The sequence below is a fragment of the Streptomyces aurantiacus genome (genome assembly GCF_001418335.1).
Lineage (GTDB): Bacteria > Actinomycetota > Actinomycetes > Streptomycetales > Streptomycetaceae > Streptomyces > Streptomyces aurantiacus.
Genome location: NZ_LIPP01000053.1, coordinates 1 through 45179, shown reverse-complemented (window position 1 = coordinate 45179; position 45179 = coordinate 1). Strand labels below are relative to the sequence as shown.

At 70.5% G+C, this 45179-nt stretch carries 33 protein-coding genes and 1 tRNA gene; 12 read left to right on the top strand and 22 right to left on the bottom strand.

All coding sequences use genetic code 11. The features are described 5' to 3' along the window. Positions 1-34 precede the first annotated feature (34 nt). Positions 35-1090, bottom strand: coding sequence for an LLM class F420-dependent oxidoreductase (locus AOK01_RS08405; protein WP_055510062.1), 1056 nt, complete (start codon positions 1088-1090; stop codon positions 35-37). A 209-nt stretch (positions 1091-1299) separates the two neighbouring features. Between AOK01_RS08405 and AOK01_RS08400 the strand changes: the two genes are divergently transcribed. Both AOK01_RS08400 and AOK01_RS08395 read left to right on the top strand, forming a co-directional pair. Continuing rightward, entirely contained in the window at positions 1300-2283 is a 984-nt protein-coding gene (locus tag AOK01_RS08400) for an aldo/keto reductase (protein WP_055510059.1), read from the top strand. Continuing rightward, complete coding sequence (locus AOK01_RS08395) at positions 2280-4559, top strand: helix-hairpin-helix domain-containing protein (RefSeq protein WP_055510057.1); 2280 nt, start codon at positions 2280-2282, stop codon at positions 4557-4559. Before AOK01_RS08400 ends, AOK01_RS08395 begins: the two co-directional genes overlap by 4 nt. A 176-nt stretch (positions 4560-4735) precedes the next feature. On the opposite strand, the gene AOK01_RS08390 is transcribed toward AOK01_RS08395, so the two are convergent. Then, positions 4736-5485 (bottom strand): hypothetical protein, encoded by a 750-nt coding sequence (locus tag AOK01_RS08390; protein ID WP_055510055.1) that lies wholly within the window; start codon positions 5483-5485, stop codon positions 4736-4738. A gap of 47 nt (positions 5486-5532) precedes the next feature. Between AOK01_RS08390 and AOK01_RS08385 the strand changes: the two genes are divergently transcribed. After that, complete coding sequence (locus AOK01_RS08385; RefSeq protein WP_055510053.1) at positions 5533-5721, top strand: DUF5703 family protein; 189 nt, start codon at positions 5533-5535, stop codon at positions 5719-5721. 143 nt (positions 5722-5864) lie between these two features. Here AOK01_RS08385 and AOK01_RS08380 read toward each other — a convergent pair whose 3' ends face one another. From AOK01_RS08380 to AOK01_RS08370, 3 genes are all read right to left on the bottom strand, one after another. Beyond that, on the bottom strand, positions 5865-6719 hold the full coding sequence (locus AOK01_RS08380; RefSeq protein WP_055510051.1) for a chaplin: 855 nt from the start codon (positions 6717-6719) through the stop codon (positions 5865-5867). Between the two features lie 136 nt (positions 6720-6855). After that, positions 6856-7089 carry a chaplin gene (locus AOK01_RS08375; RefSeq protein ID WP_055510049.1) on the bottom strand — a complete coding sequence of 78 codons (234 nt, stop codon included), beginning with the start codon at positions 7087-7089 and terminating at the stop codon, positions 6856-6858. Between the two features lie 144 nt (positions 7090-7233). Then, a complete protein-coding gene (locus AOK01_RS08370) occupies positions 7234-8559 on the bottom strand; it encodes a M20/M25/M40 family metallo-hydrolase (RefSeq protein ID WP_055510047.1) in 1326 nt (441 codons plus the stop codon). 186 nt (positions 8560-8745) lie between these two features. On the opposite strand from AOK01_RS08370, the gene AOK01_RS08365 reads away from it, so the two are divergent. Next, positions 8746-8833 (top strand) — tRNA-Leu (locus tag AOK01_RS08365). Between the two features lie 17 nt (positions 8834-8850). Here AOK01_RS08365 and AOK01_RS08360 read toward each other — a convergent pair. Both AOK01_RS08360 and AOK01_RS08355 read right to left on the bottom strand, forming a co-directional pair. Beyond that, positions 8851-9387, bottom strand: coding sequence for a DUF1203 domain-containing protein (locus AOK01_RS08360; RefSeq protein WP_055510045.1), 537 nt, complete (start codon positions 9385-9387; stop codon positions 8851-8853). A 145-nt stretch (positions 9388-9532) separates the two neighbouring features. Then, positions 9533-9862 carry a hypothetical protein gene (locus AOK01_RS08355; protein WP_055510044.1) on the bottom strand — a complete coding sequence of 110 codons (330 nt, stop codon included), beginning with the start codon at positions 9860-9862 and terminating at the stop codon, positions 9533-9535. Between the two features lie 470 nt (positions 9863-10332). Between AOK01_RS08355 and AOK01_RS08350 the strand changes: the two genes are divergently transcribed. After that, a complete protein-coding gene (locus tag AOK01_RS08350; RefSeq protein WP_055510042.1) occupies positions 10333-13872 on the top strand; it encodes a WD40 repeat domain-containing protein in 3540 nt (1179 codons plus the stop codon). A 16-nt stretch (positions 13873-13888) separates the two neighbouring features. Here the strand turns inward: AOK01_RS08350 and AOK01_RS08345 are convergent, their stop codons facing one another. Both AOK01_RS08345 and AOK01_RS08340 read right to left on the bottom strand, forming a co-directional pair. Further along, positions 13889-14188 carry an NIPSNAP family protein gene (locus AOK01_RS08345; RefSeq protein WP_055510040.1) on the bottom strand — a complete coding sequence of 100 codons (300 nt, stop codon included), beginning with the start codon at positions 14186-14188 and terminating at the stop codon, positions 13889-13891. Between the two features lie 257 nt (positions 14189-14445). Next, on the bottom strand, positions 14446-14991 hold the full coding sequence (locus tag AOK01_RS08340) for an ATP-binding protein (protein WP_063792749.1): 546 nt from the start codon (positions 14989-14991) through the stop codon (positions 14446-14448). Positions 14992-15200: 209 nt separating this feature from the next. On the opposite strand from AOK01_RS08340, the gene AOK01_RS08335 reads away from it, so the two are divergent. The 6 genes from AOK01_RS08335 to AOK01_RS08310 all read left to right on the top strand — a co-directional run bounded on the left by AOK01_RS08335 (position 15201) and on the right by AOK01_RS08310 (position 23842). Beyond that, complete coding sequence (locus AOK01_RS08335; RefSeq protein WP_079103258.1) at positions 15201-16085, top strand: helix-turn-helix domain-containing protein; 885 nt, start codon at positions 15201-15203, stop codon at positions 16083-16085. Continuing rightward, complete coding sequence (locus AOK01_RS08330) at positions 16082-16273, top strand: DUF397 domain-containing protein (protein ID WP_055510038.1); 192 nt, start codon at positions 16082-16084, stop codon at positions 16271-16273. Before AOK01_RS08335 ends, AOK01_RS08330 begins: the two co-directional genes overlap by 4 nt. A 114-nt stretch (positions 16274-16387) precedes the next feature. Further along, positions 16388-16810 (top strand): MarR family winged helix-turn-helix transcriptional regulator, encoded by a 423-nt coding sequence (locus tag AOK01_RS08325; RefSeq protein WP_245702164.1) that lies wholly within the window; start codon positions 16388-16390, stop codon positions 16808-16810. A 58-nt stretch (positions 16811-16868) separates the two neighbouring features. Further along, complete coding sequence (locus AOK01_RS08320; protein WP_055510034.1) at positions 16869-18107, top strand: oxidoreductase; 1239 nt, start codon at positions 16869-16871, stop codon at positions 18105-18107. 314 nt (positions 18108-18421) lie between these two features. Next, positions 18422-22339 carry a Pls/PosA family non-ribosomal peptide synthetase gene (locus tag AOK01_RS08315; RefSeq protein WP_055510032.1) on the top strand — a complete coding sequence of 1306 codons (3918 nt, stop codon included), beginning with the start codon at positions 18422-18424 and terminating at the stop codon, positions 22337-22339. Positions 22340-22444: 105 nt separating this feature from the next. Next, entirely contained in the window at positions 22445-23842 is a 1398-nt protein-coding gene (locus AOK01_RS08310) for a M1 family metallopeptidase (protein ID WP_079103257.1), read from the top strand. A 172-nt stretch (positions 23843-24014) separates the two neighbouring features. Here the strand turns inward: AOK01_RS08310 and AOK01_RS08305 are convergent, their stop codons facing one another. The 13 genes from AOK01_RS08305 to AOK01_RS08245 form a co-directional block, all read right to left on the bottom strand. Beyond that, entirely contained in the window at positions 24015-24908 is an 894-nt protein-coding gene (locus AOK01_RS08305) for a peptidoglycan-binding protein (protein WP_055510030.1), read from the bottom strand. Continuing rightward, positions 24908-26509, bottom strand: a complete 1602-nt coding sequence (locus AOK01_RS08300) for a DUF6519 domain-containing protein (protein ID WP_055510028.1) — start codon at positions 26507-26509, stop codon at positions 24908-24910. The genes AOK01_RS08305 and AOK01_RS08300 overlap by 1 nt, the downstream gene beginning before the upstream one ends. 88 nt (positions 26510-26597) lie before the next feature. Then, positions 26598-28748, bottom strand: coding sequence for a hypothetical protein (locus AOK01_RS08295; RefSeq protein ID WP_055510025.1), 2151 nt, complete (start codon positions 28746-28748; stop codon positions 26598-26600). Continuing rightward, positions 28748-32590, bottom strand: coding sequence for a putative baseplate assembly protein (locus AOK01_RS08290; protein ID WP_055510024.1), 3843 nt, complete (start codon positions 32588-32590; stop codon positions 28748-28750). The genes AOK01_RS08295 and AOK01_RS08290 overlap by 1 nt, the downstream gene beginning before the upstream one ends. Continuing rightward, on the bottom strand, positions 32587-35820 hold the full coding sequence (locus AOK01_RS08285; protein WP_055510023.1) for a putative baseplate assembly protein: 3234 nt from the start codon (positions 35818-35820) through the stop codon (positions 32587-32589). The genes AOK01_RS08290 and AOK01_RS08285 overlap by 4 nt, the downstream gene beginning before the upstream one ends. Beyond that, entirely contained in the window at positions 35817-36215 is a 399-nt protein-coding gene (locus AOK01_RS08280; RefSeq protein WP_055510021.1) for a GPW/gp25 family protein, read from the bottom strand. The genes AOK01_RS08285 and AOK01_RS08280 overlap by 4 nt, the downstream gene beginning before the upstream one ends. Continuing rightward, positions 36212-36595, bottom strand: coding sequence for a hypothetical protein (locus AOK01_RS08275; RefSeq protein ID WP_055510019.1), 384 nt, complete (start codon positions 36593-36595; stop codon positions 36212-36214). Before AOK01_RS08275 ends, AOK01_RS08280 begins: the two co-directional genes overlap by 4 nt. A gap of 20 nt (positions 36596-36615) precedes the next feature. Next, positions 36616-37152, bottom strand: coding sequence for a phage baseplate assembly protein V (locus tag AOK01_RS08270; protein ID WP_055510017.1), 537 nt, complete (start codon positions 37150-37152; stop codon positions 36616-36618). Between the two features lie 69 nt (positions 37153-37221). Next, the gene (locus AOK01_RS08265; RefSeq protein WP_055510015.1) at positions 37222-38361 is read right to left on the bottom strand and encodes a hypothetical protein; all 1140 of its coding nucleotides are present in this window, start codon (positions 38359-38361) and stop codon (positions 37222-37224) included. Further along, positions 38354-38752 carry a LysM peptidoglycan-binding domain-containing protein gene (locus tag AOK01_RS08260; RefSeq protein ID WP_055510013.1) on the bottom strand — a complete coding sequence of 133 codons (399 nt, stop codon included), beginning with the start codon at positions 38750-38752 and terminating at the stop codon, positions 38354-38356. Before AOK01_RS08260 ends, AOK01_RS08265 begins: the two co-directional genes overlap by 8 nt. A gap of 10 nt (positions 38753-38762) precedes the next feature. After that, positions 38763-39464, bottom strand: a complete 702-nt coding sequence (locus tag AOK01_RS08255; protein ID WP_055510011.1) for a hypothetical protein — start codon at positions 39462-39464, stop codon at positions 38763-38765. Further along, on the bottom strand, positions 39461-40165 hold the full coding sequence (locus AOK01_RS43435; RefSeq protein ID WP_157871219.1) for a hypothetical protein: 705 nt from the start codon (positions 40163-40165) through the stop codon (positions 39461-39463). Before AOK01_RS43435 ends, AOK01_RS08255 begins: the two co-directional genes overlap by 4 nt. 34 nt (positions 40166-40199) lie before the next feature. Further along, positions 40200-44177, bottom strand: a complete 3978-nt coding sequence (locus AOK01_RS08245) for a hypothetical protein (RefSeq protein WP_213862070.1) — start codon at positions 44175-44177, stop codon at positions 40200-40202. Here AOK01_RS08245 and AOK01_RS44345 point away from each other — a divergent pair. After that, positions 44158-45126: a hypothetical protein gene (locus AOK01_RS44345; RefSeq protein ID WP_213862069.1), complete on the top strand. Its 969-nt coding sequence runs from the start codon at positions 44158-44160 to the stop codon at positions 45124-45126. The two genes, AOK01_RS08245 and AOK01_RS44345, sit on opposite strands and share 20 nt — an antisense overlap. Positions 45127-45179 lie beyond the last annotated feature (53 nt).

Sequence of the window (45179 nt, the reverse complement as noted above, 5' to 3'; positions counted from 1 at the left end):
GAACTCTCCCGCCCGTCCCGCCCCGCCCGCGCGGTTACGCCAGTCGGGCCCGCTCCAGGGCTTCGGACCCGGCCCGCAGCGAGGCGATCCGGTCGTCCAGGGTGAAGCCGGCGGGGGCCAGCGTGAGCGTGGTGACGCCGGCGGCCGCGTAGGCCTGCATCCGGTCGGCGATGCGGTCCACGGAGCCGAGCAGCGTGGTCTGGTCGATGAGCTGGTGCGGGACGGCGGCAGCCGCGTCCTCCTTGTCGCCTGCCAGGTACTTGTCCTGGATCTCGGCGGCCTCCTTCTCGTACCCCATGCGCTGGGCGAGCTGGTTGTAGAAGTTCTGCTTGCGGCTGCCCATGCCGCCCACGTAGAGAGCGGTGTACGGGCGGAACATGTCGGCCAGCGCCGGTACGTCCTTGTCCTCGCCGAGTGCCAGCGGCAGCGTCGGGCAGACGTCGAAGCCGTCCATGGTCAGCCCGGCCTTCTCGCGGCCCGCGCGCAGATGCCTGAGCGCGGTGTCCTCCAGGTGGTCCGCGGACGGGAAGATCAGCAGGGCGCCGTCGGCGATCTCGCCGGTCTGCTCCAGGTTCTTCGGGCCGATCGCGGCGATGTAGAGCGGGATGTGCTCGCGCTCCGGGTGCACGGTCAGCTTGAGCGGCTTGCCCGGGCCGCCCGGCAGCGGCAGGGTCCAGTGCGTGCCCTCGTACGACAGGCGCTCGCGGGTCATGGCCTTGCGCACGATCTCGACGTACTCGCGGGTGCGGGCCAGCGGCTTGTCGAACTTGACGCCGTACCAGCCCTCGGAGACCTGCGGTCCCGAGACACCGAGGCCGAGCCGGAAACGGCCGCCGGAGAGCGAGTCCAGGGTGGCGGCGGTCATCGCGGTCATCGCGGGCTGGCGGGCCGGGATCTGGAAGATGGCCGAGCCGACGTCGATGCGCTCGGTCTGGGCGGCGACCCAGGTCAGCACGGTGGCCGCGTCCGATCCGTACGCCTCGGCGGCCCAGCAGACCGCGTACCCGAGGCGGTCGGCCTCCTTGGCCACGGCGAGGTTGTCCGCGTCCATTCCGGCACCCCAGTAGCCGAGGTTGATCCCGAGCTGCATGGCCGATCCCCTTACTGATCAGTAACGTCCCTTGCCCGGCACCCTAGCGCGCCGCCGCGCCGAGCGGCAGGGACCCGGGTGCGGGCTCGGGTGAGACCGGACACGGGGTCAGGTGAACCCGGGTACGGGGTCAGGTGATCCAGGTTGTCAACAGGACCGTTGTCCACAGGACCCCACGCGCCGACTTCCGGCCAGTAATCTCAGCCCTCATGGAGCAGAGGCATCTCGGCCGTACCGGCCTGCGCGTGTCCCGCATCGGGCTCGGCACCCTCACCTGGGGCAGAGACACCGACGAACACGACGCCGCGGACCTGTTGAAGACGTTCTGGGAGGCGGGCGGCAGCCTCGTCGACACGGCCGACGTGTACGGGGACGGGGAGGCCGAGTATCTGCTCGGACAGCTCATGGAGGGGCTGGTCCCGCGCCGGGACCTCGTCATCTCCACCAAGGCGGGCAGCGTGCCCGACCCGGACCGGCGTTTCGACGGCTCGCGGGGGCACCTGCTGTCCGCCCTCGACGCCTCGCTGGCCCGGCTCGGCACGGACTACGTGGACCTGTGGCAGATCCACGCCTTCGACGCGGACGCACCGCTGGAGGAGACCCTCCAGGCCCTGGACATCGCTGTCAGCAGCGGCCGGGCACGGTATGCCGGGGTGTCGAACTTCTGCGGCTGGCAGCTCGCGAAGGCGGCGACCTGGCAGCTCGCGGCCCCCGGGATACGTACGCGGCTGGCCAGCACGCAGATGGAGTACTCACTGCTGCAGCGCGGCGTCGAGCGCGAGGTGCTGCCCGCGGCGCTGGACCTGGGCATCGGTCTGCTGCCGTCCTCCCCGCTGGGCCGGGGCGTCCTGACGGGCAAGTACCGGCACGCGACACCCGCGGACTCGCGGGGTGCCTCGGAGCAGCTGGCGGCGTTCGTCGCGCCGTATCTGGACGACGCGGCGAGCCGCGTCGTGGAAGCGGTGGCGACGGCCGCGGACGGCCTCGCGGTGACCCCGCTCCAGGTGGCGCTCGCCTGGGTCCGCGACCGGCCCGGGGTGGCCGCCCCCATCATCGGCGCGCGCAACGCGCTCCAGCTCACGGCCGCGTTGTCAGTGGAGACCCTTAGTCTTCCTGACGAGATCTGCCGAGCGCTCGACGACGTGTCCGCGCCCGTGCACCACTATCCCGATCACGACTGGAGCACGCTGTGACCACGGAGCCGTCTGCCGCCGCGGAGGAAGCCGAGCCGGGGACGCCGGACGCCGGTCCCGAATCCGAGTCCGATTCCGGGTCCGATTCCGGGACTGAACCCGAATCGGGGTCCGCGCCCGGTTCCGAATCGGGGTCCGAGGCCGGGTCCGAGGCCGGCTCCGAGGCCGGGGGTGCGGTCCAGTTGTCCGAGGCCCAAGCCGAGTTGGCCGCGCAGCGGGAGCTGCGGGAGCGGATCGAGCGGCGGAAGGCGGAGAAGGACGGACCGGTCGTCGCCGGGACAGGGCTGAGCGGGAAGGCGGCCGATCTGCTCGCGGCCGTCCGGGCGGTGGAGAGCGGGGAGAAACCCCCGGCGAGCGTCTTCAGCGACCCGGAGCCCGCGCCGCGCAGGGCCGCGCCGGAGCCGGTGCGGCGCCCGCAGCCCGTTCCTTCCGGAGCCCCCGCGTCGATGGCCGCCGAGTCCGTCGACGCGGTGCGCGCCGTGCTCGTCAGGGGTGGCGCCCCCGAGGCGTTGGCACCGCAGGCCGCCGCCACCCTCGGCGAGGGAGCGGACGGTCAACTGCGCGACGACCCCTGGCAGTTGCTTCAGGTGGCAGGGGTGCGGCCCGAGCAGGCCGACGGGTTCGCGCGGGCCCTCCTCGGCGCGGAGTGCGGGCCGGACGACGAGCGGCGGGGCCGCGCGGTCACGGTGTGGCTCCTCGAACAGGCGGCGCTGGCGGGACACACCGCCCTGGAGGCCCCGGCACTCCACGCCGCTCTCACGCAGCGCTCGGTGCCCGACCCCGACGCCGCCGTGCAGAGCGCTCTGGCGGAGGGTGACGCCCTGGTCTTCCAGGACGCGCTGGACGAGCCCGGTACGCCGTCGGCTCCACGACGGTCCGAGGGGGCGGCCGGCGAAGCCGGGGAGGGCGGCGAGGATGCCGAGAGCGCCGAGGGCGAGGAACCTCGTCCGGTGCGCGTCCTCATCGGTCTGGAGCGGTACGCGCTCGCCGAGGAGAGCCTCGCCGACGGGCTCGCCCGCGTGGTCAACGCCCTGTCCAAGGCGGAGGCGGACGGTTCGGCGACGGCCTGGGAGCCGGTCGCGACGGGCTCGGCCACCGAGCTGATCCGGGCGGTCGCGGGCCACGGCCTCGTCCTGCACACCGGCGGCGAGGCGTCCCGCGCGGAGCCCGCGTCGCTGGTGGCGGCGGCCCGTTCGCTGGGTCTGCGGGTATGCGTCGCCGCCCACCATCCGGACGGCCGCCGCCGCTTCACCGATCTGCTCGCGACAGCGCGGAAGTCCCAGGAACTGAAGGACTCGCAGGAGCCTCAGGACGCGGCGGCGGTCGTGGCCACCGTCGCCGGTCTGCTCTCCGGTGAGGAGGGCCCGGGGCGGGACCGGGACGGCATGCTCCTGACCGATCTCCTGATCGTGCTCGACGCGCCGCAGCTCGACATCGAGAGCGCGGCGATGCTCGCGGAGTCGCTGCCCGACGGTGCCCGGCTGGTGCTGAGCGGAGACCCCGGTGTGCTGTGGTCGGCGGGCCCCGGGCGGGTCTTCGCGGATCTGCTCGCCGCGCGGGTGTGCCCACAGGTCGCCTCACGGACCCCGGACCCGGGCCCCGTCGGCGAACTGGTCTCGGGCATCGGCATCGGCGAGCTGAACCAGGTGGAGGCCCCCGGCAAGGAAGTGGTGATCATCCCGGTGCGCGACGCCGGGGAGGCGGTCCACCGCACCGTGCAGCTGGTCGCCGACTCTGTGCCGCGCGCGATCGGCATCCCGGCCGAGCAGACCCAGGTGATCACTACGGGCCACGGCGGCGCCGCGGGCACCCGTGTGCTCAACGCGGCGCTGAAGGAGCGGCTCAACCCGGGCCCCGGCCGCTTCGGCGGCTTCGACCCGGGCGACCGGATCGCGTACTCCGCCACGCCGGGCCGTTCGGTCCCGGGCCACGTCGTGAAGGCCGACGCGGCCGGGCTGCACCTGGACTGCGCGGGCACGCCCGTCGTCGTGCCGAAGGAACGGGTGGAGCAGACGGTGCGGCACGGCTGGGCGCTCACCGCTCACCAGGCCGTCGGGGTCCGCTGGCCCGCCGCGGTCGTGGTGCTGCCCGGCGATGCCGCGCAGGCGCTGTCCAGGCCCTGGGTCTACACCGCCTTCGGCCGCGCCGACCGGCATCTCTCCGTGGTCCACGGCGTGGAGCAGGCGCTGCCGCGTGCGGTGGCGGAGGTCGCCGCGAAGCCCCGTACGACCAGGCTGCCGGCCCTGCTCACGGCCCAGGTACCGGCGTCGGGCTGAGCCCCGTACCGGAGCGGCCGTACCGCGGCGGCCGTACCGGCGGAGTTCCGCCGCCGCGAACGCGCCGGTGGCGGGCACCGGGCTCATCGGCCCGACGCCCGCCACCGTAGGTCTCAGCGGACCACAGGCCCCAGCGGCCCGCAGGTGACCTGCGGGCCATAGGTACCGGTGATCCGTCAGCGATCCGCGTCCTGCGCCGCCCGGTCCGCGTCCTCGCCGCGCCGGCCTCCGCGTTCCGGCCCGACGGCGTCCTCCACCCCGATCTCTGCCAGGGTCCCAGCCTCGATGTCGTCATCGATGTCGTCATCGGCATCGTCGTCGAAGACCGCGCTGACGTCGAAGCGGCACACCACCTGGTGAGTGTCGGCCTGGTCGAACGGGGCCTCCAGCCACTCCCCCGGCTCTGCCGGTTCGTCCGATGCGGTCACCCACAGCGTCGAGTCGCCCTCCTCCAGGCCGAACTCCTTGTGCCGGGAGGCGATCTCGTCGGCCTCGAACTCGCCGAAGAGGACACCGAGCGCACCGTGCACGGTCCCGGACGCGGCGTCGAAGCCCGCCGTCACGGCCCCGGACTCCTCCACGGCCTCGACCCGCTGGGCCTGTGCCAGCAGCCGCTGCGGCTCCACCACCACGTAGTCCCGGCGGATCAGCACGCTCAGCGCGTTGGGCTCCTCCGGCCCGGTGTACGGCGGCAGGGAGTCGTCCGAGCCGGGGATCTCGAAGGGGGTGACCTCGTCGTAGCGGTCGTAGAGGAGCTCGTCGTACTCCTCGGCGGCCGCCGCCAACTCGTTGAACGCCTCGTAGACGGCCGGGTCGTCCTCACCCGACCTGCGCTCGACCGCCGCCAGGTGGCGGTCGAGCGCGGTCTTGACCGCCTCGGCGGCGGCTCGTACCTCGGCAGCGGTGGGCTGCGCAGCATCAGACATAGTGCAGACGCTATCCGTACAGGGCCTCCGCACGCACAATAGATGCGATGCCGGAATACGAATTTGTCAACGTGTATGTGCCGCGCGGGGTCTCCCGCAAGGAAGCAACGCGCCTGCTGACGGACCATGCGGAGTACGGACACTGGGAGTTGGACCGCCTCAGCCTGCACACCGACGGCAGCCGCAGGGTGCGGTTGCGCCGACGGATCATCCGCCAGGTGCGGGCCACCTGGTGACGCGGGACGGCTGAAACGGGGTGGGCTCCGCGTGTGCGGGCCCGCTCCGTTCGACCTGTCGACCTGCCGCGAGGGCGAAGCTCTTCACTCCATGGTTATTTGTCACACCATCGCCCGATTTGGGTAGTTATGGCGTCGCCGACTCACGCTGTGGCACGCGCCTTGCGGTAGAGCACGGCGCCCGCCAGAAGCGAGCCCGCACCCACCGGCAGCGCGAGGCCGAGCGGCAGGCCGCTGCCGGTCCGTGCGAGATACGCGAAGCCGTCGGACTGGCCGACGGCCTGGGTTCCCGCGTCGTTCGCGTGCGAGCCACCCGCGTTTCCGCTCCCGGTACTCCCACCGGGCCGACCCTGTTCGCCCGGCTGACCCGGCTGACCCGGCTGACCTGGCTGACCTGGCTGACCTGGCAGATTTGGCTGGCCCGGCTGATTTGGCCGGCCCGGCTGATTTGGCCGGCCCGGCTGATTTGGCCGGCCCGGCCGGCCGGGTTCTCCCGGCCCGCCCGGAGGGTTCGGCTCCTCGCCGCCGCCGGGGGGTGTCGCCCCATGCCCGCCGCCGGCGTTCCCGCAGGCGTTGCCCGTGGCCGCGTTGCCGACACCGCCGACGGAGATGCTGTTGCCACAGACGTTGACCGGCACGTCCACCGGGATCTGCACATGGTTGCCGGAGGCCACGCCGGACGAGTCGTCGGTGTGCCCGCCGGCCCGCGATCCCCCGCCCGATCCGTGGCGGCCGGAGCCGCCCCCCTTGCCGGCGCCTTTGTTGGCACACTCGTTGCCGACCGCCGGGTTGAGCAGCCCGATCACGTTGACGGTGTTGCCGCAGACGTTGACCGGCACGTTGACCGGCGCCTCCACCGAGTTCCCGGAGAGTACGCCCGGGGAGCCCGAGGTGGTGCCGTGCGCCCCCGAGTCGGCGTGCGCGTAACCGCCGGTGGCCGCGAGGACACCGGTCGCGGCCGCCACTGTCATCAGGCCTTTGCGGGTGACCTGTCGCATAGCTTTTCCCTGCCTCGTAAGCCGTACGGAATGTCGGCGGCCCCGGAGCGCATGGCGCGCGCTCCGGGGCCGCGGACTCAGAACCTCATGGGGGCAGGCCCTCCTTGGGGCAGGCCCTCATGAGATGAGCACAACGTCAGGCGTTGACGCAGGTGTTGCCGAAGGCGGGGTTCAGCACACCGATCACAGAGATCGTGTTGCCACAGGCGTTCACCGGCACGTGGATGGGCGCCTGGACGACGTTGCCCGAGAGCACGCCGGGAGAGTGCAGGGCAGCACCCTGAGCACCGGCATCGGCAGCCGCAACACCCGCGCCGGCGAGAACGAGGCCACCCGTGGCAGCCACAGCGGCGACGATCTTCTTGATCATTATTCCTCCTGGTTGGTAAATGTGATCCCAGCCGCGGATCACATCATCAGTAACGAGGAGGGAGTAATAGGGCTACGAGCTTATGAGCGCATTCACTCTTCTCAGTCGACTCCGTACGCGCTGGCGATTACGGGAGGGCCGGCTTCATGAGGCCTCGATGAAGCGGTCGAGCACGCGCACGCCGAATTGCAGGGCGTCGACGGGCACCCGCTCGTCGACGCCGTGGAACATCCCGGCGAAGTCCAGCTCCGGCGGCAGCTTCAGCGGGGCGAAGCCGAAGCAGCGGATGCCGAGGTCGTCGAAGGACTTGGCGTCGGTGCCGGCGGAGAGCATGTAGGGGACGGCTCGGGCGATCGGGTCCTCGGCCGAGAGCGCGATCTGCATGGCGTCCACGAGGGCACCGTCGAAGGTGGTCTCCAGGGCCTTGTCCGCGTGCACGTCCTCGCGCCGCACCTGCGGGCCGAGGATCCGGTCCAGGTCGGCGAGGAACTCCTCCTCGTAGCCCGGCAGGTAGCGGCCGTCGACGTGCGCGGTGGCCTGGCCGGGGATCACGTTCACCTTGTAGCCGGCGCCGAGCTGGGTCGGGTTGGCGGTGTTCTGCAGTGAGGCGCCGATGAGCTTGGCGATACCGCCGAGCTTGGCCAGCGTCGCGTCCATGTTCTCCGGGTCCAGCTCGGTGCCGAGGGCGTCGCCGAGCTCGTCCAGGAAGTGCCGCAGCGTCTTCGTCACGCGTACGGGGAACTTGTGCCGGCCGAGCCGCCCGACCGCCTCGGACAGCTCGGTGATCGCGTTGTCCCGGTGGATCATCGAACCGTGCCCGGCGGTGCCGTCCACGGTCAGCTTCATCCAGTGCATGCCCTTCTGGGCGGTCTCCACCAGATACAGCCGCAGTTTCTCGTTGACCGTGAAGGAGAACCCGCCGACCTCGCCGATCGCCTCCGTCACCCCTTCGAAGAGGTCGGGGCGCTTGTCGACGAGGTACTTGGCGCCGAACGTGCCGCCTGCCTCCTCGTCGGCCAGGAAAGCCAGCACGAGGTCCCGGGGAGGTTTGCGACCGCTGCGCACCCGGTCGCGTACGACCGCGAGGGTCATCGCGTCCATGTCCTTCATGTCGACCGCGCCACGGCCCCACACACACCCGTCGGCGATCTCGCCGGAGAACGGGTGGTGCGTCCAGTCCTGGGCGTTCGCCGGTACGACGTCGGTGTGGCCGTGGATGAGCAGTCCGGGCCGCGAGCGGTCCTCGCCCTCGATCCTGACCACCGTCGAGGCGCGGCCCTGGTGCGACTCGAAGATCTCCGGTTCGAGACCCACCTCGGCGAGCTTCTCCGCGACGTACTCGGCGGCCTTGCGCTCACCGGGGCCCGAGTGGTCGCCGTAGTTGCTCGTATCGATCCGGATCAGCTCGCGGCAGAGGTCGACGACCTCGTCCTCACCCTTGATGCTCCTGGTCGTGTCCTGCTCGCTCACGCTGCTTCCTCCCACTGTCACTGCTGGTGGTCCCTCTCATCCTCCCTCTACGGTCCTCCCCGCCCAAGGCCGGACCACGCCCGTCACACGCCGTTCACGCCCCGCCGGCCGGTGATCGGGGGCTCTCGAAAGCCTGGTAATGTTTCCTTCGTCGCCGCGAGGGGAACCCCGCGCGACAGGCACCTGGTCCGGGTGGCGGAATGGCAGACGCGCTAGCTTGAGGTGCTAGTGCCCTTTATCGGGCGTGGGGGTTCAAGTCCCCCCTCGGACACCAACTGAGACCCCTGTTGATCAGGGGTTTCTTGCTTTTCCGGGGCCGTGGCGTGGCCCACCACGCACCTCGAAGTGGAAGCATCCGTATTCCACTGCCCTGACGTGTACGAGCACCACGTCCGGATCGTTGAACGCATCGTCGAAGGCCGCATCGAAGCCGGCCGTGGCGTCGGCCGGAATCGCCAGAAGACGGCCGCCCACGATATGGCCCCGGGCGTCATAGCGGCGCACGGTACGCAGGGCTCCCGGCCGAGCGAAGGGGTAGTTCTCACCGGGGGTGAACCCGCCGCAGTCGTCGGCATGGATGAAGACGGGGCCCTGTTCGTCGTACGCGCCCGGATCTGCGCCCCTCGCGGCGGCCCAGCGGCGCAACGGGGCGTACGAAGCAAGGGCGATCCGTTCGCCGAGCGTAATGGGGCGCAGACAGCAGCGCAGCGGAGAGCCCACGTCGTCGCCGGTCGCGATGTACGGGGCGCAGGGACGGCCCGCGTCGTCGAGAACCCGCAGTTCCTTCAGGACGGCCGCGTCAACGGGGAGCACGGTGTATCTGGTCATGGGCCCATGCTGAATCGACGCACGGGCGGTTGCCGGCAGGAAACGGACGTCACGTTGGTGCGCGCCCACGCGGACGACCGGCGGGAAAGGTGACACCCGCTGAACGCAGGCCGCCTACGATCGCCGACCCCTCGGGATTGATCATCTAGAGGATGACGCCGAGGGTGATGAGGGCGAGCGTGGGCAGAGTGGTGGCCGCGACGCTCAGCAGCCAGTAGGTCCCCGGCGCCAGGAGCGTGCGGCGTCGGAGCGGCAGGTTGGCCAGCCACCACATGAGGAAGAACAGTGTGAGCACCGGCCCGCCGAGCAGCAGCCAGGGCAGGACACCGTCATTCTCCGTGGGATTCCTGCCGGCGAGGCCGAGTCCGGCCAGGGGCCAGTTCGCAGCGAAGTAGTACACCAGCCAGATCGGCACGATGCCCGGGATCCCGAGCACCACGTTGACCGCGAAGAGCACAGGCCAGCTCCTGCCCATGTGTCCAGCCTCGTTTCTTGCCGACCGTCACGAGGAGCGCGACAAGCAGTTGTAGTTTTCCAGGGCGAAATTCGAGCCGATCAGTTCACGGCCGTGATGACCAGCGTCGTCGCCGGTGCCTTGGACCGGCAGGCAAACGTTGAGTGTCGAACAGGTCCGCGGCAAGCCCGGGTTGGGGCCGGCCAGTTGGTGGGCGTCGTAGATGGTCGGTTAGGTGGACAAGTGGATGTCGTAAGTCTCGTCCTCGTTTACGACACGCGGTGTGCAAGACGGGGCCGAAGCACCGGAGCAACTCCTGGAATCACGGTATTCGGTTGGGTGGTTGCAAACGCTGAGGTCCATGGCTTGTTCTGTCACATGCTGTTGAGATCCACTTCGCCACGGTCGATGATGTTTTGCGGCGGCTTTGAGGAGAGTGTGGTGCTGCGGGGAAACGGCGACGCATCGGTGACTGCTTCGTGAGGCATCGTATGCAGCTTGCGCTGCAGATCATGCTGGTGCTTGTCGCGAGCCTGCTCGGCATCGCCACCAACTACGCCACCGGTACGGACGACGCGCCCTGGCTGTTACAGGCGATTCAGCAGGCGTCCGTACCGGCCATCGGTCTGCTGATCGTCGCCATGGTGGTCGGGCAGGTGGTCGTGTATCGGCTGGAGAATCCGGCACCGCCGCCGGTGGAATGGGCGCGTGATCGGGTGCCCTACCCGGGCCTTGACGCCTTCGTGGAGGACGAGGCGGCGGTCTTCTTCGGTCGGGAGGCTCAGGCAGCCGAGTTGACGCGCAGGCTGCACACCTCGTCGCAGCGGCCCGCCGACCGATTCCTGGTCCTCGTCGGAGCGTCCGGCAGTGGCAAATCCTCGTTGGTCAGAGCAGGTGTGATGCCACGGCTTCGGGGTCGGCGCTGGACGGTCCTGCCTGCCTTCTCCCCCGGGCCCAACCCTCTCGGCGCCCTGGCTTCTGCCATCGTGGCTGCGGGTGGAGGGCAGGAACCGGTGAGCGCTGTCCTGCGGCGTCTGCGCCAGGGATCGGGCGCCCTCGGTTCGGAGTTGTCGCGGTTGCGCGACGGCCGGTTCCGTCGGACGTTGCTCGTGATCGACCAGTTCGAGGAAGTGGTCACTCTCGCCGGTGAACGTGAGCGGGCCCAGTTCCTCGAAGCGCTCCGTTCCTGCGTGGAGCAGGATTCCGCCATCCACGTACTGGCCACGCTCCGCGTCGACTTCCTGGGCCGACTGCTCGGCACCGGGCACGCCGAGGTCTTCCAGCACCCCATCGCCATCGGAACGTTGAGCAGAGGTCAGTTGGCTCAGGTGGTGGAGCGTCCCGGAGCGCTGGTGGATCTCTCGTTCGCTCCTGGCGTGGTCGACACGATTGTGGACGAAACGGGTACCGATGATGCCCTGCCGCTCCTCGCCTACCTTCTGCAAGAGCTCTACTTCGCCTCCGGGCCGGGGCAGACGGTCACCGATGACATGTACCGCCGCCTCGGCGGTGTGGCAGGTGCCCTGTCGCGGCAGGCGGACCACACCGTCGCGGATCTCGGCCCGCGGGACGGAATCGACGTCGTACTCCGGGTGTTGCTCAGATTCGTCACGGTCCAAGGGCAGGAAGTGGCCCGTCGACGCGTGCCGTTGTCCGAGCTCGACGACCGGGAACGTCATATCGTGGATGCCTTCGTGGACGCGCGGTTGCTGCGGTCCGGCGCCGGCGGCGGCGCACCGTCCGACCAGGAGCCCTATGCCGAGGTGACGCACGAGGCGCTGTTCCGCCGGTGGGCTCCGCTGAGGCAAGAGGTCGAAGCACGTGTCGAGCGGCTGCGCGAACGCGCCGAGCTGGAGCGGTGGGCCGAAGACTGGGAGCACTCAGGACGCAGCGACGACTACCTCCTGACCGGGGAACGGCTGTCGCTGGCACAGGGCTGGCTGGCAGCCCTGGAGGAGGCAGGGCAGACCTCCGCACCGGCGCGAGCGCTCGTCCATTCTTCCCAGCGACGTGATCAGGCCTTCCTTCGCCGGGTCTCCGACAGCATCGGTCGGCACGTGCTCGTCAGCGCGGAGACCCAGCCGGAGCGAGCCATCCTCCTGTCGCTGACCGCACTCGGTGAGTGCACTCCGACGCCGTCGGCCCGCCGGGGCCTGATGACTGCGCTGGCGTCCAGCCATCTTCGTATCCGGCTCGACGGGCATACGGACACTGTCCGTCACATCGCATGGTCCCCCGACGGTCACTTGCTGGCCACGGCGTCGCGGGACGGCACCGCCCGGGTCTTCGACGCCGGCTCCGGCCAACCCCTGTTCGTTCTTCCCTCCGACGGTGCGATGGTGGAGTCGGTTGCCTGGTCACCCGACTCCTCCCACCTCGCGACTGCGGGCCGCGACAGTGTGGTCCGGATCTGGAACGCCGCCTCCGGCGAGCCTGTCCGGCTGCTGACCGGGCCGGTGGAGCCCGGCAGACAGGTGGCGTGGTCTCCCGACGGGAGACACATCGCTGCCACCTGGAAGGACTGTGTCGTACGCGTCTGGGAAGCCGCAACAGCCACCCTCGTACACGAACTGCGCGGGCATCGCGACGACATCTGGGGCGTGGCCTGGTCCCCGGACGGCACCCGGCTCGCCTCCGCCTCTCATGACCAGACGGCGATCGTGTGGAACCTGGAAACAGGTACGGCCGCAACGACCCTGACCGGCCACTCGGACTTCGTCGAGGGCATCGCATGGTCTCCCGACGGATGCTCCATCGCCACGGGATCGGGCGACCACACCGCCCGCATCTGGGACGCGCAGAGCGGTGAGCTGCGGCTCCTGCTGCGCGGACACACCGACTACGTGTGGAATCTTGCCTGGTCCCCGGACGGGCGGATGCTGGCCTCCGCCTCGTCCGACCAGACCGTACGCGTCGTCAGCACCGAGGACGCGAAGGTCCTGGCCGTACTGCGTGGCCACACCGACACCGTGTGGGGAGTGGCCTGGTCGCCCACCGGCGCTCGACTCGCCACAAGTTCGACCGACGGCACTGGAATCGTGTGGGACCTCCGGCCACGAGGAGCCGAGCAGGTACTCACACACGGACACACCGGGCCCGTGAACCAGGCAGCATGGTCCGCCGACGAAGCCCGCCTCGCCACCGCCTCCGACGACGGCACGGTGCGCTTGTGGGACACGGCCACCGGGGCTCCCACGGGGCGCGCGGCGCAGCTCGGCGACCGGGTGTGGAGCGTCGCCTGGTCGCCACGGACCGACCGGCTCGCTCTCAGCACCAATGACGGCATCTTCCGTGTGATGGACGAATCGGGCAGTGTCCAGTTCGAGCACCGGGGCGAGGTGGTCGAGGCCTGTGCCTGGTCCCCGGACGGCAACCGCATCGCTACCGGCGGGCACGACGGCACTGTTCGCATCCGTTCGACACAGGCAGGTACCGAACTCCAGACTCTCACCGGGCATCAGGACTGGGTCGGCCGTATCGCGTGGTCGCCCAGCGGCCGAATGCTGGCCAGTTCCTCCGACGATCGCACCTGTCGGCTGTGGGACGTCAGCGAGAGCCGTCAGCTCACCGTCCTGCGCGGCCACGACAACTACGTGGATGATGTCGCCTGGGCGCCGGACGAGCGCCGGGTCGCGACGGCCTCCGGTGACTGGACCGCCGCGGTGTGGGACGTGGCCACAGGACGCCGGATCGACATCCTCAGAGGCCATGAGGGACGGGTCCGCGCCGTCGCCTGGTCCCCCGACGGCGGGCTCATCGCCACCGGCTCCGACGACCGCACCGTACGGGTGTGGTCCTCCGTCACCTTCGAGGAGATCGCGATCGTCGGCGTCCACCAGGACAAAGTGACGTCGGTCGCCTGGTCGCGGGACAGCACGAGGCTGCTCACGGCTTCCTTCGACGGAACAGCCCGTGTGTGGTCCGCCGATCCCGACTTCGGCCGCCTCGAAGCAGACGCCCGGGGGCGGGTTTTCCGGACGCTCAGCGAGGAAGAGCGGCGTGAGCACCTGCTGCCGCTCACCCCCTCGTAGTCCGTACCGCACACGGTCAGTACCGCTCCTCCACCGTGCGGTCGTCGGTGTGCAACAGGTAGTCGTCAGGGGCAAGGTTCATGGCCTTGCGCGCCGGTGACGCCCAGTACATCGCGTTGCGCTCGGCGAACGTCTCGGGACCGTCGTAGGAGATCAGCCAGAGGAACTGGTTTCGCTCGCGGTCGACCCACGCCCCGCCGATGGTGAACCCCAACTCCAGTCGCAGCGGCACGATTTCCTCGCGCCACCGCTCCACCCACTCGTCGAGCAGGCCGTCACGGACGGTGTAGGTGCGCAGTTGGGTGGTTCTGGGCATGCGGAAGTCCTCCCAGGGCAAGGCTCGACGTGAGTCCTCAGGCTATGGCGTAACGGCTTCCTGGGTGATCGCTGCGGTCGCAACCGGACGATTTCCGCAAGCCTGCGCATGCTCGAACCCCGCTTCGCGAAGGTCTCCGTGGGCATTCGGATCGCGGCGGCCCGCCTCGGACAAGCGTGGCCGACATGCGCCGCTCAGTAGCTGACGCTACAGCCTCTGTGCGGCGGTACGCGCCTGTCTGAGACGTGCGCCTGAACTCACCCCACGCTCGCGGTTGACTCCGTGGAGGTGGACGCGAACCCTTCGTTCGAGTCGTCCAGGGATCCAATCGGGGTGGTGCGTACGGCGCACTCGGCCCACACCGTCTTGCCGGGGCCCACGCGGTCGCGGACGCCCCAGCGGGTGGCGAGCGCGTCGACGAGGAGCAGGCCTCGGCCTTGGTCCTCGTCCGGGGCGGGCTTCCTGCGCGCCGGCAGGGCGGGGTGCGTGTCGGTCACCTCGATGCGGATGAGAGCCGGCGCGTGGCCGTGGTCGGCGTCGCGTCCGTCGTCCCGCTCATCGTCGTAGGCGAGGAACAGGGCGAAGTCCCGTCCCGGGACGCGGCCGTGGAGGGCGCTGTTCGCCGTCAGTTCGGCGACGACGAGGAGCACCGTGTCGTGGGCTTCGGTGCCGTGGGGGTGGCCCCACTCGGTGAGCTGGTGCGCCGTGAGCAACCGGGCGAGGCGAGCGCCGCGCCTGGTCGCGGAGAAGCGCTGCGCGAAGGTGCGGGCCGGCGTGGGGGGCTGGGTGTGAGGGGCTTGCATGGAGGTCAGCCTGCGGGGAGCCGACGCCTCGTCGGCAGGTCCGGCACTGATACAGATCACGCTGTACGAGTTCACGCTCTGGACTGGGACGGTCGCTGTACGTAAGCATCGGTCAGGTCGGCCGTGGCGCAGCGCGGACGGCACACCGTACGGCACCAGTTGGGCCACCACACAGGTGCGGCCCGACGGCACAAGGAAAGGCGGCTGCGATGGCGACGGCGGACAAGGGCGGCGGGATCGGCGGAGCCGATGGGGGTACCGCCGGGCAGGGCGGGGGCTGTGAACCGGAGTTGTCCGACAGCCTCAAGACCTTCGGCGCGGTACTCAAGGTGCTGCGGGAGGAAGCCCGCCTGACGCAGGAGCAGTTGGCGCCGCTGGTGGGCTACTCGCCCGCGTACGTCGCCAAGATCGAGCAGGGGAAGCGGTTCCCTCCCCGGGGGTTGCTGGACCGGTCGGAGGGGGCGCTGGGAGCGGTCGCGTCGCGGGTGTTGGCCGCGGCGGCGCGTAGCCTGACCCGGAAGGTGGGGCTGGCGTCGTGGTTCCGCCACTGGGCGATGGTGGAGGAGGAGGCCATCTCGCTGTACGCGTATGAGTGCCGGGTCATTCCGGGCTTGCTCCAACCTGAGCCGTACATCCGAGCCCTCTTTGAGCGCCATCTGCCTCCGCTCACTGATGAGCAGTCCGAACGGCAGGTGGCAGCGCGACTGGCCAGGCAACAACTCCTCGGTGAGCGCCCGAACACAACGTTCAGCTTCGTCATCGAGCAGGCGGTTCTGGAGCGTCGGATGGGCGGCAGAGCAGTGACGAAGGTGCTCGTGGAACACCTCCTTGAAGTCGGCCGCTACCGTAACGTGGAGCTCCAGGTCATGCCGTTGCTTCAGGAAGAACACGCCGGCTTCGAGGGCGATATGTACCTTGCCGAGACAGCCGATCACCGATGGATCGGTTACACCGAGGGGCACGGTAGTAGCCTTCTGATCAGCGACCCAAAAGCCGCAAGTCAGATGCTCCAGCGCTATGGCAAGATGCGCTCGCAGGCCTTGAGCCATCAGGCCACGGCAAGCTTGCTGGAACAGATGCGAGGAGCCCTATGAGCACCAGTGAAACGACCTGGTTGAAGAGCAGCTACAGCGGCGGCGGCGGCGACAACTGCATCGAGATCACCCACCGCCCCGGCGTCGTTCTCGTCCGGGACTCGAAGGACATCCAGAAGCAGGCGCTTGCCGTCTCACGCGACGCCTGGTCGGCGTTCACAGGACTGGCCGCCGACTCCCGCGTATGACCCCGGTGAGTGCGCCGGGTGGCCGACCCATGAGCGGGAAGAGAGCGGACCGGCCACCCCGGGGCCGCCTTCGGCCTTGCCGCGCGGCACACGGCCCTGGCGAGAATGAGTGACGTGGACGATCTGCTGAGCGTGGTGCGTGCGGTGCATGAAATCTCGATGGTCACCAACACGCGGCTGGAGCCCGTGCTGGGGCGGCTTCAGCTCACGTATCAGACGGCGCAGGCGCTGTGGGCCATCGACCCGGACCGGCCCGCGCCGCCGATGCGGGTGATGGCGCGGCGCCTGCACTGCAACGCGTCCAATCTGACGTTCATCGCCAAGCAGTTGGAGGGCCGCGGGTACGTGGTGCGGCGCCGCGATCCGCAGGACGGCCGGTCGAGCGTTCTTGAGCTGACGGCGGAAGGGGCGCGGGTGCGCAGGACGGTGATCGAGGAGGCGCTCGCGCTGAGCCCCTTCGCGGCGCTCTCGCCGCCGGAGCTGGCCGTTCTGGCGGGCGCGCTGACTCGGGCGGCGGAGATCGCGGAGATTCCGTGACGTAGTTCAAGACTTGAAGTACTCTTCGAGTACTTCAAGGCTTGAAGGAGTTGTCGTCATGGTGTCGGTCGCCAGTCCACTGACCTTGCGCAGTGGGATCACGTTGCGGAACCGTATTGTCAAAGCCGCCATGGAGGAGCAGCTCGCGGCCGGCGGGCAGCAGCCCGATGAGCGTATCGAGCGGCTGTATCGCCGCTGGGGCGCCGGTGGGGCCGGTCTGGTGATCACGGGGCACGTCATGGTCGACCGGCGGGCTCTCGCGCAACCCGGCGACGTCGTGCTGGACGGGACGAGCGACCTCGTACCGTTCCGGCGGTGGGCGTCGGCGTCGGGTACCACCCCGGTGTGGATGCAGATCAACCATCCGGGACGTGTGGTCCTGCGTGACACCGGTGTACTCGCCCTGGCGCCGTCCGCGACGCGGGTGGACCTCGGCGCGCTCTCGTCGCTGTACCCCACCCCGAAGCCGATGACCGTCGCGGACATCGACGAGGTGATCGGGCAGTTCGCCACGACGGCGGTCCTCGCGCAGGATGCCGGATTCGGCGGAGTCGAGATCCACGCGGCCCACGGCTATCTCCTCTCGCAGTTCCTGTCGCCGCTGGTGAATCGTCGGGACGACGAGTGGGGCGGCTCGCTGCGGAACAGGGCGCGGCTGCTCCTGCGGATCGTCGACGCCGTCCACGCGCGCGTGCGCCCCGGGTTCGGCATCGCGGTCAAACTGAACTCGGCCGACTTCCAGCGCGGCGGATTCGACATCGACGACGCCGGGCGCGTCATCGAGTGGCTCGGGGACCGGGTCGACTTCGTCGAGTTGTCCGGCGGCAGCGTCGAGTCGCTGGCGACGTCGGGGCACACCGCCGACGACCGCACCCTGGAGCGCGAGGCGTACTTCCTCGACCTCGCCGGCCGCCTGGTCGGTCGGGCGGCGGTACCGCTCATGCTGACCGGCGGCATCCGCCGCGGCGCGATCGCCGAACGTGTCCTCGACCGCGGGTTCGCCCTGGCCGGTGTGGCGACCGCCCTCGCTCAGGACCCCGAACTCCCGCGGCGCTGGCTCGCCGGTGACGACGCGGAGGTCGCGCCGCCGCGGTCCGTGGTCCGCGCGAAGCTCGTGCGCGCGGCAGCCGTCCAGGCCGCCGTCACCGGACGTCTGCATGCCATCGGATGCGGCAAGGACAGTCCCACCCGGCCGCCGATACTCGCACTCGTCATCGACCGGCGCCGGCGTTCCCGCCAACTGGCCCGCTACCGCCGGGACAACGCCACCGACGCCGGTACGCGCGTGGATGTGTGACGTCCGCCCGGCCTCCTCCCGATCCTCCGCCTGCCCCTCTGTCTGACCGTGCCGCTGTACGGGTTCGGCTCTCGCGCCGCTGTTTCCGGCATGTGTGGGGCATATCTCGTCAGGGTGACATACCTCCACGTCACAGCGTCGCCGATCATGTATTCGCGGGCTCCCGAGGGCCGTTCGCAGCGTTGCGGCGCAGGTCCGCGGCCTGTGGCGTACTAAAATTCCTCGCTTGTTCGGAGTCGCGCGGAATATCCCCAGGCATACCTGCGGGCCCGTCGGCTTCCCCGGTCCTTCCGGGTACGACATGTGAGGACCTGATGGCAGCCCTCCAGCAAGGCCCCGCGCTCGCGTTGTCCGACGACCTGTCCGACGACGCAGTACGGGCGGAGTTCGGTGACCGGGCCCGGTTCTCCGCGGCCTCCGCGCCCTCTCCGCGCACCCTCGTCGACATTCTTGACGCCTCCGTGCGGGCGTATCCCGACGAGCCCGCGCTCGACGACGGCCGGCGCTGCCTCAGCTATCGCGCGCTGGCCGTCGAGGTCGAGGCCCTGCGGCGGCGGCTGAGCGATGCGGGGGTGGGTCTCGGGGACCGGGTGGGAGTGCGGGTTCCCTCCGGGACCAACGAGTTGTACGTTGCCGTGCTTGGCGTACTCGCCGCCGGTGCCGCCTACGTGCCGGTGGACGCCGAGGACCCGGACGAGCGGGCCGAGTTGGTCTTCGGGGAGGCCGGCGTGCGGGCCGTCGTCGGGGACGGGCTTGAGCTGACTGTTCACGGGCGGAGCGAAGTGCCCGCCTCGCGGCCCGGGGTCGGGCACGACGCGTGGGTCATCTTCACCTCCGGTTCGACCGGCAGGCCCAAGGGTGTCGCCGTCAGTCACCGCAGCGCCGCCGCCTTCGTGGACGCGGAGGCCGCGCTGTTCCTCACCGAGGACCCCATCGGGCCCGGTGACCGTGTCATGGCCGGTCTGTCCGTGGCCTTCGACGCGTCCTGCGAGGAGATGTGGCTGGCCTGGCGGTACGGGGCCTGCCTGGTGCCCGTGCCGCGCTCCCAGGTGCGCGGCGGGGCCGACCTGGGGCCCTGGCTGGTCGAGCAGGAGATCAGCGTCGTCTCCACCGTTCCTACGCTGGCCGCCCTGTGGGAGCCGGAGGCGCTCAACGAGGTACGGCTGCTGATCTTCGGCGGCGAGGCCTGCCCGCCCGAGCTGGTACAGCGCCTGGTCACCGAGGGGCGCGAGGTGTGGAACACCTACGGGCCCACCGAGGCGACCGTCGTGGCGTGCGCCTCGTTGCTGACCGGCGACGAGCCGATCAGGATCGGGCTGCCGCTCGACGGCTGGGAGCTGGCCGTCGTCGACGAGGCCGGCGAGCCCGTGCCGATGGGCGGCAGCGGGCAGCTCGTCATCGGCGGGGTCGGGCTCGCCCGCTACCTCGACGCGGAGAAGGACGCCGAGAAGTACGCCCCGCTGGAGTCGCTCGGCTGGGAGCGCGCCTATCGCAGCGGTGACCTGGTCACGGCGGAGCCGGAAGGGCTGATCTTCCTCGGGCGGGCCGACGAGCAGATCAAGCTCGGCGGACGCCGGATCGAGCTGGGCGAGGTGGACGCCGCACTCCAGGCACTGCCCGGGGTGGCGGGCGCCGCAGCCGCCGTACGTACCGCCCGCGGCGGGAACCAGCTCCTCGTCGGCTATGTCGTCCTCCAGGAAGACCTCAAGGACGGCACAGACGGAGGGGGCGGCTGGGATCATGCTGCCGCCGTCGAGAAGCTACGGGCCGAACTGCCCGCCGCCCTCGTCCCGTTGCTCGCTCCCGTGTCCGAGCTGCCTACCCGTACCTCCGGCAAGGTCGACCGCGACGCGCTGCCCTGGCCGCTGGCCGAGTTGGAGAGTGCCGGGCCCACCGAGCAGTTGTACGGGACCGAGGCCTGGCTCGCCGAGCAGTGGAGCGAGGTGCTCGGCATCCCGGTGGGTTCCGCCCGGGACGACTTCTTCGCCATCGGCGGTGGCAGTCTCGCCGCCGCCCAGCTCACCACGCGGCTGCGTACCCGTTATCCGAGTGCCGCCGTGCTCGACATCTATCAGCAGCCGGTTCTGCGGAAGCTCGCCCGGCATCTGGAGAAGTCCGCGCAGGGCGACGGTGCCGAGCGCGTGATCGTCCCTGTTCCGCCGCGCGCCAAGGTGGTTCAGCTGCTCGTGCTCGTACCGCTGTTCACGCTGCTCGGGCTGCGCTGGACCGTGGCGCTGGCCGCGCTCGGCAACGCGCTCCACTGGTTCGGCGCGTATCCGTGGGCGCCGACCGCCTCCTGGTGGCTGGTCGGTCCACTGGCCGTCCTGCTGTTCAGTCCGCCCGGGCGGCTCGCGATCGGCGCCGGCGGTGCGCGGCTGCTCCTGCGCAACGTACGGGCCGGACGGTATCCGCGCGGCGGCAGCGTGCACCTGCGGCTGTGGACCGCCGAGCGGCTCGCCGAGTTCAGCGGCGCGACCTCGCTGACCGGGTCCTGGCTGGAACGGTACGCGCGTGCGCTGGGCGCCAAGGTCGGGCCCGATGTCGATCTGCACTCGCTGCCGCCCGTGACCGGCATGCTCAAGCTCGGCCGCGGCGCCGCCGTGGAGTCCGAGGTGGACCTGTCGGGGCACTGGCTGGACGGCGACCGCCTGGAGATCGGCCCGGTCAAGGTCGGCGCGCACGCCGTGGTCGGCACCCGGAGCATGCTCTTCCCCGGCGCTCGCGTCGCCAAGCGGGCCGAGGTGGCCCCCGGTTCGGCCGTCGTCGGGCATGTCCCGACCGGTCAACGGTGGGCCGGCGCACCCGCGGTCAAACTCGGCAAGGCCAAGCGGGACTGGCCCAAGGAGCGCCCGCGCAAAGGCACGTACTGGCGGGTGATGTACGGGGCGGCCGGGTTCGCGCTGACGCTGCTGCCGCTGGTCGCGGGGCTCGCCGCGCTGCTCGTGGTGAGCGTCTTCGTCGGGCCGGACGCCGGGCTCGGTGACGCGCTGCGGGGTGCCGCCGTGGCGCTGGTGCCGGCGACCCTCGCCTTCGGGCTCGCGTACGCGCTGCTCCTGCTGGTCGCCGTACGGCTGCTCAGCCTCGGCCTGCGGCCCGGTACGCATCCGACACACAGCAGGATCGGCTGGCAGGCCTGGACCGTCACACAGCTCATGGACCGGTCCCGCGAGACGCTGTTCCCGCTGTACGCCGGGCTGGTCACGCCGGTGTGGCTGCGGCTGCTCGGGATGCGGATCGGGCGGGGCGCCGAGGTCTCGACCGTGCTCGCGCTGCCGAGCCTGACGACGGTCGGCGAGGGCGCGTTCCTGGCCGACGACACGCTGACCGCGCCGTACGTGCTCGGCGGCGGCTGGATGCGGATCGGCCGGGCCGAGATCGGCCGCCGGGCCTTCCTCGGGAACTCCGGGATGACCGCGCCGGGCCGTTCGGTGCCGGACGGCGGTCTGGTCGGGGTGCTGTCCGCGACGCCGAAGAAGGCCAAGAAGGGCAGCTCCTACCTGGGGCTGCCGCCGGTCAAGCTGCCACGGTCGGCCCAGGGCGGCGACCAGAGCCTCACGTACGACCCGCCCGTGCGGCTGCTGTGGGCGCGCGGGCTCGTCGAGCTGTGCCGGATCGTGCCCGTGTTCTGCTCGGCGGCACTCGCCGTGCTGACGGTGGCGGCGCTGAGTGCGCTGGGGGTGTGGGCCTGGGCGCTCGCCGGAGTGGTGCTGCTCGGTGCCGGGGCTGCCGCGGGGCTGGTGTCCGTGGTCGCGAAGTGGCTGCTCGTGGGGCGTCACCGGGCCGGTGAGCACCCGCTGTGGAGCGGTTTCGTGTGGCGCAACGAGCTGGCCGACACCTTCGTCGAGGTGGTCGCCGTGCCGTGGCTGGCCGGGTCCGTGCCGGGCACCCCGGTGATGAACCTGTGGCTGCGGGGCCTTGGCGCCCGGATCGGCAAGGGCGTGTGGGTGGAGAGTTACTGGCTGCCCGAGACGGATCTGGTGACGCTCGGGGACGCCGCGACGGTGAACCGTGGCTGTGTGCTGCAGACCCACCTCTTCCACGACCGGATCTTGCGGACGGATACTGTGGTCCTCCGTGAGGGCGCCACCCTGGGCCCGGGCGGAATCGTTCTGCCCGGCAGCACCGTCGGGGCGCGCAGCACACTGGGACCCGCGTCCCTCGTCATGGCGGCGGAATCCGTTCCCGACGACACCCGCTGGCTGGGCAACCCGATCGAGGCGTGGCGGTCCTAGGTACGGCCCGTACGGCGCCGGGGCCGGGGCCCTGGGAGGGATACCTGCCACCGGGCGGTACCACCGGCATGTCGTACGAGCACAGCGCAGGGAGCGGACACTTCAGTGGTTCGGCAGCAGCAGGCAGCGGGAGCGGACCTGGATCCGTACTTTCCGGCGAACGGCGACCCCCGTTACCGGGTCCACCGGTACGAACTCGCCCTCGACTACCGGCCGGGCCCCAACCGGCTCTCCGGCACCGCACGCCTCAACGCCATCGCGGGCCGGTCGCCGCTCGCCGAGTTCCAGCTGAACCTCGCCGACTTCCGCGTCGGGCGGCTGCGGGTCGACGGGCGGACGCCGCACTACACGCACCGGGGCGGCAGGCTGCGCATCCGCCCGGCGAAGCCGGTCCGGGCCGGGGCCGCGTTCACCGTGGAGGTCCACTGGTCGGGCAACCCCAAGCCGGTACGCAGCCCATGGGGCGGGCTCGGCTGGGAGGAACTGGAGGACGGGGCGCTGGTGGCGAGCCAGCCGGTGGGCGCGCCGTCCTGGTACCCGTGCAACGACCGGCCCGCCGACAAGGCCTCGTACCAGATCGCCGTCACCACGCCGTCGGCGTACTCGGTGGTGGCGGGCGGGCGGCTGCTGACGCGTACGCCGAAGGCGTCCACGACGACCTGGGTGTACGAGCAGTCGGCGCCGACGTCCAGTTATCTGGTCGGCCTTTCCATCGGCAAGTACCAGACCGTGCTGCTCGGCGACCCGGGGCTCGGCGGTGTGCCGCAGACGGGGCACGTTCCGGTGCGGCTGCTGACGGAGTTCTCGCGGGACTTCGCGCGGCAGCCCGCGATGATGGCGCTGTTCGAGGAGCTGTTCGGCCCGTATCCGTTCGGCGAGTACGCGGTGGTCGTCACCGAGGAGGAGCTCGACGTGCCGGTGGAGGCGCAGGGGCTCTCGCTGTTCGGCGCGAACCATGTGGACGGGGCGCGGGGTTCCGAGCGGCTGGTGGCGCACGAGTTGGCGCACCAGTGGTTCGGGAACAGTGTGAGCATCGCCGACTGGCGGCACATCTGGCTGAACGAGGGGTTCGCGAAGTACGCGGAGTGGTTGTGGTCGGAGCGGTCCGGTGGGCGCCCGGCCCAGGTGCTCGCGGGGCTTGCCCACCGGGGGCTGGCCGGGCAGCCGCAGGATCTGCGGTTGTCCGACCCGGGGCGGAAGCTGATGTTCGACGACCGGCTCTATCAACGGGGCGGGCTGGTGTTGCATGCGGTGCGGTGTGCGTTGGGGGACGAGGCGTTCTTTCGGATGCTGCGGGGGTGGGCTGCTGTGCATCGGGGTGGGGTGGTGACGACCGCGGCGTTTGTCGCGCATGTGGCTCGGTATGCGGCGGAGCCGGTGGATGAGTTGTTTGCTTCTTGGGTGCATGAAACTGCGTTGCCACCATTGCCGGTGGCGGTGGCTTTGCCGTTGCCCTCGGCGGGGGGTGTGATTCCGGCTCGGCCGCCGTATCCGCCCACGTGAGCGGTTCGCTGGGGGTGGGGGGATGCGGTGTGTTGTTGCGGGTGCGGGTGCGGGTGCGGGTGCGTTGTGGCTGGTCGCGCAGTTCCCCGCGCCCCTAAAAGATTGCGCAGTTCCCCGCGCCCCTAAAAACCAAAGACCGCGCCGTTCCCCGCCCCCCTCAAAAACGGTGTCCCTAGTTGGTCTTTGGGATCTTTAGGGTGTCCCAGCTTTTTTTGCCTGGGATTCCGTCTGCGTCTTTGCCCTTGTAGCCGAGTTTTTGTTGCCAGGCCGCGTAGGACTTGCGGTCGGCCTCTGTCCAGTTGGGGCCGGGGCCGCTCTCGTAGCGGCCGCAGCCCTCGGCCACCAGGCGGCGGCCCATCGCCGTGATCGCGGCGGACTTCTGGCCGATGTGGAAGAAGCCGCTGCCCGGGAACGGCTCGTACGACGGCTTGGGGGCGGGCTTCGGGTCGGGGGCCGGTTTGTCGGCGTCGACCTTGCCTTTCAGGCGGTCGCGGATGCGGCTTCGCATGCTGTCCATCGTGAAGCCTCGCGGGTCGACCTTGCCCGGCTGCCACTCCTTGTGGCCGATGACGGAGCGTTCCGTCCAGCCGTGGGCGCGGCAGATCGCGGCCGAGACCTTCTCGATGGCCTCCTTCTGCACCTCGGGCCACGGGTCCTTGCCGTTGCCGAGGTTGATGCACTCGAAGCCGTAGAAGTGGCGGTTGCCGTCGGTGTCCGCCTCGTTGTCGGGCGGGAGTTTCGTCTCGTTGACCACCGCGCGCAGCACGTCGCCGTCGCCGAGCCCCGCGTGGTTGGCGCGGCCGTTGCCGACCAGGTGGACATGGCCCTTCTTGTCGATGACGCCGTGGCACAGGGGGCCGGGAAGCGCCGAGTAGCCGTCGTAGCAGATGTCGACGGAGGCGCTGGTGCCGGACGTGACGGTGTGGTGGATCATCACGCCGTTCATGGGACCCCAGGCGCCCTTGGAGTTGCGGTTGTGGGTGCGCCAGTTGCGGACCTCGTGGACCGTCAGGCCCTCCGCACGCAGGATCTCCACCAGTTTCGATGCGGTCAGGGGCTTCGCCATCAGTTGTCTCCTTCCTGGGCGTCCACGGCTGCCTCCGCCTCCGCGGTGGTCTGTGACCTGCCCCCGGAGGGGTCGCCCTCCGCCTCCTGTTCCTCCTGGCGGGCCCGGGCCTCCGCCGCGAGCGTCGCCTCGTCCGCCGCCGGGATGTCGACGGCCAGCGGTGCGAAGGCGAGCCGCAGGTCCACGGCGCCGGACTCGCCCTTGACCAGGGCGAGCGGCGCGAAGTGGCGGGCTATGCCGGCCGGGGAACGGAGCAGTGGCCTGCGGGCCCGGTCCGTGGGCCATTCGACGCCGCCCGTCGCCGTGCGCGCGGGTACCGTCCAGTGGTCGCCTGTGCGGTAGGCGCCGCCCTTGGCGAAGTAGACCTCGATGCCGTCCTCCAGGGGGAGCCACTCCCCCTCCGTGACCGGGACCGCCCCGCCCCGCAGGGTCGTCGTACGGCCCTTGTGCCGGGGGCCCTCGTGGTGGTCCCATCGGCGCAGGAACGGGTTGAGGTGCGGCAGCCGTCCGACGCCCGGCTCCGGCTCGGCGGACAGGCGTACTCGGCGGCCGGGCAGGTCCAGTTCCTCCACCCTCAGCAGGGGCAGCGGTTCGAGGCGGGAGGCGTACGCCGTGTCCGTGAACTCCACGCGGTCGCCCACGTCCAGGTCCAGCTTGTCGTCATGGCCCAGCGACGCCAACTGGACCCACGTACCGTCGAGTTCGTCGACCGGGAAGACCACGGAGCCGTTCTCGCGGGACCACTTGAACGTGGCGTCCTTCGCCGCGCCGCCCTCGTGGACCTCGACGCGGTACAGCTGGTTCTCCGGGCCGCGGTAACGGGCGTCGGGCTTGACCAGGCACGGGTCCTCGTCGGCGTGCCCGGGGCGCTCGGCGCGGGCGGCGAGGCGGGCCGAGGAGACGGCCTGCTTCCCGGCCCAGCGGGTGAAGGCCTCGCGGACCGTGTCCTTGGACGGCTCGGCTTCTTCGACCTCCAGGTCGGCGAGCGCCAGCGGCAGGACCTGCCAGACGACCTTGGCGCGGGCGGAGGTGTCCGGCATCGCCGCGCCGAGGGCGACCTCGCGCAGCGCCGGGTCCTCGGCCGCGGTGACGACGCGTTCCCACACGTGGAGGTAGGCGACGAACGGTGCCTGGGCGGGCGAGGGCAGCCGGTCGCCGGGCTTCTCCGGGTCCCGGAAGCCGTCCGGCTGGTCCCAGTAGGTCCAGTGCGCGGTCGCCTGACCCGCCGCCTGACCCGCCGCCTGCGCGCCGTCGTCCTTCTCGTCGCCCTTGTCGTTCTCGTCGGCCTCGGCCGGGACGGGAACCCCTGCGGCCGGGCGGTCCGCGTCGCACAGGATGCCGTCGACGTAGTACCGGCCGCCGTGGATGTGGAGGGTGTCGATGTCGTGCCGGCCGCCCACGTACTCGACGCGGAAGCCGGCCGCGTCACGCGGTCCGCCGTGCGGTCCGATCAGGTCCGCGGTGAGGGCGCGGGCCTGATGGAGCTGGATCGCGGTCTGTTCGTTGGCGTCCGCGTCGAGCTGGACGCGGCCCTGCTGGACCACGACCGCGGAGTAGTGCCGCTCCGGGCGGAAGGTGGAGCGGGAGAGGTCTGCGTGCATGAAGGGTGTCCCCCTGGTCGGAAGTGCGGGTTCACGAAGTCGTGGGATGGGTGGGGCCGGGCGGCCACGGCCGGGTCTTCAGCGGGGTCTACGTCACGAAGAAGATCCCCGCGTCCGTGCCCGCCGGCGTGTACTCCGCGAGCCGCGCCCGCAGGTTGTCCTCGCGCTGGGGCCGGTACAGGTCGTGGAAGGCGCCCAGTTCGGCGCCGTCCTCCGCGCCGCGCCGGATCTCCTCGGGGCTGCCGTCGGCCCACAGCCCGTACCAGGGCGTCCCGTAGCGCCGGGACGTGAACCGCGGCTGTACGCGGGACGCCCGGCCGGGGCCCGCCAGGTCCGGCTGGCAGCGGTACCTGCGGGGCGTACGCGATCCGGTGGGGACGTACGAGAAGCGCAGGCAGCCGATGCCGCGGCGGGCCACGTGGAGGCGTCCGGTGAAGACGGAGTTCTCGGCGATGCGGACCGCGTGCGTGTGGATCTCGCCGATCACGGTGGTGCGGTGCAGGTGCAGGACGGCGTGGGCGTGCCGGCAGTCGGGGGCGGAGAGCGCCTCGCGGTCGTCGGCGGTGGCGTCCAGGACGCTGTCGCGCAGGTGGATGTCGAGGGGCTCCTCGGAGACCTCGTCGCCGATGACCTCGATGGTGCCGAGGATGCTGTGCTCGATCTGGAGGCACGCGGTGGTGCGCTCCAGGACGATGCTCGGCTCGTCCGGCGAGTGGGGGTCGCACTCGGGCTCCAGGGACCAGCCGGGCACGAGCGTGCAGTGGCGTACGACGACGGCGCCCATCGGGCCGGTGACGTTGATGCCGCGGCCGGTGACGAGCAGCCCGTCGAGCACGATCCGTGGCCGCTCCCCCGGGGCGCAGTCGTCCGACAGGGCGCGGATGTTGAGTGCGTCGGGACGGTTGCTGTACCAGTCGAGCAGCCGGATGACGGGGCGGGTGCCGTCGGCGGCGCGCAGTTCGAGGCGGTCGCCCGGGTCGAGGTCGAAGTCCAGCTGTTCCTGGTAGGCGCCGCTGTGGGTGATCTCGATGATGCCCTCGGGGCCGCAGCGGCCCGCCCGGCGGTCGTGCTGCCAGGCCCGGTAGGCGTCCATGATCTGCCGGTGGCTCTCGCCGGGGCCGACCCGGAACACGGTGGCGTCGGGGCGCGGCTCGCGGTCGCGTACGTACTCGCCGCCGCCCAGGTCGGCGCCGGACGCGTAGTGGTAGTCGACCCAGACGCCCTTGCGGGGCGCGGTCCGTGCGCCGAAGGCGATCCGGCCGAGCTCCGGGTCGACCGCGACCTGGCCGCGCTTGGGCCGGTAGCGCCAGTCCGACAGGTCGGCGACCACGATGTCGGAGGGCGGCACGGGCCCGTCCTCGCCGTCGCGCCGGATGACGAAGCTCTTGCCGGGGCCGTAGTGGTCGGCGAGGCGGTCGTGGAGCCGGCGGCGGCGGATGAGGTCCGGCACGTTGTCGAAGGCGGCGATGTGGGTGGGTGAGGGCTCGGGGACCGGCCTGGTGACCAGTGGGGTGTCGTTGCCGAGGATGGAGAAGGTGTAGAGGTTGCGGGCCCGGTCGACGCAGTAGGCGGGCGACGACGTCAGCGAGTACGCCTTCAGCCGCCATACGAAGAGTCCTACGCCGGCCGGGGTCCAACCACCCTGCCGGTGGCGGGAGTCGGCTCTGCGGACGTCCACCGAGCGGGCCACCTCGCCGAACGGGCCGCCCGCCAGGTCGAGCGCGGCGCCGTCCCTCATGTCGGCGAGCCGCCCGCGGATGCCGCGGCCGTGCGGGGCTCCCCCGGTACCGCCGTAGAGCTTCACCGGCTGCTGGTGGGCGACGTGGCGGGAGAGTTCGACGGCGCGGGCCGGCCAGTCGGCCACGTCGTCGGAGAGTTCTTCGAGGAGATGGAGGGTGCCCTTGCGGCGGCGGTTGGCGACCGTGGCGGCGACGTCCGCGCGTGGTGCGACGGCTTCCGTGAGCGCGGCCGGACTCCCGCCGCGCAGCCCGGTGGTGAGCACCCTCTCGTAGCCGGGCAGCGTGCGGTAGCCGACGAGGTCGCCGAGGTACGGCAGCACCCAGGGCGCCGCCGTCTCGACGAACAGGTCCTCGTAGCCCTGCTCGACCCCGTCCCGTACGAGGTCGAGCTGCTCCGCCATGACCGCGAGCAGGGCGCGCAGGGGTTCGCCCTCCTGGGCGTCCCGCAGCCGGTGCCACTGGGGAAGCAGCTCGGCGAGTCCGTCCGGTTCCCTGGACATCACTTGACCTCCGTCAGAATCAGGGTGTCCGCGGCCTTCGGCGACAGCAGCGCGAGCTGGGCCGGGCGGATGCCGCGGAAGACGTACACCGAACGGCCCTTCGCCAGGCGGCGGGTGTCGGCGATGTCGGGGTTGAGGCGCAGGAGTTCGGCGAGCGGGACGCCGTACCGGGCGCAGATCTCCGACAGCGTCTCGCCGTCCTTCGCGCGGACGGTGTGGGTCTTCTCGTCGTACGTCGCCGCACGCGCCGGGACCGATGCCCTCGGCAGGCCGGGGTTCGCGAGGAGCCGCGTGAGCTCCTCGGCGGTCGTGGAGGCGGGCACGCCGGTGAACACGTCGACGTCCACGTAGTCGACACCGGGCACCTGGTGGGCCGTGGCCAGGATGTCGGAGAGCCGGGCGGGCTGCCCCAACTCCCTTCCCTCGAAACCGAGTCGACGTAGCAGGGCCTGGCGCAGCCGGGGTTCGACGATCTCCCAGGTGTGGTCGGGCGCCACCTTCACCTTCGCGGACACGAGGAGCGCGACGAGTTCACGGGCGTCCACGCGGACCGGGAGGTTCGGGTCGCCGTACTCGGTGAGCGCGCCGCGCAGGGCGTCCAGCAGCGGCGAGTCGCCGCCGTCGCCCGCGAGGGGCACGTCGTCCGTGCCGGCGACCGTGACGTGCAGCACCCGCCGCCGGCCGTCGAAGAGTTCGCGTGCGGCGGCCCGTCCGATGCCGGCCCGGGAGCGGGCGAAATCCTCGTAGTCGCTCTCCGACACCAGCCGGTCGAGGGCCGAGACGGCGAGTGGGATGGTGCGCCGGGTCAGGGCGGGTCCGTCCGCGTCGGCACCGCCGGTGGCCGGGCGCGGGTTGGTGACCGCGGAGACGCCCAGGGGCCTGGTGAGGGCCTGGGTGACGCGTCCTGCGGCGACATTGGCGGCCCTGCCGGTGCCGAAGCGGTAGCGGGCGCGGATGTTCTCGTGGCCGCTGGGCAGGCGGGCGCCGTGGACGCCGTCTCCGAAGGTCACGGTGGTGCGGCCGTCGGCGGCGGTGCCGGTGATGTAGACGCGGTCGCGCGGGCCGCGCCCCGCGAGGCTGTCGACCTCGTGCCAGAGCACGCCGTCGGCCCTGACCTCCAGGACGGGGGCGGCGCCGAGGGGGTTGTCGTCGGCGAGCCAGGTGAGGGGCGCCTGCCAGAGCGCGAACGTCTGGTTCACGCGGTCCGAGTCGCCGCCGCCGATCGCCTCGTCGCGGGTCTCGCCGTGTGTCGCCTCGACGACGTTGCCGAGGACGCGCACGCTCGCGCGGCGGTAGCGGTGGGCGAGGTCCGCGGTGAGCGTCAGCTCGGTGTGGACGTGGTCGCCCGGGAGCCGGGGGTCGATCGCGGGCTCGGCGGTGGCGACGGTGACGACCTCCGTGGCCCGTACGGCGGCCGTGCCGGGCAGGTCGCCGCGCTCCCCCTCGACGATCAGTGTGCGGCCGGGCCGCAACCCGTCGTACAGCTCGGCGAGTTCGATCTCGTTGCCGTGCACGTCCTCGCCGAGCGGTTCGTCGGCGGGGCGCAGCGGCTGGCCCGCCGCGTGGACGGTGGTGTCGCGGATGTGCGAGAGCAGGACGTCGAACTCGTCGAGCCACGGGTCGGCCAGGACGAGTTCGGTGCCCCGGCCTGTGATGCCGTAGTTGGTGTACGCGGCCGTCCGCGCCGCCACGACCTTCGTGGTGACGTACGCGAGGCGCGCGTCGCCCGGGATGCCTCCCTCGGCTCCCTCGGCTCCCTCGGCTCCCTTGGTGGGGCGCTGGATCGCCACCCAGCTGCCGACCGTGATGCCGTCGCGCACCGAGTCCAGCTGGAGGACGCGGCGGTTCGCGGGCGCCGGCTTGGAGGCGATGACCACTTCCACGTTCGGGGCGGCGCTGCCCACGGTGTACGTGAGGCTGACCTCGTACTCGCCGTGCGTGAACCGCTCGGGGACGCCCGGTCGCAGGGTGACCTGTTCGGAGGTGCCGTTGTCCACGCCCACCTGGACCAGGCCGTCCTCGTCGGGGCGGGACACGGTGAGCGTCCGCTCGGGCAGGCCGGAACGGAGCACCGCGGTGACGCCCGGCGGCCGGTCCGCGGGGGTGGACAGGTCCACCTCGCCGGTGCCCAGGCGGAAGGTGACCGGTGTCGTGGCCGGGAGGTTCTCGGCGCGCTGGTCGGAGCTGCTGCCCTCGACGTACTGGAACTCCGCCCGTACCGGGGTCCTGCCCGCCGTGTCGAACACGACGCGCATGCTGACGAGGACGGCGCCGGTGAGCGGCCAGTCCGCGGTGCGGATGACCCGGCCCCGGTCGTCCTGGACGGGCTTGAGCGGGGCCATCGCGCCGAAGGGTGCGGCGGTCACGCGCAGGGCGAGGAGCTCGCGCAGGAGCTGCGGGGTGCCGGGCGCGGCGGCCGTGCGCCAGGCCGGGTAGAGGCCGGTCAGACCGGGGTCGAGGACCGAGAGCAGCCGGGCCGTGTCCGCGCCCGGGCGCCGGGGCCCGGCCCCGGTGGAGGGTGCGGGTGCCCGGCCGCGGGCGCGGAGAGCGGGCAGGACGGTGCCGAGGGCGTCCAGGGCGGCGGCGCGACGGCCGGTTGCCGAGGCCGAGGCCGGTTCCTGAATCTGGGCCGCCGCCATTGCCGTGGCGGGGGCCTGGTCTCCTGCTGCCGTCCGGTCCCGGCCCGCTGCTGCCGTCGGGTCCTGGTCGTCCGGTGGAGGCACCGGCTGCGAGGGGGCCAACTCCAGTGCGCGCTCGGCGAGTTCGGCCAGTACGGCCTCCAGCTGTTCGAACCAGGCCGCCACGTCGTCGTACGGTGTCGCGAGGACCTGGGCCTCGCCGAGGCGGGCGACGGGCTCGGCGAGCCGGGCCGCGAGGCTCTCCGGCGTGCCGATCGCGTCCAGGTCGGCGCGCAGTGGGGCGAGGACCTGGTCGTCGAAGTCCTCGATCAGGCGGCTGACGGGGCGCGGGTTGGGCACCTCCGGGGTGGGCGGTTCCTCGCCGGGCTCGCCGGGGGCCGCGGGCTCGGCGGTCCAGCGGCGTACCTCATCGACGAGTTCCCTGAAGGTGGGCGGGGCCGACCGGGGCAGACCGATCGCGGTGATCTCGTCGTCCCGGTCGATGCGGACGCTCGCCACGGGCAGCAGCAGCCGCTGCGCGCCTGCCTGTTCACCGAAGACGAACAGCAACGGGTCGCCGACCGCGAGGGAGTTGGCGGTGCCTTCGACGAAGAGCTCGGACCGGCGTTCCAGGTCCTGCGGGGTGACGAGGGAGGGGCGGCGGCGCCGGACCTTCAGCTCGTTCCAGTCCCAGCGGGCCGTCAGGTCGCGGCTCGTCTCGAAGGTCTGCGACTCCTCGTCGGCGGACGCGGGCACGCTGTGGCTGCGCGCGCCCCGCGGGATCACCACGGGCAGGGTCTCGGCGCGCGGATCGCGTTCGAGGCTGTACGCCAGATGGGTGGCGGCGGCGACGCCCGGACGCGGCCGGTGACCGACCAGCCGGCCGAGCAGCGCCAGCGAGCGGTACTCGTCGGCCGTACGCAGATAGGCCTCGTCGGCGATCCGCTCGGAGTGGAAGGTGAGCAGGTCGCCGAGGACGGCGGTGGCGTCGAGCAGGCCGATCGCCGGGTCGTCCGGGGTGCGGACGGTCAGGCCTCCGAGCGCCGGGTACGCGGGTGAGGCGAGCCGGTCGCGCAGGGCGGCCAGGAAGGAGCCGTACTCGCCCACGCGGTAGTCGAGGGCGGTGCGGCCGGGAGGGTTGTGGAGCGGGGCGGGGGCGAGGCGCTCGTCATGACCGCCGCACGCGCCGCCGCAGGTGCAGTCGTTGCGGTCGTCGTCGCTCATCGGGCGCCTCCGAGGGATATCGCCAACCGGCCGTTCTCCGGTCGGTCGGGGTCGTTGTCGCAGGTGGCGACCTCCAGCGGGCCGAGCCGCAGCACGCCGTCCTCCCTCTCTCCGCGGTCCTCGTGGAACAGCCTTCGCAGGCGGGTGACGTGGACGCTCTCGACGCCCGGCACGGCCGCCGCGACGGCGACCAGGCGGCTGATCCTGACCGGTTCGCCGAAGGTGAGCGCGTCCGGGTGGAAGAAGCCGAGCCGCCCGCCGGGCAGGCGGCCCCGGCCGAGTACGCGGTACAGCTCGGCCAGGATCTGCCCGTGCTGGTGGCCGGGCCTGGCGCAGACCCGCAGCGCGATGTCGAGCGGCACCTGGCGGGCCGCGCCGACCACGAGGTCGTGGCCGATGCGCCGGTACGCCTCCAGGGCCTGGGTGACCTCGGCGAGCAGCGCCGCCGAGGGTGCCCCGTCGCCGTACGCGTCCACGGCGACGTGGGCTTCCCGGCCGCTGCCGGTCCAGCGGATCGTGGCGGCGGCCCGCTGGACGCCGGGCAGGACGGAGGCGAGGGCCGCGTAGTCGTCCGCGGTGACGGCGCGCAGGCGGGTGCGGCGCAGGTCGAGTGGGGCCAACTGGCGTACCTGCTCGACCGGTTCGGGCTCCGTGCCGCCCACGGCGGGCAGCGGGTTGCGCACACCGGCCACCGGCGGTTCCTCGTGGTCGTGGTCGTGATTGCCGTTGCCGTTGCCGTCGTCGCAGACGACCAGGTGGTTGATGGCTTCCGCGCCCACGTTGCCCGCGATGCCGCCGCCCAGCCGGTAGCGGAGTTCGAGCCGCGTGCCGGGGGCAGGCCGGGCGGCGTGGCGGCCGTCGCCGAAGCGCAGGGCGAGGCGTCCGTCGTCCTCCAGTTCGCCGACGAAGTGCCGGTCACGGGCGGTGCTGTCGAGCAGATCGCGGCGCGGCTCCCAGGTCAGGTCGCCGTCGTGGAGCCGGACAGCGGGGAGTGCCTGGCGCGGGTCGTGACGCAGCGCCGCCGTGGCGGGGCCGCGCAGGACCTGCTCGTCCGGGTGCAGCCCGTCCGCGTACGCGGGGCCCCAACTGTGTGCGATCTCCCAGGCGATGTGCCCGTCGAGGACCGTACCCGCGCGGGCCCGCGCCGCGAGCACCTCGACGCGCCGGAGCTTCGCGTCGAGCAACCGGTCGCTGCGGAAGAGGAGTTCACGTAGGGCGCGTACCGGGTGGCGGCGCAGTTCGAGTCGCTCCAGGACCTTCAGGCCGTAGAGCACGGTGAGTTCGGCGATCTCCCCTTCGCCGAGCCCGTCGCGGTCGCGGGCGCTGCGCCACAGTTCGGTGAGGCGCTGCTCGACCCGGCCCGGGACGGCGGCGAGCCGCTCGGCCTGGCCGGTGGCGACGGCCCTGGGGTCGGGGAAGGGCACGGCCTGGGTGACGGGCGAGCGGCCGAGGAGCGGCCGGAAACGGGGTGCGATGCCCGGGTACACGGACTGGGCGAGCAGGGTGCGCAGGGCCGCGGCCTGGGCGTACGCGGTGCCGGGCACGACCCGTCCCGCCTCCCCCGTACCGCCGCGTCCGTGCCGCCGGCCGGTGAGTTCCAGGCCGAGACCGGCACGTACGGTCGCGGCCTCGCCCACGACGTCGAACAGCTCGCGGACGTCGTCGGGGGTGAGCGGGTCGCCGCACTCCGCCTTGTCCGTCAGGGAGTTGATGAGGCGGGCGGGTGCGTTGCCCTCGTCGCGGTCGGCGCAGCCGAACGCCGGGGCGGCGCAGGAGCCGACGACGGCGGGGGCGGGCGGCACGGTCACCGTCTCCGGGAGGCCGTCGCCGCACCAGTTCAGTGAGCGGCCGTGGTCGACGAGGACGACGTTGCCCCGGGCGATCGTCACGTCCTCCACCGCCTCGCAGTCGCGTCCGCCGCGCGTGGCGAGGCACAGCGGGAAGCGCAGCGCGTCCTCGGCGGCCCAGGTGACCTCCAGGACCGGCTGGTCCTCGATCCGGTCGACGGCAGGGGTGACCGAGGTCAGCCGTACGGCCTGCCGGTGGGTGGGATCGGCGTCGCCGGGAGTGCCGGTGCGCGGCCCCTTCACCTCCTCCAGGACGATCAGGTCGCCGGGCCGCAGCCCGAGTCGGCGTTCCTCGCAGGTCTCCGGGTCGCGCCACTCGTCGCGCAGGGTCGCGGCGGTCGCGCCCTTGGGCAGGGAGCGCACCTCGCTGCCCCAGCTCCACAGCCGGATCGCGTTGTGGGCGGCCCGCAGCTCCAGCGGGTCGGCGGACGCGACCGGTTCGAAGACTTCGACGGAGCCGCGCTCGTCGAGTTCGGCGAGGTCCCCGTCGTCGATGACCGTGCCGGGTTCCGGCCTGTCGTGCGGGTCGAGGGCACGTACGTCGACGGAGGCGAAGCGGTACGTGCCCGGGAGCAGGGTGTGTTCGCCGGCGGTCTCCACCGTGACGTAGGCGCGGGCGTTGCAGCCGTCGTGCATCGCGTAGTCGATGAGGCGGACGTGCCGGCGGACCGAGACGCGGCGGCGCGCGGTGTCGAGGTACGCCTCGGTGGCGACGGCGTCCTGCTGGTAGCTGATCTGGTCGCCGGTGTGGGCGAGCATCTCGACGAGCGTCATGCCCAGGTCGGCGGGGTTGCGCTCGATCCAGTCGGGGGTGGTGAGTGCGAGCCGGTCGAGGAGCAGTTTGCGGATGGTGTCGTAGTCACGGGCGGTGTAGTCGACGACGGGTGCCGCGGGGAAGTCCCGTTCCCTCTCGGGTCCGTCCGCGCAGTCGAAGGGCGTCGGACAGTCCGGCCGGAAGGAGAAGGAGGCCCGGTGGTAGCGCTGGTCGAACCCTCGGAAGGGTTCGGTCCCCGGGCGCCCGTACGGGTCGGTCTCCACCAGGGAGAGGCAGTAGCGGGAGGTGTCGCCCGCCCGGTCGAGGGTGACGTACAGCCGGTCGTCGAGCTCGGGGTCCTCCTCGCGCTCGACGCTGATGTCCACGGCGGTGATGTCGGTGGGGTTGGTAGGACCGGTGGGGCCGGTGGAACTGGTGGGGCTGGTGACGCGGCGGCCGCCGTCGATGCGTACGTTCTCGGCGCACAGGCCGTGCGGGGCCTTGCCGAGGAAGGTGACGGTGAGGGTGAGCCCGTCGTCGCTGACCTCGACGGCGTCGACTCCGTTGAGCTGGGCGGCTCTCACCTTGCTCCGCCGGGAGGCGGTCGTGGTCGGGGCCGTGCTGCTCATGCGGCGGCCCTCCCTTCGAAGACGTCGTCGCGGCGCGTCCCGGTGGAGCGCACGGCGTAGGAGAGATGGACCCGGATGGTGTCGTCCTCGCCGGCCACGTCGAGGGCCTCCACGTCGACGAGGTCGCCGAGCCAGCGCTGCAGGGCGGCCTGCACGGACAGTTCGAGGGTGCTGGTGAGTTCGGGGCTGTTGGGCGCGAACACCAGGTCGAGCAGTCCGCAGCCGAAGTCGGGGCGCATGACGCGCTCACCGGGGCTGGTGAACAGCACCTGTTCGATGAGGTCGCGGACGTGTGCGTCGTGGCGCGCGTGCGCGGTACGGCCCCGGCGGTCGGCCCGGAAGGGGAACGCGATGTCGGAACGCGGGCGGGCGCCTGGGCGGGTGCGTGGGCTCATCGGACGGTCACCTTTCGCGGCGCGGCCTGGACGACGGGCGGGCCCTGCGGCACGAAGGCCGCCGTGAAGCACTGGGCCGCGGAGGTGTCGAGCAGCACGGCGGCGCCGTCGACGGTGACACCGCTGCCGCCGGTGCCGTCCATCCCCCCTGTCCCACCGTCGGCCGTCCAGCGGACGGAGACGCAGGGCACGGGCACGCCGTCGACGGTGTGCGGGCAGCCGGTGACGACGTAGCCGTGCCCGGCGGTGGCGACCGGTACGCCGTCCATGAGCACGGCGGAGGTGGCTGTGGTGGTGGTGCTCGCGCGCCCGCCGTGCGGGCAGCTGATCACGGCTCCGGCGCCGAGCAGACTCCCGGACGCCCCTGTCGCTCTGGACACTTGAATCGTCCCCCGTCTTCCTATCGCTTGGAGAGCACGGTCAACTGGCCCTCGTTGATCGTCACTTGGTTGCCGCGCAGCACGACCTCGGCGCCGGCGCCGGTCGCGATGACCACGGCGTCCCTGGTGACGCGGATGTACGCGCCGTCCTGGGCCTGGAGCAGGATTCCCTGCTCGGTGCCGGGCGTGTCGTTCATGACGAGCTTGTGCGCCAGGGGTGTCTGCACGACGACCGGCTTGTTCGCGGCGTTCGCCTGCAACTCGCGGCGCGCGTCAGGCGGCAGCTCCTCGGCGGCCCCGTACCAGCACCCCGTCCAGATCGGGAAGCTGGGATCGCCCTGCTCGAACTCCACCCAGACGCCGGCGCCGGTCGGCGGCACCACGAACTGTCCCGCCTGTGGCCCGGTGAAGGGCAGGCAGGGCAGCGCCCAGGTCGAGGGCTCATCACCGAGGACGTCCGGGACCTCGGCCGTGACGCGGCCGATGCGCAGTGGGTCGTTGTTGTCGACGACCCGGCCGCGGAACTTGCCGAGGTAGCGATTGCCGGTTGCCGCCATGCTGGACTGCTCCTGGTGTGTGGTCTGCGAGGTGTGGTCTGTGAGGCGTGGGGTGGTGCGGGGTCAAGGTCAGGGCCTGACGTAGGCGCTGCGGGCTTCCAGGCCCTCCCTGGAGACGGTGAAGTTCTGCTGGAAGGAGCCGGGGCGCAGGTTGTGTGTGACGGACTTGACGTAGTAGTCGCCGTCGTACGCCCGTCCCGCGCCGCGGACGCCGACCAGTTGGCGGGGCTGGAGGATGTAGCCGTGCCGGTTGACGTCGAGGGAGCCCGAGCCCGAGATGACGTCGGCGGACACGGCCGCCCGGGCGAGGAGTTCGGCCTCGGCCTGTTCGCGCTGCTGCTTGGCGGTGCCGGTGAGGGTGCGGCGTTTGAGGGCGGGTGTGGGGCGCTTGCCGAGCGGTGGGCGCAGGGGGCTGATCGGTGGCTGCGGGAGGAGCGTGGAGTGCCGGGTCCCCGGGTCCTGCCAGCGGGCCTGCGGCTCCTCGCGCGCCGTTCCGTCGTACGAGAACGTCAGCTGGTCGACGGTGGAGTTGTTGTCCATGTTGACGTTGAGGGCGTGCTGGCGGACGCCGAGGCGGACCTCGGGGCCCCAGCGGGCCGACGACCGGTTCGGGGTGGGGCCCGGCTCCAGGTAGAAGGTGTAGCCGTTGGCGCGGGCCAGTTCGGTGACGTACTGCAGGTCGGTGCCGGTCTGGTAGTGCACGCGGAGGTCCTGGTGCGGGGGCTGGGCCACCTTCTCCGTGTAGACGTCGGGCCGGATGCCGTAGTCGGAGTAGCGGCGCAGGATGGCGAGGACGCGCTCGGAGGGTGGGAGGTTGGGGTAGCGGTCGGTGCGCTCCTCCAGGTCCATGAGGAGCGTCAGGTCCTCGCCGGTGACGGTGAGGGTGGAGTGGCCGGGCTGGTTGCTGGCGCCGACCTCCTGCCGGACGATCAGGCCGTCGAGGAGCACGTCGGGGGTGCCCTTGACCGTGACGGTGACGACGATCCGGGTCTTGGGGTCGAAGAACCCTTCGGGCAGGAGCCGCCGGCTGATGAGCCCGTTCTTGGTGAGGTCGAAGGCGAGCTGGAAGCCGCCGCGTTCGCCGGCGGTGGCGGTGATCTGCGCGGACAGCAGTGCTTCGGTGACCTCGGCGGGGACGGGGCGGGCGAGCTTGGGCCCCATGAGGAGGGTGATGTGGACGGGGCCCTGCCCCACGGGGACGTCAAACACGCCGGTCCCCCCGGTCCGACCGCGGGAAGCCGCCGGCGAGCGGTACCTGGATGACCTTGCCGGCCTCGTCGGTCAGCTCGCGTGGGTCGAGTACGGGGTTGGCGTCGGCGATCTGCCACCACTGGGTGGGGTCGCCGAAGTAGCGCTGCCCGAGGAGGTCGGGGCGTTCACCGCCGCTGACGGTGTGGTCCTGGCTCTCGTCCTCCGCGTTCCCCGCATCCCCCGCTTCGGGCAGCGGGGGCAGCAACCGGCGCTTGGTGTAGCGGACTTCGGTGCCGTCCGCCTGTCGGTGTACGCCGATCTCGGCGTCGTGGTAGCGGCTGGTACGGGGGTAGGGGTGGGCGCCGGGGATCGCGTCCAGGGCGTTCTCGTAGGGCTCGATGTCTGCCATGGCTGCTGCCTCAGCCCCTTCCGTTCAGGGTGCCGACGGTGCCTGTGCCCGCGGCCGTGAGGCCGAGTCCGCCGAGGCTGCCGCCGCGGGCCGCTGCCGCGAGGCGTTCCTTCTGGGCGAGGTGGGCCATGTAGAGGTCGGCGCCGCGGTGGCCGGCGGGCAGGTCGCTGACGGTGAGCACCTTGAGCCCGATGGAGAGGGAGGCCCGGATCGGATTGAGGTTGACGTCGAAGGCGGATTCGTTGATGGACAGCTCGGTCAGCCGGACGGGCATCACGCGCTTGCTGCCCCAGGTGAACAGCGTCAGCGGCATCTCGATCGGGCTGATCTCGATGGCCCCCTTCTGGGACAACCGCGAGGCGTCACGAATCTGCTGAGTGGTGGGCTGCACGAGCATTTCGAGCGTGGCGAGTTGGGGGTGGATGCCGTCGGGGGCGGCGACCTCGAACTGATCGGTGGCATCGATCTCGGCGGTGAACTTCCAGGTCTCCTGGGCGGGCCCTTTGAGCCGCAGAGCCTCGTTCCGGTCCCCGGACCCGCTCCCCCCGCCGCCGGAGTCTCCGCTGCCGCCGGCGGACTGGGGCGAGAGACTGCGTTCCAGGGTGTCGGGGTTGAACTGCAGCACGATGATCCGCTGGGGGGTGCCTCGGTCGGGGTCGACCACGACTATTCCGGAGCGGATGGGCTTGGGGATGTCGGCGTAGCGGGTCATCGGCGGGCCTCCAGGCGCGCACGTAGGTCGCTGTAGTCATAGGCAGGGAAGGTATCCGGGAAGACATCGAGCATATTCTTGATACTTGCGACGTGATGACGGAAGTCTTCGTGTCGAAGAAGAGTGTCAGCGAAAAGATGCTGCCACCCGAAAGTCCCCTTGGTAATGCGCAGCATGGTCAAGTAGCCACAGAGATCCAGCTCCATTTTAATAAATCCTTGAGAGTTATTCCCCCCGTCATACAAGTATCGATCCTGGTGCCATAGTTCTAGATTCTCCTTGTGGGCCTCAATGCGAATAAAAGTAGCCTCACCGGTCGCCCTGCGCGGGGCGGCATCAATCAATCGCAACTGGGAGAGCAGCTTTCTTTCTCGTTCAGATGCCAGGTCGTTGCACTCCGGCGGGTTGCCCATGAGGGATCTGAATAGGTGAGGCAAGTGAAATTCACCGGATAGGTCGAGTTCAGTATCTCTTGAATTCCAGTAACAGGAAAAAGAGGTGAAAGTTAATGCACACTCCTGCAGCTTCTGACTCAGGATTACACCCGCCCATTCAGCTTTCCTGTCCGACAGGGGATCGAACCATGACATCGGAAATGTTGTCGGCCGCTGCTCGAAATGCACATCAAATTCCCCGGTCGCTTTGATCTCATTGACGGAATCCAACTGAGCACGATCACTCAACGTGAGCTCCTTTGCCATGATTTCTCTCGCTTTCCTTACCTCGATCTACATGTCAGGAGAAAGTCAAACGATCATCGTCAGCGAGCGCAATCAAGCGACTCTCCAGCTTCGCCAGGTTAAACCGAGGACGATCCTTCTTCATGCGTTGCACCATGTCCATTTCATCGACAAACGGATGGACTTGGCGAAGCCTAATGATCGCCTCCACCTGGGCCTTCGATGCTGTCAGTGCGAGCTTCATGCGGTGCTTGTCAGTCTCCCTGTTGACGTCCAGCACAGGTTCGTTGCGGGGTATCGGGGGTTTCTCAAGAGATAGCGAGACAGATGCCGGTTCGGCCGCACCGGGCGTCCAGTGTCCCGTCAATTCCCCGGTCTCACGTGGCTTCAGGTGATGCTTGCCCCAGCTCGCGCTAATAGTGCTGGGGAATCCCCGGGGTCGAGTGTTGGCGTTGTGCCCATAATTCGAATCCGCCTTCTCGGACCAGTAGCCGATTTCTATCTTGTACCAGGCGAGATTCCGGCCACCCTTCTTCACGTGATCGGTGGCAGGCTTCTCTGTCGGCCGCAGCTTCATGTTCTGGTAGTGGCGCGCCGGGACCAGGTTCTGATTTCTCGCCGTTCCACCCAGCGTGTCCGGCAACAGGTGGGTTCTATCCCAACGTTCGGAGTCGTTGACCTCGGTGTTGATCTTATGTTTGATGAGGTAGCGAAACCCGAGGGGCTCAGGCGACTTACCCTTCGCCGCCGATTCGCCGGTACTTGCGAATGTCTTGTTCAGATACTCGGATTTAAAGCTTGACGCGAGGTCATTATTTCTAAATTCCGGGGACTTTACAGGCGGCAGCTTCGCATCGCGATGAGGTGCGTCTTTCCAATCAACCGACGGTGTGGAGTCACCGGATTCTTCCTCGCCGCGTGTCGCGGTGCCAGTCGGGTTCAGTTTGGCGACGATTGAGAAATTGGGTGGATCCTTGCGGACGAGCGAGCTGAGTCGGAACCATACGCGCAGTGCATTGAGACTCTGGATGTGACCGGCGCGCAGCACTCCCTTCCTGAGCTTGGGATCTTCGATTGCCTTGATTCGAGCGAGGATCTTCTGAAGCTGAGCTTGCTTTGATTCGGGAGAGTTCTCCTTCTCCTCCTGTTTCTTCTTGTCGCTCGTTCCTCCCTTTTCGTCATCCTTCCTTTTACTGCCGGATTCAGCGCCGTCCTTACGACCTGATCCGTCGGTTTCCTTCTTGCCGTCGCCGTCCTTGTCTCGACTGTCCGCGTCCCTTTTGGCGCTGTCGTCAGAGTCGGGCTTCTCCTTGTTGCCGTCCGGATCCTGGCCCTTGCCCCCGTTGTCCTTGGTTTTGTCCTTGGCAGGACCGCCCGGGTCGTCGATCTTGTCGGGCCTGGGAGAGGGGGTAGGGGCAGCCGACTTGGGCGACGGGGTCGGCCGGGTGTCCTGCTTCTCGTCCTTGTTCTCGTTCTTCGGATTGCCGTTCTTGTCCTTCGACGTCGGGGGCGTCGGCTTCGTGGACTTGTCGCTCGGGGTGTTGTTCTTCTTGCCGTCGGGCTTGCCGTTTTCCTTGCCGGGCTTGTTCGTGGGGCCCTTGGGGCTCGTCGGCTTGGGGGACGGGGTGTCGGTGTCCTTGTCCACCGGCTTTCCGGGCTTCGTCGTCGCCGGCTTCTTGTCCTGGGGCTTGGCCGGTGCGTCCTTGTCCTTCGGCTTGCCCGGTGCGTCCTTGTCCTTCGGCTTGGCAGGCGCGCTCTGGTCCTTCGGCTTTCCGGGTCCGCCCGTGTCCTTGGGCTTCGGCGGGGGCGTGACCCTGGACGGGGGCGTCTGCGTCTTTTCGGGAGTCGACGAGGGCTTGTCCTTGTTGGAAGCCGGCGGGTCGCCCGCGCCGTCCTTCCCCTTGTCCGTGCCGCCACCCTTGTCCTTGCCCAGGTTCGCGGCCACGCCCTTCAGCCGCTTGCCCACCTTCGACACGTACTTGCCGATGCCGCTGAGGATCAGCTCGTACGCCATTTCCAGCAGGACGACGATGCCCGCCGCTATCGCCTTGGCGAAGAGGACGCCCGCGCCTCCCTCGCGTACCGACTTGAGCCAGGTGATGACCGCGCCGATGGCCTTGAGGATCTCGCCCAGTGAGCCGATCGCGGCCTGGATGGCCTCCAGGATGGCCGCACCCCAGCCGGCGCCCGGGATCAGCTTCGCGAGGACCTTCGTGATGACGATCTCGCCGATGATGAACGGGAGTTGGGGGACGATCGCGTCCCACACCTCCTTGGCGATCCTGTCGAGGGTCCAGCCGCCCTTCATCAGCTTGTTCCAGACGGCCTCGGTCAGGCCGGTGATCTCCTTGACCTTGTCGTTGAACCACTGCTTGACCGCACTCTTCACCTCGTTGAAGAGGTGGTTCTTCGCGCCGTCGTAGGCGGAGTTCTTCGCGCCGCTCAGCCAGCCGCCCGGGTCCGAGAGGATGTCGACCAGGATCAGCATGAACTCGCCGAAGGCCGCGATGAACTTCGTCGCGAAGTCGAGGACCGCCTTGAGGGCGTCCTTGCACGCCTTCAGGACGTCCAGGAGCATCTTCTTCAGGACGTTCAGGATGTCGCTGAGCAGCTTCGCGATGGACTCCAGCAGATCGTTCATGATCTGCCTCAGCCGGGTGGCGAGACTGTTGACGAGCGCGATCGCCGCCTTGATGAGATCCGTGACGAACTTGCGTATGCGGCGGGCGATCTCGATGACCGCTCTCACCAGGTCCGTGACGAACTGGATCAGGTCCTCGATGAACTTCCTGATCATCTCGACGATGCCCTTGCGGGCCGCGTTGATCCAGCCCTCGACCGTCTCCTTGAAGCTCTTCAGCGCCCCGACGATCGCTTCACGGGCGTCCTTGATGATCTGGACGATCTTGTCCCGCAGCTCGATGAACTTCTCTTTGATCCAGTCGAGCGTCTTGGAGAGCCAGCCCTTGGAGTCGTCGACCCTCTCGTCCTTCTTCTTCCCTGCCTCCTCCTCGGCCTTGTTCCCCTTGTCCTTGATGTCCTTGTCGCTGGTCTCCTTCTCCTTGCCGACGTCCTTGTCGGTGTCCTCCTCCTCCTTCTTGACGTCGTCACGGATCTTCGTCTCGCGGTCGGACTTCTTCGTGCCGAGCTTCTTCAGCTCTTCGTCCTGGTCCCTGGTCCAGTCGGCGCGCTGCTTGTCCACGTCCGTCAGGACGCCCTCGCGCTTGCCCGTCTGCTCCTTGGTGTTGGCCAGGACTTCCTTGTCCACCTGCCGTTTGTGCTTGTCCTGGGACGTGCGGGTGTCCTGAGTCTTCTTCTCCCGGCCCTTGCCCATGTCCTGACGGCCGTCGCTCAGTGCCTGCTTGAACTGTGGCTTCCGCTCGTGCTCGGCCACTTCCGAGGCCGCCTCGGGAGGCACCGCACCCGTACTCGCACCACCGCCGCCGACCTGGGATTTGCCGCCCTGCTGGGCCGGCACCTTCCCTTCGAGCCGTTCCTTCGGCGCGTCCGGGTAGATCTGGTCCTCGCCCATCCTGCGACCGGCGTCGTCGGCGCCGGTCTCGGCGGCCTCCTGGCTCTTGTCGTCGGTGTTGCCGCCCTGTTCGTCGGTCTTGTCCTCGGCCTGACCCTTCATGTCGACGCCCGGCGCGGTGCCGTTCTGCGCCTCCTTCATGGCCTCGTCCTTGGTGGGCATCCCGGCGAACTGCGCGGCCAGGTCCTCCGCCGTCACATCGAAGCCGAGCCAGTCGCCGATGCCGCCGATGACGTAACCGGCCATCATCCCGACCTGGTCGAAGAAGTCCGGCTCCTCCATCTCCTCGGCGTCGATCTTGCCTTCCGGCTTCTTCTCGCCCTTGACCTCGGCCTTCTCGTCCTTCGCGTCATCGGCCCGGCCGGCCTTGTCCTCGTTGTACTGCGCCGCCTCCTCGGAGTCCGGCGCGCCGTGCAGGGTCCTCGGGGCACCGGAGGGGCGGTCCATGGCGGGCGGCCTGGACGCCAGCTGCCTGTGCTCCTTGCCGACGTCCTTGTCCACGGCGCCGCCGACGCTGTCCATCGCCTCGACGGCCTGGTGCGGTTTGAGGTTCGACGCGGCGGAGAGGCCCTCCTCGGGGGAGACACCGGAGAGGTTCGGCGTCGCCTTGGACGCCTTCTTCCCCTTGGACGCGCTCCCCTTGCCTCCGCCCTTCGACCCGCCACCGCCACCGCTGCCACCACCACCGCTGCCACCACCACCGCGCGCAGCCGCCGGAGCGGCCCTGGAGCCGGAGTCGTCCCCGCCCCCGGATTCGGCCGTGCTGTCCGCCCTGCTCTCCGGCTGCGGAGCCGGCTCCTTCTGCTCCTCCGTACGTGAGCCTGAACTCCCTGCTGGCGAGCGGGGGTTGCCGCCGTCCGATGAAGGCCGGCCGGCCGTCGAGTCCGACGACGGTGTCGCATCGGTATCGGCCGAGCTGTCGGCGTCGGTGGCGGTCGTCCCGCCGCCCGACGCCGAACCGTCCGAAGTGCCGCTCCCGCCCTGGTCCTGGGGCCCCTTCGACTCCTGCGGGCCGGGGGACACCTCGGCCTTCGCCGAGTCCGCCGGGGACGCGGAGGCCGACGTGTCGGAGCGGGCCTGCGCGGAGTCCTTGGAGCCGCCCGACGCCTTGTCGCCCGGACCGCCCGCGGTCGGCGTGCCCTTCTCCTCCTTGGCGGCCTGCTCGGCCGTATTGCCGCCGGTCTCCTTCGAACGGTCCTTGGCCTCCTGCACGGTGACCTCGGCGGCGACCGGACCGGCCTTCGGGTCGTCGCCCTGCTTGGGGTCCCTGGAGGCGACGCCCGGCGCGGGCTTCGGCTCGGACTTCTCCTCGGGGTCGAGCTCGCTCTCCGTACGGCGGCCCTGCTCCGCGGCCTCCTCCTCGGCGCCCGGCACGGGCGGGGAGTCATCGGTACCCGGGTCGTCCCTCTCCGCCGCCGACCAAGGCCGACAAGGTCCATGCGGAACGTGAGCAGGAGGACCAGGAGGACGCCGAGCGCGAGGCGGCGGCGGAGAGGGACGACC

Bases quoted from the DNA above. Each gene is read 5' to 3' on its own strand.
- AOK01_RS08355 (WP_055510044.1), bottom strand. From the start codon at position 9,862: ATGGGCAGGAGCTGGCCTGTGCTCTTCGCGGTCAACGTGGTGCTCGGG.
- AOK01_RS08295 (WP_055510025.1), bottom strand. From the start codon at position 28,748: ATGTCCAGGGAACCGGACGGACTCGCCGAGCTGCTTCCCCAGTGGCAC.
- AOK01_RS08280 (WP_055510021.1), bottom strand. From the start codon at position 36,215: ATGAGCCCACGCACCCGCCCAGGCGCCCGCCCGCGTTCCGACATCGCG.
- AOK01_RS08315 (WP_055510032.1), top strand. From the start codon at position 18,422: ATGGCAGCCCTCCAGCAAGGCCCCGCGCTCGCGTTGTCCGACGACCTG.
- AOK01_RS08340 (WP_063792749.1), bottom strand. From the start codon at position 14,991: ATGCAAGCCCCTCACACCCAGCCCCCCACGCCGGCCCGCACCTTCGCG.
- AOK01_RS43435 (WP_157871219.1), bottom strand. From the start codon at position 40,165: ATGGCAAAGGAGCTCACGTTGAGTGATCGTGCTCAGTTGGATTCCGTC.
- AOK01_RS08400 (WP_055510059.1), top strand. From the start codon at position 1,300: ATGGAGCAGAGGCATCTCGGCCGTACCGGCCTGCGCGTGTCCCGCATC.
- AOK01_RS08285 (WP_055510023.1), bottom strand. From the start codon at position 35,820: ATGAGCAGCACGGCCCCGACCACGACCGCCTCCCGGCGGAGCAAGGTG.
- AOK01_RS08385 (WP_055510053.1), top strand. From the start codon at position 5,533: ATGCCGGAATACGAATTTGTCAACGTGTATGTGCCGCGCGGGGTCTCC.
- AOK01_RS08330 (WP_055510038.1), top strand. From the start codon at position 16,082: ATGAGCACCAGTGAAACGACCTGGTTGAAGAGCAGCTACAGCGGCGGC.
- AOK01_RS08320 (WP_055510034.1), top strand. From the start codon at position 16,869: ATGGTGTCGGTCGCCAGTCCACTGACCTTGCGCAGTGGGATCACGTTG.
- AOK01_RS08255 (WP_055510011.1), bottom strand. From the start codon at position 39,464: ATGACCCGCTACGCCGACATCCCCAAGCCCATCCGCTCCGGAATAGTC.
- AOK01_RS08290 (WP_055510024.1), bottom strand. From the start codon at position 32,590: ATGAGCGACGACGACCGCAACGACTGCACCTGCGGCGGCGCGTGCGGC.
- AOK01_RS08335 (WP_079103258.1), top strand. From the start codon at position 15,201: ATGGCGACGGCGGACAAGGGCGGCGGGATCGGCGGAGCCGATGGGGGT.
- AOK01_RS08345 (WP_055510040.1), bottom strand. From the start codon at position 14,188: ATGCCCAGAACCACCCAACTGCGCACCTACACCGTCCGTGACGGCCTG.
- AOK01_RS08270 (WP_055510017.1), bottom strand. From the start codon at position 37,152: ATGGCGGCAACCGGCAATCGCTACCTCGGCAAGTTCCGCGGCCGGGTC.
- AOK01_RS08360 (WP_055510045.1), bottom strand. From the start codon at position 9,387: ATGACCAGATACACCGTGCTCCCCGTTGACGCGGCCGTCCTGAAGGAA.
- AOK01_RS08405 (WP_055510062.1), bottom strand. From the start codon at position 1,090: ATGCAGCTCGGGATCAACCTCGGCTACTGGGGTGCCGGAATGGACGCG.
- AOK01_RS08305 (WP_055510030.1), bottom strand. From the start codon at position 24,908: ATGGCGAAGCCCCTGACCGCATCGAAACTGGTGGAGATCCTGCGTGCG.
- AOK01_RS08350 (WP_055510042.1), top strand. From the start codon at position 10,333: ATGCAGCTTGCGCTGCAGATCATGCTGGTGCTTGTCGCGAGCCTGCTC.
- AOK01_RS08375 (WP_055510049.1), bottom strand. From the start codon at position 7,089: ATGATCAAGAAGATCGTCGCCGCTGTGGCTGCCACGGGTGGCCTCGTT.
- AOK01_RS08390 (WP_055510055.1), bottom strand. From the start codon at position 5,485: ATGTCTGATGCTGCGCAGCCCACCGCTGCCGAGGTACGAGCCGCCGCC.
- AOK01_RS08260 (WP_055510013.1), bottom strand. From the start codon at position 38,752: ATGGCAGACATCGAGCCCTACGAGAACGCCCTGGACGCGATCCCCGGC.
- AOK01_RS08380 (WP_055510051.1), bottom strand. From the start codon at position 6,719: ATGCGACAGGTCACCCGCAAAGGCCTGATGACAGTGGCGGCCGCGACC.
- AOK01_RS08300 (WP_055510028.1), bottom strand. From the start codon at position 26,509: ATGCACGCAGACCTCTCCCGCTCCACCTTCCGCCCGGAGCGGCACTAC.